The 55,061-nt window shown below is 66.4% G+C and carries 51 protein-coding genes and 1 pseudogene (1 of these 52 cut by a window edge); 24 read left to right on the forward strand and 28 right to left on the reverse strand.

All coding sequences use genetic code 11. The features are described 5' to 3' along the window. Window positions 1–1,063, forward strand: the 3' portion of a protein-coding gene (locus FAZ11_RS11900; protein ID WP_058787791.1) for an OprD family porin. The gene continues 206 nt to the left of window position 1, outside the view; 1,063 of the gene's 1,269 nt are visible here — the last part of the coding sequence; the start codon falls outside the window, past its left edge; its stop codon occupies window positions 1,061–1,063. A 68-nt stretch (window positions 1,064–1,131) separates the two neighbouring features. Here the strand turns inward: FAZ11_RS11900 and FAZ11_RS11905 are convergent, their stop codons facing one another. The 3 genes from FAZ11_RS11905 to FAZ11_RS11915 are packed head-to-tail and all read right to left on the reverse strand — an operon-like array spanning window position 1,132 to window position 3,006. Next, entirely contained in the window at window positions 1,132–1,560 is a 429-nt protein-coding gene (locus tag FAZ11_RS11905) for a hypothetical protein (protein WP_137279117.1), read from the reverse strand. Next, a complete protein-coding gene (locus FAZ11_RS11910) occupies window positions 1,557–2,480 on the reverse strand; it encodes a DUF6402 family protein (RefSeq protein WP_058779597.1) in 924 nt (307 codons plus the stop codon). The genes FAZ11_RS11905 and FAZ11_RS11910 overlap by 4 nt, the downstream gene beginning before the upstream one ends. A gap of 10 nt (window positions 2,481–2,490) precedes the next feature. Beyond that, on the reverse strand, window positions 2,491–3,006 hold the full coding sequence (locus FAZ11_RS11915) for a PAAR domain-containing protein (RefSeq protein WP_058779598.1): 516 nt from the start codon (window positions 3,004–3,006) through the stop codon (window positions 2,491–2,493). Between the two features lie 197 nt (window positions 3,007–3,203). Between FAZ11_RS11915 and FAZ11_RS11920 the strand changes: the two genes are divergently transcribed. Next, window positions 3,204–4,268: a PA0069 family radical SAM protein gene (locus FAZ11_RS11920; protein WP_137279118.1), complete on the forward strand. Its 1,065-nt coding sequence runs from the start codon at window positions 3,204–3,206 to the stop codon at window positions 4,266–4,268. A 171-nt stretch (window positions 4,269–4,439) separates the two neighbouring features. Here FAZ11_RS11920 and FAZ11_RS11925 read toward each other — a convergent pair whose 3' ends face one another. Further along, on the reverse strand, window positions 4,440–4,808 hold the full coding sequence (locus FAZ11_RS11925; RefSeq protein WP_058783073.1) for a hypothetical protein: 369 nt from the start codon (window positions 4,806–4,808) through the stop codon (window positions 4,440–4,442). Window positions 4,809–5,167: 359 nt separating this feature from the next. Here FAZ11_RS11925 and FAZ11_RS11930 point away from each other — a divergent pair, with 359 nt between their 5' ends. Continuing rightward, window positions 5,168–6,982 (forward strand): S9 family peptidase, encoded by a 1,815-nt coding sequence (locus FAZ11_RS11930; protein WP_137279119.1) that lies wholly within the window; start codon window positions 5,168–5,170, stop codon window positions 6,980–6,982. A gap of 105 nt (window positions 6,983–7,087) precedes the next feature. Next, window positions 7,088–7,828: a DUF502 domain-containing protein gene (locus FAZ11_RS11935; RefSeq protein ID WP_137279120.1), complete on the forward strand. Its 741-nt coding sequence runs from the start codon at window positions 7,088–7,090 to the stop codon at window positions 7,826–7,828. Here the strand turns inward: FAZ11_RS11935 and FAZ11_RS11940 are convergent. Next, on the reverse strand, window positions 7,825–8,622 hold the full coding sequence (locus FAZ11_RS11940) for an SDR family NAD(P)-dependent oxidoreductase (protein WP_137279121.1): 798 nt from the start codon (window positions 8,620–8,622) through the stop codon (window positions 7,825–7,827). The genes FAZ11_RS11935 and FAZ11_RS11940 overlap by 4 nt on opposite strands. A gap of 154 nt (window positions 8,623–8,776) precedes the next feature. Here FAZ11_RS11940 and FAZ11_RS11945 point away from each other — a divergent pair, with 154 nt between their 5' ends. The 3 genes from FAZ11_RS11945 (at window position 8,777) to FAZ11_RS11955 (ending at window position 11,376) form a co-directional block, all read left to right on the forward strand. Continuing rightward, on the forward strand, window positions 8,777–9,214 hold the full coding sequence (locus tag FAZ11_RS11945; RefSeq protein ID WP_137279122.1) for a thiol-disulfide oxidoreductase DCC family protein: 438 nt from the start codon (window positions 8,777–8,779) through the stop codon (window positions 9,212–9,214). A 135-nt stretch (window positions 9,215–9,349) separates the two neighbouring features. Further along, on the forward strand, window positions 9,350–10,612 hold the full coding sequence (locus FAZ11_RS11950) for an Hsp70 family protein (RefSeq protein ID WP_058773453.1): 1,263 nt from the start codon (window positions 9,350–9,352) through the stop codon (window positions 10,610–10,612). A 233-nt stretch (window positions 10,613–10,845) separates the two neighbouring features. Beyond that, window positions 10,846–11,376, forward strand: a complete 531-nt coding sequence (locus FAZ11_RS11955; RefSeq protein WP_137279123.1) for a nuclear transport factor 2 family protein — start codon at window positions 10,846–10,848, stop codon at window positions 11,374–11,376. Here the strand turns inward: FAZ11_RS11955 and FAZ11_RS11960 are convergent. The 3 genes from FAZ11_RS11960 to FAZ11_RS11970 form a co-directional block, all read right to left on the reverse strand. Then, the gene (locus FAZ11_RS11960; protein ID WP_058773455.1) at window positions 11,312–11,887 is read right to left on the reverse strand and encodes a hypothetical protein; all 576 of its coding nucleotides are present in this window, start codon (window positions 11,885–11,887) and stop codon (window positions 11,312–11,314) included. The genes FAZ11_RS11955 and FAZ11_RS11960 overlap by 65 nt on opposite strands. A 138-nt stretch (window positions 11,888–12,025) precedes the next feature. Next, window positions 12,026–12,871 carry an oxidoreductase gene (locus tag FAZ11_RS11965; protein WP_137279124.1) on the reverse strand — a complete coding sequence of 282 codons (846 nt, stop codon included), beginning with the start codon at window positions 12,869–12,871 and terminating at the stop codon, window positions 12,026–12,028. A 58-nt stretch (window positions 12,872–12,929) separates the two neighbouring features. Next, window positions 12,930–14,408, reverse strand: coding sequence for an MFS transporter (locus FAZ11_RS11970; RefSeq protein ID WP_081320037.1), 1,479 nt, complete (start codon window positions 14,406–14,408; stop codon window positions 12,930–12,932). 151 nt (window positions 14,409–14,559) lie between these two features. Between FAZ11_RS11970 and FAZ11_RS11975 the strand changes: the two genes are divergently transcribed. Continuing rightward, window positions 14,560–15,438, forward strand: coding sequence for a LysR family transcriptional regulator (locus tag FAZ11_RS11975; protein WP_058773457.1), 879 nt, complete (start codon window positions 14,560–14,562; stop codon window positions 15,436–15,438). Between the two features lie 27 nt (window positions 15,439–15,465). Here FAZ11_RS11975 and bdcA read toward each other — a convergent pair whose 3' ends face one another. Continuing rightward, window positions 15,466–16,179, reverse strand: coding sequence for an SDR family oxidoreductase (gene bdcA / locus FAZ11_RS11980; protein ID WP_058773458.1), 714 nt, complete (start codon window positions 16,177–16,179; stop codon window positions 15,466–15,468). 72 nt (window positions 16,180–16,251) lie between these two features. Between bdcA and FAZ11_RS11985 the strand changes: the two genes are divergently transcribed. Beyond that, on the forward strand, window positions 16,252–16,851 hold the full coding sequence (locus FAZ11_RS11985) for a TetR/AcrR family transcriptional regulator (protein ID WP_058773459.1): 600 nt from the start codon (window positions 16,252–16,254) through the stop codon (window positions 16,849–16,851). 15 nt (window positions 16,852–16,866) lie between these two features. Here the strand turns inward: FAZ11_RS11985 and fdhE are convergent, their stop codons facing one another. From fdhE to fdnG, 4 genes are read right to left on the reverse strand one after another with little or no spacing between them, the layout of a single operon-like run. Then, window positions 16,867–17,790, reverse strand: coding sequence for a formate dehydrogenase accessory protein FdhE (fdhE, locus tag FAZ11_RS11990; RefSeq protein WP_058773460.1), 924 nt, complete (start codon window positions 17,788–17,790; stop codon window positions 16,867–16,869). Continuing rightward, a complete protein-coding gene (locus tag FAZ11_RS11995; protein ID WP_137279125.1) occupies window positions 17,790–18,506 on the reverse strand; it encodes a formate dehydrogenase subunit gamma in 717 nt (238 codons plus the stop codon). The genes fdhE and FAZ11_RS11995 overlap by 1 nt, the downstream gene beginning before the upstream one ends. Next, a complete protein-coding gene (fdxH, locus tag FAZ11_RS12000; RefSeq protein ID WP_137279126.1) occupies window positions 18,503–19,423 on the reverse strand; it encodes a formate dehydrogenase subunit beta in 921 nt (306 codons plus the stop codon). The genes FAZ11_RS11995 and fdxH overlap by 4 nt, the downstream gene beginning before the upstream one ends. A 10-nt stretch (window positions 19,424–19,433) precedes the next feature. Continuing rightward, window positions 19,434–22,499 carry a formate dehydrogenase-N subunit alpha gene (gene fdnG, locus FAZ11_RS12005; RefSeq protein WP_137279148.1) on the reverse strand — a complete coding sequence of 1,022 codons (3,066 nt, stop codon included), beginning with the start codon at window positions 22,497–22,499 and terminating at the stop codon, window positions 19,434–19,436. Window positions 22,500–22,764: 265 nt separating this feature from the next. Between fdnG and FAZ11_RS12010 the strand changes: the two genes are divergently transcribed. Beyond that, window positions 22,765–23,214, forward strand: coding sequence for a GyrI-like domain-containing protein (locus FAZ11_RS12010; protein WP_058773464.1), 450 nt, complete (start codon window positions 22,765–22,767; stop codon window positions 23,212–23,214). Window positions 23,215–23,507: 293 nt separating this feature from the next. Next, a complete protein-coding gene (locus FAZ11_RS12015) occupies window positions 23,508–24,413 on the forward strand; it encodes an NAD-dependent protein deacetylase (RefSeq protein ID WP_058773465.1) in 906 nt (301 codons plus the stop codon). On the opposite strand, the gene FAZ11_RS12020 is transcribed toward FAZ11_RS12015, so the two are convergent. The 3 genes from FAZ11_RS12020 to FAZ11_RS12030 all read right to left on the reverse strand — a co-directional run bounded on the left by FAZ11_RS12020 (window position 24,340) and on the right by FAZ11_RS12030 (window position 30,668). Next, window positions 24,340–25,485 (reverse strand): acyltransferase family protein, encoded by a 1,146-nt coding sequence (locus FAZ11_RS12020; protein ID WP_058773466.1) that lies wholly within the window; start codon window positions 25,483–25,485, stop codon window positions 24,340–24,342. The genes FAZ11_RS12015 and FAZ11_RS12020 overlap by 74 nt on opposite strands. 419 nt (window positions 25,486–25,904) lie before the next feature. Then, window positions 25,905–28,337 (reverse strand): glucan 1,4-alpha-glucosidase, encoded by a 2,433-nt coding sequence (locus FAZ11_RS12025; protein WP_058773467.1) that lies wholly within the window; start codon window positions 28,335–28,337, stop codon window positions 25,905–25,907. A 99-nt stretch (window positions 28,338–28,436) separates the two neighbouring features. Continuing rightward, window positions 28,437–30,668 (reverse strand): FUSC family protein, encoded by a 2,232-nt coding sequence (locus FAZ11_RS12030; protein WP_137279127.1) that lies wholly within the window; start codon window positions 30,666–30,668, stop codon window positions 28,437–28,439. A 165-nt stretch (window positions 30,669–30,833) separates the two neighbouring features. On the opposite strand from FAZ11_RS12030, the gene FAZ11_RS12035 reads away from it, so the two are divergent. Then, on the forward strand, window positions 30,834–31,763 hold the full coding sequence (locus FAZ11_RS12035) for a LysR family transcriptional regulator (protein ID WP_058773468.1): 930 nt from the start codon (window positions 30,834–30,836) through the stop codon (window positions 31,761–31,763). Here the strand turns inward: FAZ11_RS12035 and FAZ11_RS12040 are convergent. The 5 genes from FAZ11_RS12040 to FAZ11_RS12060 all read right to left on the reverse strand — a co-directional run bounded on the left by FAZ11_RS12040 (window position 31,760) and on the right by FAZ11_RS12060 (window position 37,353). Continuing rightward, window positions 31,760–32,293, reverse strand: a complete 534-nt coding sequence (locus tag FAZ11_RS12040) for a cytochrome b (RefSeq protein WP_058773469.1) — start codon at window positions 32,291–32,293, stop codon at window positions 31,760–31,762. The genes FAZ11_RS12035 and FAZ11_RS12040 overlap by 4 nt on opposite strands. 99 nt (window positions 32,294–32,392) lie before the next feature. Further along, window positions 32,393–33,661 (reverse strand): arsenic transporter, encoded by a 1,269-nt coding sequence (locus tag FAZ11_RS12045; RefSeq protein ID WP_058773470.1) that lies wholly within the window; start codon window positions 33,659–33,661, stop codon window positions 32,393–32,395. A gap of 50 nt (window positions 33,662–33,711) precedes the next feature. Next, entirely contained in the window at window positions 33,712–34,815 is a 1,104-nt protein-coding gene (locus FAZ11_RS12050; protein WP_058773471.1) for a metallophosphoesterase family protein, read from the reverse strand. A gap of 1 nt (window position 34,816) precedes the next feature. Beyond that, window positions 34,817–36,118, reverse strand: a complete 1,302-nt coding sequence (locus tag FAZ11_RS12055; protein WP_058773472.1) for an MFS transporter — start codon at window positions 36,116–36,118, stop codon at window positions 34,817–34,819. A gap of 284 nt (window positions 36,119–36,402) precedes the next feature. Next, the gene (locus FAZ11_RS12060; RefSeq protein WP_058760519.1) at window positions 36,403–37,353 is read right to left on the reverse strand and encodes a bestrophin family protein; all 951 of its coding nucleotides are present in this window, start codon (window positions 37,351–37,353) and stop codon (window positions 36,403–36,405) included. Between the two features lie 438 nt (window positions 37,354–37,791). On the opposite strand from FAZ11_RS12060, the gene FAZ11_RS12065 reads away from it, so the two are divergent. The 3 genes from FAZ11_RS12065 to FAZ11_RS12075 are packed head-to-tail and all read left to right on the forward strand — an operon-like array spanning window position 37,792 to window position 41,247. Further along, the gene (locus FAZ11_RS12065; RefSeq protein WP_058773473.1) at window positions 37,792–40,647 is read left to right on the forward strand and encodes a DUF748 domain-containing protein; all 2,856 of its coding nucleotides are present in this window, start codon (window positions 37,792–37,794) and stop codon (window positions 40,645–40,647) included. 19 nt (window positions 40,648–40,666) lie between these two features. Next, window positions 40,667–40,951: a DUF2845 domain-containing protein gene (locus FAZ11_RS12070; protein ID WP_058760521.1), complete on the forward strand. Its 285-nt coding sequence runs from the start codon at window positions 40,667–40,669 to the stop codon at window positions 40,949–40,951. Continuing rightward, complete coding sequence (locus FAZ11_RS12075) at window positions 40,948–41,247, forward strand: DUF2845 domain-containing protein (protein ID WP_058773474.1); 300 nt, start codon at window positions 40,948–40,950, stop codon at window positions 41,245–41,247. Before FAZ11_RS12070 ends, FAZ11_RS12075 begins: the two co-directional genes overlap by 4 nt. A gap of 114 nt (window positions 41,248–41,361) precedes the next feature. Here FAZ11_RS12075 and FAZ11_RS12080 read toward each other — a convergent pair whose 3' ends face one another. Next, on the reverse strand, window positions 41,362–42,144 hold the full coding sequence (locus tag FAZ11_RS12080; RefSeq protein ID WP_058773981.1) for an NAD(P)H-dependent oxidoreductase: 783 nt from the start codon (window positions 42,142–42,144) through the stop codon (window positions 41,362–41,364). A gap of 86 nt (window positions 42,145–42,230) precedes the next feature. Here FAZ11_RS12080 and FAZ11_RS12085 point away from each other — a divergent pair, with 86 nt between their 5' ends. Continuing rightward, the gene (locus FAZ11_RS12085; RefSeq protein WP_058773982.1) at window positions 42,231–43,133 is read left to right on the forward strand and encodes a LysR family transcriptional regulator; all 903 of its coding nucleotides are present in this window, start codon (window positions 42,231–42,233) and stop codon (window positions 43,131–43,133) included. Here the strand turns inward: FAZ11_RS12085 and FAZ11_RS12090 are convergent. Next, the gene (locus tag FAZ11_RS12090) at window positions 43,130–43,645 is read right to left on the reverse strand and encodes a nucleoside 2-deoxyribosyltransferase (protein ID WP_137279128.1); all 516 of its coding nucleotides are present in this window, start codon (window positions 43,643–43,645) and stop codon (window positions 43,130–43,132) included. The two genes, FAZ11_RS12085 and FAZ11_RS12090, sit on opposite strands and share 4 nt — an antisense overlap. Before the next feature lie 299 nt (window positions 43,646–43,944). On the opposite strand from FAZ11_RS12090, the gene FAZ11_RS12095 reads away from it, so the two are divergent. After that, window positions 43,945–45,663, forward strand: coding sequence for a GGDEF domain-containing protein (locus FAZ11_RS12095; RefSeq protein WP_137279129.1), 1,719 nt, complete (start codon window positions 43,945–43,947; stop codon window positions 45,661–45,663). A 70-nt stretch (window positions 45,664–45,733) separates the two neighbouring features. On the opposite strand, the gene FAZ11_RS12100 is transcribed toward FAZ11_RS12095, so the two are convergent. Continuing rightward, window positions 45,734–46,324, reverse strand: coding sequence for a recombinase family protein (locus FAZ11_RS12100; RefSeq protein WP_058760527.1), 591 nt, complete (start codon window positions 46,322–46,324; stop codon window positions 45,734–45,736). 143 nt (window positions 46,325–46,467) lie between these two features. On the opposite strand from FAZ11_RS12100, the gene FAZ11_RS12105 reads away from it, so the two are divergent. Further along, window positions 46,468–47,898 carry an EAL domain-containing protein gene (locus FAZ11_RS12105; protein ID WP_081320067.1) on the forward strand — a complete coding sequence of 477 codons (1,431 nt, stop codon included), beginning with the start codon at window positions 46,468–46,470 and terminating at the stop codon, window positions 47,896–47,898. Here the strand turns inward: FAZ11_RS12105 and FAZ11_RS12110 are convergent. Further along, complete coding sequence (locus FAZ11_RS12110; protein WP_137279130.1) at window positions 47,895–49,340, reverse strand: aminotransferase-like domain-containing protein; 1,446 nt, start codon at window positions 49,338–49,340, stop codon at window positions 47,895–47,897. The genes FAZ11_RS12105 and FAZ11_RS12110 overlap by 4 nt on opposite strands. 168 nt (window positions 49,341–49,508) lie before the next feature. Between FAZ11_RS12110 and FAZ11_RS25490 the strand changes: the two are divergent. After that, window positions 49,509–49,607 (forward strand): annotated as a pseudogene (locus FAZ11_RS25490) (hypothetical protein); the annotation flags it as partial. Window positions 49,608–49,702: 95 nt separating this feature from the next. On the opposite strand, the gene FAZ11_RS12120 reads toward FAZ11_RS25490, so the two are convergent. Both FAZ11_RS12120 and FAZ11_RS12125 read right to left on the reverse strand, forming a co-directional pair. Then, complete coding sequence (locus FAZ11_RS12120) at window positions 49,703–50,749, reverse strand: metal-dependent hydrolase (protein ID WP_058777642.1); 1,047 nt, start codon at window positions 50,747–50,749, stop codon at window positions 49,703–49,705. Between the two features lie 3 nt (window positions 50,750–50,752). Then, window positions 50,753–51,502 (reverse strand): alpha/beta fold hydrolase, encoded by a 750-nt coding sequence (locus FAZ11_RS12125; RefSeq protein ID WP_137279131.1) that lies wholly within the window; start codon window positions 51,500–51,502, stop codon window positions 50,753–50,755. Between the two features lie 141 nt (window positions 51,503–51,643). Here FAZ11_RS12125 and FAZ11_RS12130 point away from each other — a divergent pair, with 141 nt between their 5' ends. From FAZ11_RS12130 to FAZ11_RS12140, 3 genes are all read left to right on the forward strand, one after another. Next, window positions 51,644–52,348, forward strand: coding sequence for a glutathione S-transferase N-terminal domain-containing protein (locus FAZ11_RS12130; protein ID WP_058779510.1), 705 nt, complete (start codon window positions 51,644–51,646; stop codon window positions 52,346–52,348). A gap of 52 nt (window positions 52,349–52,400) precedes the next feature. Then, window positions 52,401–53,099 carry a helix-turn-helix transcriptional regulator gene (locus tag FAZ11_RS12135; protein WP_137279132.1) on the forward strand — a complete coding sequence of 233 codons (699 nt, stop codon included), beginning with the start codon at window positions 52,401–52,403 and terminating at the stop codon, window positions 53,097–53,099. Between the two features lie 65 nt (window positions 53,100–53,164). Continuing rightward, entirely contained in the window at window positions 53,165–53,536 is a 372-nt protein-coding gene (locus tag FAZ11_RS12140) for a VOC family protein (protein WP_137279133.1), read from the forward strand. 154 nt (window positions 53,537–53,690) lie between these two features. On the opposite strand, the gene FAZ11_RS12145 is transcribed toward FAZ11_RS12140, so the two are convergent. Further along, on the reverse strand, window positions 53,691–53,957 hold the full coding sequence (locus FAZ11_RS12145; RefSeq protein ID WP_058760534.1) for a DksA/TraR family C4-type zinc finger protein: 267 nt from the start codon (window positions 53,955–53,957) through the stop codon (window positions 53,691–53,693). Between the two features lie 118 nt (window positions 53,958–54,075). Here FAZ11_RS12145 and FAZ11_RS12150 point away from each other — a divergent pair, with 118 nt between their 5' ends. Beyond that, window positions 54,076–54,792, forward strand: a complete 717-nt coding sequence (locus tag FAZ11_RS12150) for a CDP-diacylglycerol diphosphatase (protein WP_240043552.1) — start codon at window positions 54,076–54,078, stop codon at window positions 54,790–54,792. A 20-nt stretch (window positions 54,793–54,812) separates the two neighbouring features. Next, window positions 54,813–55,025 (forward strand): hypothetical protein, encoded by a 213-nt coding sequence (locus tag FAZ11_RS12155; RefSeq protein ID WP_058777647.1) that lies wholly within the window; start codon window positions 54,813–54,815, stop codon window positions 55,023–55,025. The last annotated feature ends 36 nt before the right edge of the window (window positions 55,026–55,061 follow it).

Genomic DNA, 55,061 nt, shown 5'->3' on the forward strand with positions numbered 1-55,061 from the left:
CTTCATCTTCGGCCTGACCTCCGGCTACACCCAGGGCCCGGTCGGCTTCGGTATCGATGCGCTCGGCCTGTATTCGGTCAAGCTCGATGGCGGCGCTGGCACCTACGGCACCCAGCTGCTGCCGACCCACGCCGGTAACGAGCCCGCCAAGGATTTCGGCCGACTCGCCCTGGCGGCCAAGGCCAAGGTCTCCAAAACCGATATCAAGGTCGGTGAGTGGTTTGCCGTGCTGCCTATCCTCAGATCCGACGACGGGCGCTCGCTGCCGCAGACCTTCCAGGGTGCCCAGATCCACTCCACCGAGATCCAGAACCTGGAACTCTGGGGTGGCCAGATGCGCCAGAACAGCCCGCGCAACGACGCCAGCATGCAGGACATGTTCATGCAGGGCCGCGCCAACGCCACCTCCGACCGCTTCAACTTCGTCGGTGGCGAATACAAGTTCAACGAGAAGCGCACCCAGATCGGCCTCTGGTACGCCCAACTCGAAGACATCTACCACCAGAAGTTCATCAACCTGATCCACTACCAGCCGGTCGGCAGCTGGACCCTTGGCGCCAACCTCGGCTACTTCATCGGCGAGGACGATGGCTCGGCGCGGGCCGGTGCCCTGGACAACCGCACCGCCTATGCGCTGCTCTCCGCCAAGCAGGGCGGCGGCACCTTCTATGTCGGTCTGCAGCGCGTCAGCGGCGACAGCCCCTGGATGAGAGTCAATGGCACCAGCGGCGGCACCCTGGCGAACGATAGCTACAACTCCAGCTACGACAACGCCCGGGAGCGCTCCTGGCAGGTCCGCTACGACTACAACTTCGCCGCCTTCGGCATGCCGGGCCTGACGCTGATGAACCGCTACCTGAGCGGCGACAACGTACACACCGGCACCATCACCGACGGCAAGGAATGGGGTCGCGAGTCCGAGGTGCAATACGAAGTCCAGAGCGGTCCGTTCAAGAAACTACTGGTCCGCTGGCGCAACTCGACCATGAGACGCGACTACAGCGCCAGCGGCTCCTTCGACGAGAACCGCATCATCTTCAACTACCCGATTTCGGTGTTGTAAGAAGGGGGCTCAGCGGCTGCTTGGGTGGCCGCTGAGCTGGTGCGAAATACAGAGCAAGGTTTCAGTAATCAATCTGATTTCGGAATCCCACACCCTCCATCCCCTGTTGAAGAATAGTCCACGTTGCTAACCAAATAATTCAGCCAAACAGGACACCAGCCGTTCATATGCAGCTCTATTCGATGGTCGATTTTTGAATAAGTCATGGAAGTCATACCGATAGACTCCTGACTCTCATAGACTCCCATCTCCAACGCATCCTGATTGAAGAATGGCGAACGATAAGCCGCTCCAGAATCCTTTTTAACAAATCGCATGTAGCCTAAATTAAAAGACGGAAGCAATGGAGTGAACACCCAAACACTTTCTACTTTGTAATCCCCCCAAGGACTATCTCTTGAGTAGTCCGCAGGAGCATTTATGATTCGCCAAGCCTCCAGGAAAAGCATAAAAAGAAATAGAGCAACAACGAAAAAAAATAGTCTTAGCGTCTTCACCGACTGACCTCAAGAACTACCGCCCCAGGCAAATTCTCGTATTTTATATCCGAAAAAATTCTAAAATCTCCACCACTCCCAGAGCTAGCTCTATATTCAGCGAAATCCGAGTTGGTAACTAGAAAAAATCTTTTAGACATAAAATCTGCATAACGTGCCTGTACCTTAGCGATAGAGTCTTCGCTGAAGCCTATATGCAGACTTCCATTTCGCGCCATCAACTCTGCAATACTGCTCGCCATACCTTCAAAACCCCAAAAACCTAACGGTTGGCTATACCACATATAGGGGTCGCGAAAGTCATAACTATCTTCTATATAAAAAGCCAAACGCCTCACTTCAAACCGCAAGCGATTTCCACTCACTAAAATATCACCTTCGCCTGCCACCCTCATATTGAAGTTCGCCAAGGCACCTCGCAACTCACTTAGCGAAGAGATATCCCAATTAGCAAATACAACTGGCTGAGTATTGAATCTCCCGAATTTTTCTGCCGCGCTTGCTTTGCCCTTAAAGGCAACCTGGTAAAGGCCGTCAGCCATCCCGAAAAAATTTCTTGCCAGATTAGCCTTCATAAAAGCCTGAGCACTTTCGCTAAACCACAATCTCCTCAAAGCATGCCAGGCGTCACGAGACTCAGAAAACTGGAGAACCCAGTCCATCTTGACGATTGTTTCCTCGATATATTCTTCTGCTGGCCAGGCATCATGTCTCTTCACCTCAGCACTCATTCCCCCATCCACCGTATCCGGCCATGGCTTGCCATTGAACCAGTGGCGCATCAAAGCCGCGGCCACGGGCCAGTTCATTTTGTCCATGGCATCGGGGATGTCGGTGATCTTGAAGGGGCGGGTCTGGACCTTGACGCCTTGGCGCTGAGTGGTGGGCGTGAGGGTCGCGGTCGAGGTGATGGGCTCCATGGCAATGTCCTCAGCCGATGACGATGGCGGTCTGGGGCTCGAAGTCGACGGATAGCGACTCGGCCTGGGCGGCGGTATGGGCGCGAGTGCGGCCCTGCTCATCGGTGCGGCCCTCGATGGTCTGGCCGCCGGCGGTGCGCAGTCGGTAGGGGCGGTCGGCCAGCGGGGTACCGGTCGTTTCGTCGTGCAGGACGAAGTGTTCGTCGTAGTAGCCGGGCATCGGCGAGGGCGGGGTGAAAGGTGCCTGGCTGACTTGGTCGCCCACCAGTACGTCACCCGAGCCGCTGATAATGATGCCACCGTGGGCGGTGGCGCTGCCGAGCAATGCCAGGGGCTGGCCGTTGACGAATACCGTGGCGCTGCCTTGGACGATGACGTCGCCGCAGGCGGTGCTGTCGCCAACCCGGGCGGCGGGCAGGCCGTTGATCAGCACATCGGACGAACCACTGGCGATAGGATTGGGACCGTGCCCCGTGAGCGGGCACGCATCGGTATCGGAAAGACGGGCGGCGGGTTTGCCGGACATGGTGACACTCCTTCGTCAGGGCCCGGCTCCTTGCCGGGGCTGTAGAGCGTATACCGCCATGCCGATTCGCCGGCAAGCGCTCTGGCATGGGACTTTCCGATTTGGCGACCAACCTCTCATCCTGCCAGCGCCGCCGGTACTTGCCCTACTCTGCAGGGCCTTATACTGTATAAAAATACAGATACCGAGGACGGGTCATGACCCAGCCCCAACGTCCACCACGCGGCCGTGGTACTGCCAGCAACCCCCACAATCGCTTCGCCGCGACCCGCAGCGAGGTCGAGCACGATGGCTGGTACGAAGAGGCGACGCCGCTGACCTTCACCACCAGCGTCCGCCAGGAAACGGCCAAGACCGTCATCAGCCGCAATCAGTCGCCGGACGTGGGGTTCGACCGCTCAGTGAACCCCTACCGGGGTTGCGAGCATGGTTGCATCTATTGCTTCGCTCGCCCGTCCCACGCCTATTGGGATCTGTCGCCGGGGATCGATTTCGAGACGCAGCTGATCGCCAAGACCAACCTGGCGGAGCGCCTGGAAGCTGAGTTGAGCAAACCGAGCTATCAGCCGCAGCCCATCGCCCTGGGCATCAATACCGATGGCTACCAGCCCATCGAGCGGCAGTATCAACTGACCCGCCAGGCGCTAGAGATTCTGCTGCGCTATCGCCATCCGGTGACCCTCATCACCAAGAGCGCCTTGATCCTGCGCGACCTGGATCTGTTCGTGCAGCTCGCCGAACGCAATCTGGTGCGGGTGGCCTTCAGCCTCACGACGCTGGATGACGACCTCAAGCGCATCCTCGAACCCCGTACCGCGACCCCCTCGGCCCGCTTGAAAGCCATGCGCACCCTGCACGAGCACGGGGTGCCGGTGAGCGTGCTGCTGGCGCCGATGATCCCCATGATCAACGACCACGAGCTGGAAGCCCTGCTGGAAGCGGCCCGCGACCATGGCGCCCGCTCGGCCGGCTACGCCCTGCTGCGCCTGCCCCTGGAGATCGCCGAGCTGTTCGAAGAATGGCTACAGACGCACTTCCCCGAACGGGCTGCCCATGTGATGAGCCTGATCCGCCAATCGCGCGGCGGCAAGAACTACGACAGCCGCTTCGGCATCCGCATGAAAGGCGAAGGCCAGTTCGCCGAGTTGCTGGCGCAGCGCTTTCGCCTGGCACGGCGGCGCTTCGGCCTGGAGCGGCGTGAGGGCGAAGGCCTGGATTGCAGTCAGTTCGCGCTGCCGGGGGAGCAATTGGGGTTGTTCTAGGACGGTTGCTTCTTACAGTCGCCCCCCAAGAGGTGGATGATTTTTCGCTCTTTGGCCGGCGACCGAAACGAGTCCTACTAGGTTAAGGCGCAACGCTGCCCAGGCGCTCCATCGATGCGGACAAAAGGCGCTGCCAAGCCTGGGTAACTCCTTGCGGAAGTCCCCACGGCCTCAAGGCAAAACGCGCCCACCCTGCCACTGGGTCAGGCCAAGGCCGATGCTGATGTGATCGGTGGCTTGCGTCTCCAGGCCCAGGTGAGTCGCCGACTCCACGCCATTCGGCAGGCCCTTGCCCATCATCACCCCGTAGCCCAGGGTGCCATGTACCTTCGGCAGTTTGCCGAGGATCGAGGGATCGCTGCCCAGGTCGGGAAGGCTGGACGTCTCGGACTGCGGCTGGGCTTGGGCCGTCGGCGCGGGCTTGTCCAGGGTGGCTGCAGACGGTTGGCTGGGCGGCAGGCTCAGGTCCAGCGCCAGGGCCGAGGAGCTGGCCAGGCACAGCAGCAGGACGGACGACCAAGACAGGACGGAACGGGGCATGACGACCTCCGGCAGAGGCACGGCTGACGGGCGTGACGGGGATGGGTGCATGGCAGGGTGCCATGACGGCTGAATAGGCAGACTACGCCGGTTTGGCAGCTTAGTCATGGGGCCTATCTAGCCCCCAGCCAGGGGCCGCGGTTGTAGGTTGGGCTGAGCGCAGCGAAGCCCAACGATCGGCTGCGCTCTCACCCCAACCCTCCCCTAGAGGGAGAGGGGCGATGGTCCTGCACCTTGCGGTGCCTAGGTCGTAGCGGTTTGGCCTGTCTCCGCACGCACGCACGCAGGCAGCGCACCGCCCGCCTTGCTCTTCGCCCCCAGCTGCTAGGCTAACGACTGCCAACGCCTTTGGAGTCGCCATGTCTATCTCCCTCACCCCAACCCAGGCCGTTGCCGCCGGTATCGATTTTGCCGAGCTCAAGGTCGCTGCCAGTGGCCTCTACTGGAGCCAGTACGACCCGGTCGACGGCGCCACCCGGCTCTGGCGGTGGCAGGCCGACCAGGCGCCGCGCTGCCTGACGCCGGAGGGTTTCAGCCTGCGCAGCCGGGTCTACGAATATGGCGGCGGTGCCCTGTGCCTGGCCGACGACGGCCCGCTGTTCGTCAACGAGGCCGACCAGGGCATCTATCGCCAACCTCTGGAGGGTGGCGCGCCACAGCACCTGGCCGGAGCGGCGCACCTACGCTACGGCGATCTGAGCTGGGACGGGCGGCACCGCCGGGTGCTGGCCGTGGAGGAGGATCGCCAAGAGCAACCACCGCGTCATCGCCTGGTCGCCCTGGATACCGCGGGAACCCGCCTGGTGCTGGCCGAGGGCGCGGACTTCTATGCCGCGCCCCGCGTCAGCACCGACGGTCGCCGGTTGGCCTGGATCGAATGGGACCGACCGCACCAGCCCTGGACCCGGACCCGCCTGCTGGCCACTGCCCTGGATGATCGGGGTCTACCGGGCGCGCCCAGGGTCATAGCTGCCGATCCCGAGGAGTCGCTACAGCAGCCCTGCTTCGATAGCGCCAATCGCCTCTGGGCGCTGAGCGATCGTCACGGCTGGTGGCAACCCTGGCGGGAGACGGCCACCGGCTTCGCGCCCGCCCCGGCTCCTGCGGCGGACCATGCCGCCGCGCCCTGGCAACTAGGCGGCGCCAGCTGGCTGCCCACGACCGACGACGGCTGGCTGGCGACCTGGCAAGAAGATGGCTTCGGTCTGCTCGGTGAGCATCAGGCCAATGGCCAGGTGCGGCGTCTGGCTGCGGACTTCAGCCGCTTTCGCGGCTTGGCCCTGGATGAGCAGCGCTGCTACTGCATCGCCGCCTCCCCGAGCCGCCCCGCGGCGATCCTCGCCATCGATAGACACAGCGGTGCCATACAGGTGCTGGCCGGGGGTGCGGCGCCGCTGCCGGAAACGGCCATTGTCGCGCCGCAGCGCCTGAGCTATCCCAGTGGCGACGCCCAGGCTCAGGGATTTCTCTATCTGCCCGAAGACCACGGGGACGGTCCGCCGCCGCTGCTGGTCAGCGTCCATGGCGGCCCCACCTCCTGCACCTATCCGGTGTTCGATGCGCGTATCCAGTTCTGGGTGCGCCAGGGCTTCGCCGTCGCCGATCTCAACTATCGCGGCAGCAGCGGCCATGGCCGCGCCTATCGTCAGGCGCTGCACCTGCGCTGGGGTGAGGTGGACGTGGAGGATGCCTGCGCGGTGGTCGAGTATCTGGGTCGCCAAGGCCATATCGATCCGCGGCGTGCCTTTATCCGTGGTGGCAGCGCGGGCGGCTATACGGTGCTCTGCGCCCTGGCTTTTCGCGATGTGTTCCGTGCCGGCGCCAGTCTCTATGGCGTGAGCGATCCCCTGGCGCTGGCCAAGGTCACCCACAAGTTCGAGGCCGACTACCTGGACTGGTTGATCGGCGATCCCGAGGCCGATCGCGAGCGCTACGAGGCGCGTACCCCGCTGCTGCATGCCGCGGGCATCCAGGCGCCGGTGATCTTCTTCCAGGGCCTCAAGGACGCCGTGGTGGTCCCCGCGCAGACCGATTCCATGGCCGCCGCCCTGGAGGCGCGCGACGTGCCGGTGGTGGTCCGGCGCTATCCCGACGAGGGCCATGGCTTTCGTCGCGCGGCCAACCAGGCGGACGTCTTGGAACAAGAGGAGGCCTTCTACCGCCGCTGGTTATGATGTCCTGTTCGGCGGTGGGGATGCAGAGACGTCATAAAGTCTGTCTTCATGGTACTGAGCCTAGGCCACCCGTATAGAATGGCGCTTTAGTCATAGAGTCCTGGCATGCCCTTCGTTCGTCGCGGTTTCGAAAGCATCGTGTCCACCTGGCTGGCCGGCTTGTTGCTGCTCCTGCCCCTGGTGCTGACCCTGGCCCTGATCGGCTGGATCGTCAGCTTCCTCAACGGGCTGATCGGGCCGAACACCACCCTGGGCCAGCTGTTCGTGGCGGTCGGGCATCCCTTCGTCGGCAATTCCCTGGCCGCCTACGGTATCGGCACCCTGGTGCTGCTGGTGCTGCTCTATCCGTTGGGCATCGCGGTGAAGTTGGGCTTGCGTCGCCCCCTGGGCTGGTTCGCCGATCTGACCTTCCGACGTATTCCGGTGGTAGGCAAGCTCTACGGCCTGGCCGAGCGCTTCGTCGAATTGCTCGATCGCAAGGAAGGCGGGGCAGATATCCGCGCCATGAGTCCGGTGTGGTGCTTCTTCGGTGGCCAGGGCGTGGCGGTGTTGGCGCTGCTGCCCAATCCGGCGGTGGTCGACATCGACGGTCGCCAGTACCACGCCGTGCTGGTGCCCTCGGCGCCGGTGCCGGTGGGTGGCGGTCTACTCTATGTGCCGGTGGACTGGGTGAAACCGGCCGACATGGGCATCGACATGTTCACCAGCATCTACGTCTCCATGGGTATCACCTTGCCGCCGGTGGTCAAGGATCGCCAGGTGGAGTTCATTCCCCTGGAAGAGGCGGTACGCCGCCAGCAGGCGCAGGAAGGCGGGACGACCGAGGAGTCGCCCCGCCAGCCTTAGTTCTGTACTGCTTGTACGGAACCACCATCCACGCGCAGATTGCTGCCGTTGATGAAGGAGGCCCGCTCGGACACCAGTAGGGCGATGGCCGCGGCCACCTCTTCTACCTTGCCGCGGCGCTTTTGCACGATGCCGGGCCGTTCTTCGTCGAGGAAGCTTTCGATGGCTTCCTCGAAGGACACGCCCAGTTCCTTGGCGCGCTTTTCCATCATGCCGTCGGTCATGCCAGTCTCGATGAAGGCCGGCGAGACGGTGTTGCACAGTACGCCATGAGCCGCTTCCTTGTAGGAGAGGTTCTTGATGAAGGCCGCCAGGGCCGCCTTGGCGACGTTGTAGACGGCCTCTTCCCAGTAGGGCTGAACGGCGTTTTCCGAGGTGATGCAGACGAAGCGGCCCCAGCCGCGATTACGCATGCGCGGGATGGCGGCGCGGGCGACGCGGACGGCGGAGAAGAAATCGGTGGCCCAGGCTTCTTCGTAGTCGGCATCTTCCAATTCCAGCGGATCGCCCTTGGCGCCGGTGACGCCAGCGGTATGCACCACGATGTCGATCTGGCCGAAGCGGGACTCGCCCTGCTCGACCAGCTGATTCACGGCCGCCTGGTCGGTCATGTCGGCGGCGATCAGCAACGGCTCGTCCGGCAGGCCCTTGGCCGCCTCTTCCAGCTTGCCTTGCTCCAGGTCGGACAGCACCAGCTTGACACCTTCCTCGGCCAGCAACTTGGCCGTGGCCAGCCCCATGCCACCGCTGGCGCCCGTAATGAGGGCCACGCGCCCTTTGATTCCCAGATCCATAGCGACCTCGTTCGTTGTTTAGCTGCAATGCCGTCATCCGGCGTCTCTAATTCCGACTCGCCAGGGCGCGCCGTTGCGCTTACCGTTCGGCGGAAAGCGCAACGGCAGCCCCAACGGCCGGTCCAGATAGGCAAAGACCCACAGGATGATCCCGATGCACGCGCCCCGCCTGCCCCTGACCCTCTACCACGACGGCGCCTGTCCGCTCTGCGCCCGCGAGATCGCCTGGCTGCGGCGGCATGCCGACCCGAGTCGCCTGCATCTGGTCGATCTGGCCGCGCCGGATTACCAGGCACCGGCCGATGCGCCGCCGCGTCAGGCCATGCTCGACCTGCTGCATGCCCGGGATGCCGAGGGCCACTGGTTCCGCGGCCTGGATGCCACCTACTGGAGCTGGCGCACCGCTGGCCTCGGCCACTGGGCGCGGCCACTCGCCTGGCGCCCGCTGCGGCCCCTGCTGGAACTGGGTTATCGCCTGTTCCTCAAGCTGCGCCCGGGGCTGACCTGGCTGCCGCATCCGGACGGCGGGCGCCGCTGTCGAGATGACGCCTGCAGCCTGGACGAACGCCGCGAGGAGCGACGCAAGGGTTAGCCCAGACCGGGATGGCGTGCTGCCGCAGGAGCCCAAGCGAGACGCCTTCGTCAGCCCCTGCTGGCATCCGGCCAGGGTTCGTTTGCGCGCCGGTCTGGGCTAAACTGCGCGGCTGTTCGCGTTACGGATCCTGACATGTCTGCTCTACCCGCCCGTGCCCTGGGCCTCGACTTCGGTACTTCCAACTCCACCGCCGGCTGGCTGCGGCCTTCGGGGGAGGTCTTGCTGCCGCTGGAAGAAGGCAAGGCCACCCTGCCCTCGGTGATCTTCTTCAACGCCGAGGAACGGCGCCCGGCCTATGGTCGCCAGGCGCTGCACGAATACCTGGAAGGCTACGAGGGCCGGCTGCTGAGATCGCTCAAGAGCCTGCTCGGCTCCAGCCTGCTCAAGGGCGAGACCAGCATCCTCGGCAGCGCCCTGCCCTTCACCGAGGTGCTCGGCCTGTTCCTCGGCACCCTCAAGCAGCGCGCCGAAGCCCAGGCGAATCGCGCCTTCGACGCCGTGGTGCTGGGTCGTCCGGTGCACTTCGTCGATGACGATCCGGTCGCCGACCAGGAGGCCGAGGACACCCTGGCCGCCGTCGCGCGCCAGGTAGGCTTCAAGGATATTTCCTTCCAGTTCGAACCCCTCGCCGCCGCCTTCGACTACGAGCGCAGCATCGAGCGCGAAGAGCTGGTGCTGATCGTCGACATCGGCGGTGGTACCTCGGACTTCTCCTTGGTGCGCCTGGCCCCGGAGCGCCGCGAGCTGGCCGACCGCGCCGGCGACATCCTCGCCACCGGCGGCGTGCACGTCGGCGGCACCGACTTCGACCGCCAGCTGAGCCTGGAAGGGGTGATGCCGCTGCTGGGCTACGGCAGCGCCATGAAGAGCGGCGCCACCATGCCCACCAGCCACTACATCAACCTGGCGACCTGGCACACCATCAACGCCGTCTACGCCAAGAAGAGCGTGCTGGGCCTGCGCGACATGAGATACGACGCCCAGGACACCCGCTGCATGGATCGCCTGTTCAAGCTCATCGAACAGCGCGCCGGCCATTGGCTGGCCATGCAGGTGGAAGACGCCAAGATCGCCCTGACCGACGACTGGCGCCGCACCCTGCGCCTGGATCGCATCGAAACCGGCCTGGCCGCCGATCTGGAACGCCCGCTGTTCGACGCCGCCATCGCCGTGCAACTGGAACGCCTGAGCCGCGGCGTAGACGACCTGCTGGCCCGCGCCGACCTCGACCCGGCGCGAGTCGACAGCCTGTTCTTCACCGGCGGCTCCAGCGGCATTCCGGCCCTGCGCCAAGCCTTGTCCAAGCGCTTCCCCGGCGCCCGCCTGGTGGACGGCGACCGCTTCGGCAACATCGGCAACGGCCTGGCCATCGAGGCGTTCAAGCGTTACGGCTGAGGGTATCGTCTTCGAACAGGGACCTGCGCCAGCCCGCTGCCGTGAAAAGGCTGTCGCTACTGCGACTGCGCAGCCTGAACGTCGACGATAACGGCCAACGGCTTCATCGGTAAGCGACGCTAACCAGGCTGTCCACACGTCACAGAGTTCTGTGGACAGGGCTAGCGGCCTATCGTGTTTTCCAGGCGCTCGCCTCTTGTCGAGGAGGAGTCCGAACACGGGAGTTAACCCTCATGAACCGAGCGGAACGTCTGGGCTGGGCCGCAACCCTGTCCTTGGTCGCCCTCTTCGATACCCCTGCCGGAGCCAGCGAGTCCGCTACCGAGCGCAATCGGCAGCTCATCGAACGGGCCTTCGCCGATTGGACGAGAGGCCACGGCCGCTTTTTCGACGATGTCCTCTCGCCCGAGGTGGTATGGACCATCCAGGGCAGCGGCCCCGCTGCGAGGGTTTATCACAGCCGCCAGGACTTCCTGCAACAGGCGGTGCAACCATTCGCGCAACGCCTGGCGGCGCCTCTCGTGCCCCGCGTACAGGCCATCTGGGCGCAGGGCGATACGGTAGTGGTGCGCTGGAACAGCACGGCCACCGCCCTCGATGGCGCGCCCTATCGCAACCAATACGTCTGGATCTTCGAGGTGCACGAGAACCGGGCGACCCGGGTCGAGGCCTTTCTCGACCTCAACGCCTATCAGGACGTCATCGACCGTATCCCGCTGGCCGCCGTGAATGCTTCACCGCCAGCCACACCGCGGAGACGATGAAATAGAAGGCGCCGAACGCTGCGTAAGGGGCTACCACCGACACATCCAGCGCCACGCCATCAGTCGCCTGTTTGACAAAGAACCCACCCGCCAGGGCCGATTGAGCGCCGCTCAACACCATCGCCCACTGCCCGCCGGACGTTTTCCAACGCTGCACCGCGGCTGCCAGCTGGAACAGCCCGGCAGCCATGGCCCAGAGTCCGAAAACCCCGATCGCAGCGCGGGTGCCAAAGGCCAGCGCCAGGCCTATCGCCAAGGCGACGCCCAGGCTGACGAAACCATTTGTCCGCTGGGCAGCGTTATTCTGCAAACCCCCACTTTTAATACCGTCCACGAAGTTCGCCAAAGCATCCCATGCAGGATATAGGACCAGTAACAGCGCCCCGACCAAGACATTCTCCCGGCCAAACGAGAGGGCCAGTAGAATCCAAACCAGCGAAACAATGGCCCTGACCAGATAATATTTCTGTAGCCATCTAGCCTGGCCCCCATCAAGAGTTGTATTGCCCATGGAGCACTCCTATTAGTTTTTATCCATTGAATGGAAAGCATTCTTGCTGATGAAAACTAAGCAACAGCAAAGGGAGCAGCGAAAGGCTTATCCAACTTCAAGAAGGTTTTATCCGCGGATTCAGCCAACGCTCTGCGCTTAGGTCGCGCTGAATGACTCGTAGTCGGTATCAAGGGCGCGGTCTCGCCAGGCGTCCATGTCGGCGCGAAGAGAGGCCAGCTTGTGCTCTGCGATGTCGTAGGCGACGGGGCCAAGCGGCAGATGCAACGGCGGATTCGCCGCTTCTACCGCCTGCACTATCAAGGCGGCAGCCTTCTGCGGATCTCCCGCCTGCTTGCCGTCATTGCTGTCTCGATAGGCGCGACGGCGGCCTGCGGTGTCGGCATAGACATCGATCACCTTGTTCGCCAGCGCGATGGAGCGCCCGAGAAAGTCGGTGCGAAAGGGCCCGGGCTCGACGATGATCACGCGCAGGCCAAGGGGTTCGACTTCCTTGGCCAGGGACTCGGAAAATCCCTCGACGGCGAACTTGCTCGCGCTGTAATAGCCTGAGCCGGGACCTCCCGAGAGTCCTGCCCCGGATGACAGATTGACGATGCGGCCAGCGCCGCTCTTGCGCAACGCCGGCAAGGCCAGGCGGGTCGTTTCGATCAGCCCGAATACGTTCACCTCGAAAACCGGCCGGTATTCCCGGGGTTCGGCCTCTTCGACGGCGCCGATAAAACCGATTCCAGCGTTATTCACCAATATATCGAGCCCGCCGAATGCCTGCTCCGCGAAAGCGATAGCGGCGGCTACGGAGTTGGCGTCGGTGACGTCCAAGTGGACAGCCCTTACGTTATGCGGGAAGCGCCGGGTTAGATCTTGCAACCTGAGCGGATCTCGCGCCGTGGCGACGATATTGTCGCCGCGCCTAGCAGCCGCTGCGGCAATATGCTGGCCGAGACCACTCGAACAACCGGTAATGAGCCACGTCTTTTTCATGGTGTTGCCCCTTCATAGTGGTTGCAAAGGCGGTATGCCCGTTTGATGGAGGTGCGCCTTAGTCATTGGCGTCTGAAGTTCTTTGCCAACTCAATCCCGCCGCCAGCGCCAAGGCACCGGCAATCGCCAGGGACGTCAGCGAAAAGGCGAAGCGAACCGTCGCGGCAGGGGCGCCATCGGGGGCGAGTAGGAAGAACAGGCCACCCAGGAGCGCGACCGACAGGGCAGCGCTGATCTGCAAGGTGGCATTCATCAAGCCGGCCGCGAGACCGGCCAAGCTCGGCGCCACCTGATCCGCGTTCAACCTGACCAGGGCGGGCAGCGCGATGCCCTGGCCCAGGCCGATCAAGAGCAGCGGAACGGGTAGCCAGGCGGGTGAGCCCGCCAGGGCGGCTACCAGCACCAACCCCGTGACCTCCAGGGCCATGCCCAGGGAGGCGGTGCGGGTGCCCAGGCACTGGGCGATGCGCGGACTGCACAGGGGACCGCACAGAAACCCGACTCCCAGGGGCAGAATCGCCCAACCCGCCGCCAAGGCGCCGTGGCCCAGCCCCGCCTGCTGGTAGACGGCGAAGATGAGGAAGAAAGGGGCAAGGGCGTAGAACAGGAAGGTCGCCAGCAGGCTGCGGCGCAGTCTGGCTGCAGCCAGCAGGGAGGGCAGCACCAAGGGCATTTCGCCCGCCGCTTCCTTGCGCTGCTCGTAGCGCCAGAACAGCCGCAGCAACACCCCGCTCAAGAGCAGCAGGGGGACGGACCACCAGGGCCACGCGAGTCGCGGCCCCTCGACGAGGGGGACGACCAGCGCCAATAGCCCTGCGGCGAGCAAGCAGGCGCCAATGACGTCCAGCCGCGCTCCCTGATTCGCCCGACTCTCGCGCAGCCAGGCCAAGGCGGCAGGCAAGGCGCAGAGGATGACGGGAAGGTTGATGAGAAAGATGCTGCGCCAGCCAAGTCCGAAGGGACTGGCTTCGATCAGCACGCCACCCAACACCTGGCCGCTGACCGAGGCGAGCCCGAAGGTGGCACCATAAAAGCCGAGCGCCCGATTCTTCTCCTCCGCCGGGAAGGTGGCATGGATCAAGGCCAGGGACTGGGGTGCCATGATGGCGGCGGCTATGCCCTGCAGCAGCCGCCCGACGATGAGGATCTCGGGCGAGGATGCCAGTCCGCACAGCGCCGAGGCCAGGCCGAAGCCGACCATGCCGCCCAGATAGACGCGTTTGCGACCGTAGAGATCGCCTAGCCGCCCACCCAGGATCAGGGTGACCGCATAGGCGGTCGCATAGACCGACACCACCAATTGGGCGAGATCCGAAGACGCCTGGAAGTCGCTACGGATCACCGGCAGCGCCACATTGACGATGAAGAAGTCGAGCGGCGGCAGCAGTGTGCCGAGCAACAACACCCCCAGGGCGAACCAGCGGCGGCTGTCGGGTTGTGCCCTGGCGCCGTCCGCCGCTCGGGAGTGGGCGACGCCCGCCTCCAGGCCCTTGCAGGCGCCCGTTACCCTAGCTGTACTCTCTTGCAGTCTGCTCATAGCTGATCACCCATGCGGAGCCAGTTCCAACCTCACTGGCAGGGGTCCGATGGACCGGGATTGACGTGAACCGTCATGGTCTCCACTACGTTATTGTTTGGGGACTGCCCTTCCTGCATATTGAATGTTCATTTTTGAACGAGCGGTCAGCATGGAATGGGGTGATGTGCGGATCTTCCTGGCGGTCGCCCGCGGCGGGTCCTATGGCTCGGCGGCGCGGGCGCTGGACATCAGCCACCCGACCGTGGGTCGAAGGATCAAGGTGCTCGAGGAGGAAGCCGGGCAAGCGCTGTTCCGCCGCACGAGCGACGGTCTGATCCTGACCAACTCAGGCGATGCGGTCTTTGCCCTGGCCGAGTCCATGGAGGCTTCGGCCCTGGCCATGGAGCGGCGCCTGGCCGGTAACCAGGAGCGCCTGGAGGGGCTGTTGCGGATTTCCTCGGCGGACTGGTTTGCCGGCTATGTGCTGGCGCCGGTCCTGGCCGAGCTGAGCCGTCGGCACCCCGCCGTGGTGCCCGAGGTCATCGCCAGCTATCGACTGCTGGATCTCTCCCGGCGCGATGCGGACGTGGCCTTTCGCCTGGTGCCCTTCAGCGAACCGGATATCGTGCAGCGGCGGTTCCTGACCCTGCCCTATGGGCTCTATGGCTCGGCCGCCACCGCGCGGGCCGTGCAGGAAGATCCGGCCTCGGTCGGCCTGATCCTGATGAACACCGCGCAAGCGCACTTTCCCGATGTCGCCTGGTTGATCGAGCGGCTGCCGGAGTCACGACGCGCGTTCACCAGTACCAGTCGGACGGTCCAGGCGCAGCTGTGCCGGCGCGGCCTGGGGGTCGCCGTCCTGCCCCGCCCGGTCGGCGATGCGACGGCAGGCCTGCAGCTGATCGAGACCTTCGGCCCGCCGCCGTCGCGGGAGATCTGGGTGGGCTACCACCAGGATCTGCGGCTCATGGATCGGCTGCGCGCGCTGCTGGATATCGCGGAGGAGTTGCTGGGTCCGGCAGGTGACGCCTGGGCTCCTGTCATCTAGACGACAGGAGCCCAGGCGGAGGAACAATCAGGCGCCGAAGGCGCCGTCGATGGTATGCATGGCGCCCGTGACGAAGCCGGCCTCGGGTCCGGCCAGCCAAGCCACCATGCCGGCCACTTCCTCGACGCGGCCGTGGCGCTTGATCGCCAGGAAGCTGTGCATCATGTCCTTCATCGGCCCCTCGGCGGGATTCATATCGGTATCGATGGGCCCCGGCTGCACCACGTTGACGGTGATGCCGCGCGGCCCGAAATCCCGCGCCAGGCCGCGGGCCAGCCCCTGCAGCGCGGATTTGCTCACGGCGTAGGCAGCCAGGCCGGGAACCGGCATGCGGTCGCCATTCACCGAGCCGATCACGATGATGCGGCCACCGGCGGGCATCTGCCGCGCGGCCTCCACCGCGGCGTGATAGGGCGCGTGCACATTGATGCGCAGCAGCCGGTCGACGGCGTCCGGGTCCTGCTCCAGCGCATCGCCGAAGAGGGCGACACCGGAATTCACCACCAGCACGTCCAGCGGACCGCTGTTGCGCACCCGGGCGATGACCGCGTCGCGGTCGGCGCTGTCGGTCGCCTGGGCGGTGCTACCGGTTTCGGCGGCCAGCGCCTGGGCGGCCTCCTGGGAACTGGAATAGGTGAAGGTCACCCGGGCCCCCTCGGCGGCGAAGCGCCGCACGATGGCCGCGCCTATCCCGCGGCTGCCACCCAGAACCAGTACCGACTTGCCTGCAAAATTCGCCATGACCCTACCTCCTGATTAATGTAGTGAGTGTTACAATAAATCTCACACGCCGCCTGTCAAAGTATTTTTGTAATGATCGCTACAAATAAATCCGCACCCCGTGGCCGTCCGCGCCGTTTCGATCCGGACCAGGCCGTCGCCCGCGCGCAGCGTCTGTTCCATGAACAGGGCTACGACGGGGTGAGCGTCGCCGACCTCACCCAGGCCCTCGGCATCAATCCACCCAGTTTCTATGCGGCCTTCGGCAGCAAGGCCGAGCTGTATCGGAAGGTGCTCGAACGCTACGCCCTGACCGACGCCCTGCCCTTGCGGCAGATCCTGGCCGCCGACCGGCCGCTGACCATGGCGCTGGTGCAGCTACTGGAAGAGGCGGCGCGCCGCTACGCGGCCGATCCGCTCGCGACGGGCTGTCTGGTGCTGGAGGGTATGCATTGCGACGATCCCCAGGCGCGCGCGGCGGCCAATGTCTATCACCTGACGGCCCAGGAGCTCATCCACAGCAGCATCGCCGCGCGCTATCCACAACAGGCGCAGCTGGTGGCCGATTTCGTCGCCACCACCATGGCCGGCCTCTCCGCCAGTGCGCGCTACGGCCAGAGTCTGGAGCGCCTGCTGGCCAGCGCCCGCCTGGCCGGTCTGGCGGTGACCCAGACGCTGCCCGAAGACGCCTGAGCCGTCGCCGCGCCCTTACTCGCCCGCGATGAACAGCGGATTGAAGCCGCTGCGGGCATAGCGCCCTGCTTCGGCCAGGGCGAAATCCAGCGGCAGGCTGGCGAGGTCGTCGGCGAGGGGATCGGCGCCGAGGTTGAAGCTCTTGCTGACCAGCTTGAGGTAGCTGTCGCAGCTGTCGCAGGTCTCGGCCTGGGCGGCCAGGGGCGTCTTGCCTGCGTCGTCTTCCAGGGCCAGATAGCGCACCTGGGCGCTGGTGTTGCAGCAGCTGCACTTGCTGCGTTCCAGGTGCCATTCGGTGGCGCAGAGACTGCAGTGCAGATAGCGCACGTTGTCGCGATCACGGTCGGCGTGGACGATGCTGGCCAGCGGCGGCGCCGCGCAGGTCGGGCACAGCACCCGGCTGGCATCGCCCAGGCGCTGGGGCGGTTGCGGCAGGCTCAGGGCCAGGCGTACCCAGGCGACCTGCAGGGCAGCGCCCACTAGGGGCAGCAGCGCCCGGACCTCTGGGGCGCCGGGCTCCTGAGCGAGCAACTGCTCGGCGAGCCGTTGACGCTCGGTCTCCGGCAAGGCGGCCAGTTGTTCGAGCACCGGCCGCTGACGCGCGGCGATGCGCAGTTCCAGGTTGGCCAGCAACGCCTCCAGATCGCCCTGCCAGTCCAGATCCCGCAGCAGCGCCTGCCCCTGCAGCGGCGGCATGCCGTGCTCCAGGGCCAGGCTGAAGGCATCCGGCGCCGGTTGCCAGCTGGGCTGGCGTTCCTGCAGGACGGCCTCCTGGGCCTGGACCAGCAGGGCCATGAAGCCGAGGAAATCGCCCAGCTCGGGGCTGCGCTCGGCCAGTTCGCGCAGGCGGCGGGCGCGACGGGCGAACAGTTGGCGATCGGGCAGCACCACCGGCGGCGGATTGAGGATGCCGGTGGGCGAGGTGCCGTACTGATGCATCAGGGAGTCCCCTTGTCGGGCATGCGGTGTTCATCCAGGGGCCGCTCGCCCCGCTCGTCCTGCTCGCCGCTTTCGCGGCGTTCCTGCTCGACGATTTCGTCATACCACAGCCGGTGGTGGTGCTTGGCCCAGGCGCGGCTGACGCGGCCCTGGGTCATGGCGCGGAAGGAGCCCTTCACCCAGATCGCCGAATAGACGTGGATGATCAGGGTGACGATGGCGACGAAGGCGACATAGGCGTGCACCAGGCTGGAAAAGCGCAGCCAGCCACGCGGCAGGATGTCGGCGAAGTACGGCCGCCAGATGAAGAAGCCGCTGAGCAGCAGCGCCGGCACCGACAGCAGCATCACCCAGTACACCAGCTTCTGCCCCGGGTTGTTGGCGCCGATGGGCGGCGCCCGTTCATCGCGGTTGGCGAGGACGTCGCCGATGCGCCGCACCCAGGCCACGTCGTGGCGCTTGAACAGATTGACCTTGAAGAAGCGCACCGCCATGACCACGAAACCCAGGCTCATGGCCACCCCGATGAAGGGGTGCAGGATGCGCGTCATGGTCGGCCCGCCGAACAGCGCCGTGAGGTCGAAGAAAAACGGGTGGAAGAAGGCCAGGCCGCTCAGGGTCAGGCAGACGAAGGTGAAGGCGATGAACCAGTGATTCAGCCGGCTGAAGGTGGTGTAGCGCAGGATGCCGCGCTTGTTGTCCGACGGCGTGGTCATGGCCGATCCTCCTCGCGCGCGGCGTGGCGCTCTGCCTCGTCCGGGGATTCCTCGGGTTCTTCCTTGGGTCCCTTGGTCAGGTAGTGGGCGATGCCGGCGATGGCGGTGACGCCCAGCAGCGCCGACATGATCGGCTTGGTCACGCCCTTCCACAGGCTGACCATGGGGCTGATCTGCGGATCGGCCGGCAGGTGGGTATAGAGCTCCGGCTTGTCGGCGTGCTGCAGCACGTACATCACATGGGTGCCGCCCACCCCCGCCGGATCGTAGATACCAGCGCCGGGAAAGCCCCGGTCGTTGAGCTGGCCGACGCGCATCTGGGCGTGCTCGGTCATGTCCTCCTTGGTGCCGAACATGATCGCCCCGGTCGGGCAGGACTTGACGCAGGCCGGCTCCAGGCCGTGGTAGACGCGGTCGGAACAGAGGGTGCACTTGTAGGCCTTCTGGTCCTTCTTGGAGATGCGCGGCACGTCGAAGGGGCAGCCCGAGACGCAATAGCCGCAGCCGATACAGTGCTCGGAATTGAAGTCGACGATGCCGTTGGCGTACTGCACGATGGCCCCCGGCGCCGGGCAGGCCTTGAGGCAGCCCGGCTCGGCGCAATGCATGCAGTTGTCCTTGCGGATCAGCCACTCCAGGTTGCCCTTCTCGTTGACGTATTCGTCGAATCTCATCACCTGGAAGGTTTCCGGGGTGAGGTCCGGCGGGTTGTTGTAGGTGCCGTTGCAATGGCCGACCTCGTCACGCAGGTCGTTCCATTCCGAGCAGGCCACCTGGCAGGCCTTGCAGCCGATGCAGCGCGACACGTCGATCAGCTTGGCCACCGCCTCCACCCCGCCGATGCGGGTGTGGGGCGACTCCTCGGAGGTGGCCGAGCGTGCGACGATGTTCTGGAAGTTGACTTGATCGCCTCTCATAGAACCTCCCTCAGACCTTTTCCACGTTCACCAGGAACGACTTGAATTCCGGTGTCTGGGTGTTGGCGTCGCCCACGAAGGGGGTCAGGGTGTTGGTGAGGAATCCCGGGCGGGCTACGCCCTTGAAGCCCCAGTGGATGGGAATGCCGACGTGGTGCACGGTGCGCCCCTCCACCTGCAGCCCGTGCATGCGCTTGGTCACCACCGCCACCGCCTTGATGTAGCCGCGCTTGGAGCTGACCTTGACCCAGTCGCCGGCCTGGATGCCGAGTTCGGTCGCCAGGTCCTCGCCGATCTCGACGAACTTCTCCGGCTGGGCGATGGCGTTGAGCCGCGCATGGGTGGTCCAGAAGTGGAAGTGCTCGGTCAGCCGGTAGGTGGTGGCCGCATAGGGGAATTCCTCGCGGGTGCCCAGCCGCGCCCGGTCGCCGGGGAAGATCCGCGCCGCCGGGTTGTTCTTGGCCCGTGGGTTGTCCGGGTGCAGCGGGTTGTGGTCCAGCGGCGACTCGAAGGGCTCGTAGTGCTCCGGGAAGGGCCCCTCGGCCAGCAGGCTGCCGCCGAAGAAATGCGCGACCCCCTCCTGGTTGAGGATGAAGGGCCCGGCCTTGGCCGAAGGCGGCGAGGTCCAGGGGAAGTCGGGGATGTCGGCGCCCGCCCAGCGCTCGCCGTTCCACCAGATCAGCCGCTTCTCCGGCGCCCAGGAGGTCCCATCGGGCCGGGCACCGGCGCGGTTGTAGAGGATGCGGCGGTTGAGCGGCCAGGACCAGGCCCAGCCCAGGGTCATGCCGATATTGTAGGGATCGGCGTTGTCGCGCCGGTCCATGTTGTTGCCCTGGCGGTTGTAGGAGCCCGAGTAGATCCAGCAGCCGCAGGTGGTGCTGCCGTCGTCGGCGAGGAAGCCGAAGTCGTCGAGCAATTCGCCACGCTTGTGCGAGATGGTGCCATTCGGTCCGGGCAGGTCGGCCAGGGCGCGACCGTTGTATTCCTGGGCGAGGTCCTCGGGATTGGGCTCCTCCGGATTGCTGTAGGGCCAGGTGAGGTTGAGGATGGGATCGGGGAAGGCGCCGCCCTCGTCGCGATACATCCCCTGCAGGCGATGGAACAGCCCGGCGAGGATGGCCACGTCCGGCCGCGATTCGCCCGGCGGCGGCGCGGCGCGCCAGTGCCACTGCAACCAGCGCGAGCTATTGACGATGGCGCCGTTCTCCTCGGCGAAGCAGGTGGTGGGCAGGCGGAACACCTCGGTCTGGATCTGGCTCGGGTCCACGTCGTTGAGTTCGCCGTGGTTCTGCCAGAACTCGGCGGTCTCGATGGCCAGCGGGTCCATCACCACCAGGTACTTGAGCTTGCCGAGCGCCTGGCTGACCTTGTTCTTGTCCGGGAAGGAGGCCAGCGGGTTGAAGCCCTGGCAGAAGTAGCCGGTGATCTCGCCGTGGTGCATGCGCTCGAAGGTGTGCAGGACGTCGTAGAGCGGCTCGCTGAGCTTGGGCAGCCAGTCGTAGCACCAGTCGTTGTCCTTGGTCGCCGCCTCGGAGAACCAGGCCTTCATCAGGCTGACGTGGAAGCGCTCGTAGTACTTCCAGTAGGAGACCTCGCCTTCGCGCAGGGGCTGCTTGGCGCGGCGCTTGATGTAGTCGCGGTATTCCTGCTCTTCGTGGGAGGCCAGGTAGAGATAGCCCGGCAACTGGTTGGAGAGCAGGCCCAGGTCGGTCAGCCCCTGGATGTTGGAGTGGCCGCGCAGGGCGTTGACCCCACCGCCGAGCATGCCGATGTTGCCCAGCAGCAGCTGCACCATGGAGGCGGTACGGATGATCTGGGCGCCGACGGAGTGCTGGGTCCAGCCCAGGGCGTAGAGGATGCTCATGGTGCGCTCGGGGCGCGCCGTCTCGGCGATCATGTCCCAGGTGGTCTGGATCTGCTCGCGCGGCATGCCGCAGACGCGCTCCACCAGCTCGATGGTGTAGCGGCTGTAGTGCGCCTTCATCAACTGGTAGACGCAGCGCGGATGCTGCAGCGTCGGGTCTTCCTGCACCATGCCGCGCTCGTCGAACTCGTAGCTCCAGCTGGATTTCTCGTAGGCGCGGCGCTTGTCCTCGCCGAAGCCGGAGAAGAGGCCGTCGTGGAAGCCGTAGTCCTCCTTCACGATGAGGGCGACGTCGGTGTAGGCCCTTACGTACTCATGCTGGATCTGGTCCGTGGTGAGCAGGAAGTTGATCAGCCCGCCCAGGTAGACGATATCGGTCCCGGTGCGGATATAGGCGTGGTAGTCCGCCACCGCCGAGGTCCGGGTGAAGCGCGGATCGATGGTGATCAGCTTGGCGTTGTTCTTTTCCTTGGCTTCCACCATCCAGCGAAAGCCCACCGGGTGCGCCTCGGCCGAGTTGCCGCCCATGGACAGGATGAGATTGGCGTTGCGGATGTCGACCCAGTGATTGGTCATGGCACCGCGGCCGAACGAAGGGGCAAGACCTGCCACCGTCGGTCCGTGTCACACGCGCGCCTGGTTGTCGATCGCCAGCATGCCGAGGCTGCGGATCACCTTCTGGGTGAGATACGCCGTCTCGTTGGAACAGGCGGAGGCCGCCAGGAAGCCGGTGGTGGTCCAGTGGTTGACCAGATGGCCATCGGCGTCATGGGTGACGAAATTCTTGTCCCTGTCCTCCTTCATGTAGCGGGCGATGCGATCCAGCGCCTCGTTCCAGCTGATGCGCTTCCACTCGTTGCTGCCCGGCTCGCGCACCTCGGGATGGGAGAGGCGTGATTCGCTCTTGATGAAGTCCAGCACCCCGGCGCCCTTGGGGCAGAGGGAGCCGCGACTGACCGGATGATCCGGATCGCCTTCGACGTGGTAGATGTCGCTGACGGTGTTGATACCGCCATCGCCCCGGCTGTAGAGCAGCATGCCGCAGCCCACCGAGCAGTAGGTGCAGGTGTTGCGCGTCACCTTGGCGGCAGCGAGCTTGTAGTAGCGGATGGACGCCAGCGCGGGTTCCGGGGCGAAGCCGAGCAAGGCCATGCTCGAGGTGGCGACCCCCGCCGTACTGAGTTTGAGGAAGTTGCGGCGCGATACCTTGATCGACATTTTTCTGGGTAACTCCAGGCACATCACGGTAGGACTTCGTCCTGGCCAGGGCCTGGCAGTTCGAGCGAAGCGTCGTCTTTCTTCTTCGAAAACCCATGCAAAATCAGTATTTTAACGAAGCGGCGGCAGGGCTTCGCCGGGTCTGGGGCAGGCCCTGACGGCAGCTGCGACCTTTCGTCAGACCGCTGCCCCGGCTGACCCCGGGGCGCCGCTGGAGTAAGGTGGCGGCCTTCATGCCATCTTCGAGAGAGTCTGTCCCATGTCGCTGGAAATCGTCGACCATCCCGCCCTGGAAGTGACCGGCCTGCTGTTCGAGCCCGGCCAGGGCGAAGACATCGCCGCCCTCTGGCGGCGCTTCGCCGACCGCGCCGGCGAGATCAGCGGCCGCGAAGGCGAGGCCGAATGGTACGGCCTGAGCTGGCGCCAGGCCGGTACCATGCACTACCTGGCTGCCGTGGCCACCGCGCCGGGCGCCCCGCTGCCCGCCGGCATGGTGCGCCAGGAACTGCCGGAAGGCCGCTACGCCCGCTACGTGCACCTGGGCACCGCGCCCAGCGTGGCCAAGAGCCTGGGCCGGCTGTTCGCCGAGCTGCTCCCCGCCCGTGGCCTGCAACCCCGCCCGGGCGCCTGCTTCGAGCACTACACCGAGGCCTTCACCGGGGTGGACGCCCAGGATTCGCAGATCTACATCTACGTGCCGGTCTACTAAGAAGCTGTCAACGATCTGCTGCGCGTCGGCCAAACTGCGTTGAAAATGCCCTGGAAGGCCAGCCCCGTCGGAATGCTCATTTACCACTCGTAAACTCGAGCGCGAGTCCGATCCGCTTCCTCAGGCGTTTTCGCGGGGCCGCCTAGGCCTTGTTTGTCTCTAGCTCGCGAGATCGTGAACAGCTTCTAAGAAAGCGGATGCCGCAGCGCGGACAGGACGTTCGTCAGCTGCGGCTTGCCTCGCGGCATAACCCTTTCCAAGCTGGGGATATCGCCCGCAATCCCAGGTGCACGATGTCCCTGCCCGAGCTCCAGTCCTTCATCGCCCGGCACGAGCGGATCTTCCTGCTCACCGGTGCCGGTTGCAGCACCGATTCCGGCATTCCCGACTACCGCGACCGCGACGGCGCCTGGAAGCGTCCGCAACCGGTCACCCTGCAGGCCTTCGTCGGCGACGACCTGCTTCGCCGCCGCTACTGGGCGCGCAGCCTGATCGGCTGGCCGCGCTTCTGCCAGGCGCGGCCCAACGCTACCCACCAGGCCTTGGCGGCGCTGGAGCGGCGTGGCCAGGTGGAGATGCTGCTGACCCAGAACGTCGACCGCCTGCACCAGGCCGCCGGCAGCGAGGCGGTGATCGACCTGCACGGTCGCCTCGACCAGATCCGCTGCCTGGGTTGCGAGCTGCGCCTGCCGCGCCAGGAATTCCAGCAGTGGCTGGGCGAACTCAACGGTGAGTGGCTGCAGCTGGACGCGGCTACCGCACCGGATGGCGATGCCGATCTGGAAGGCGTGGATTTCCTGAGTTTCCGCGTACCGGACTGCCCGCGTTGCGGCGCCCTGCTCAAGCCGGACGTGGTGTTCTTTGGCGAACACGTACCCGGCGCGCGGGTGGAGCGTGCCTTCGCCCACCTGGGCCGCGCCGATGCGCTACTGGTAGTGGGCTCGTCGCTGATGGTCTATTCCGGCTTTCGCTTCGCCCAGGCCGCCGCCCGCGCCGGCCTGCCCATCGCCGCCCTGGGCTATGGCCGGACCCGCGCGGACGACCTGCTGACGCTTAAGGTGGAAGCCTCCTGCGCCGAGGGGCTGGCCTTTCTGCTGGAACATCCCGGGGCGGTCGCGCCGGCTCTCAGGCGGGTACTTCCTGACGCCGCGGCGCCCGGCCCAGATGCATCAGCGGACGCTCGATCCAGCGGTAGCTGAGCATCGACAGCAGGCAGGCGAGCACCAGCACCGGCGGCAACAGCGCCATGAAGCCGACCGTACCCAGGACCTCGACCGAGCCCAGGTTGAGCAGGGTGAAGAGGCCATAGAGCAGCAGGCCGTGGGTCAGATAGAGGCTGTAGCTGATCTCGCCCAGTACCTTGAGCCCGCGACTGCGCAGGAGACCGAAGAGGTCGTTGCCGCTGGCCATGGCGGCGAAGGGCAACGCCAGCGCCAGCATCTGCTTGAGGCTGTAGTCCGGCTGGACCATGGCGTAGGCCACCAGCGCCAGCGACAGCGCCGCCACCAGGGGGGTACGCAGCCGTGCCAGCAGCGCTGGCCGATGGGCCTTGAGGAACACCGGCAGGAAACCCAGCAGGAACAGCAGGCCGAAGCGCGCGCCCAGCACGTGATAGTGATAGCCGGCGGCCACCAGGCCACCCACCAGCAGCGCCGAGATCAGCAGCGGCAGGCCGAAGCCACGGCGATTGAACAATACGGCGATGATCGGCAGCGCCAGATAGAACAGCGCCTCGTAGCGCAGCGTCCAGTGGGCGCCGGCGGTCATCCAGCCGCTCTCCTCCAGGCCGTTGAGACTGAAGCCGGAAAACAGCTCCCAGCTGAGCAGTTCAAGCATGAAGCGCTGGCCGTCGGCGATGACGAAGTGGGTGCGGATCAGGGTGAAGAGCACCACCACCGCCACTACGCAGAGATACAGCGGCATCACCCGCAGCACCCGCGACCTCAGCAGCTCGCCCCAGTCCGGCGTGCGGCGATAGACCTTTCCGAAGAACAGGTAGCCGGTGATCATGAAGAACAGCGAGACCGGCACCACGCCCAGGTTGTAGAGCAGGTCGCTGTCGGGTTCGCGCCATTGGCCCTCGGCCTTGAGGTGATAGGTCAGCACGAAATGCAGGCAGACCACGGCGGTGGCGAGGATGCCACGCAGGGCATCCAGCGGCGAGGAACGCGCCAGGGTCTCCTGGGTGAGCAAGGGGCTGCGCCGCAGGGCGAAGGCCAGCAGCACCAAGGTGCCCAGGTAGAGCGCTATGGGGAGAGCGACGTCAGTCATATCCGTGACCTTTTTGACAGGAGCAGGCCGGCATCCGCATCCTGGCGACAGGCGCGGAGACCACAGCGAGCGAGAGAAAACGACGACAGCCGGGCAGGCTACCGCGCGGTACAGGACCGTGGGCAGGAGGACCGGAGCGGAGAGGGAAAGTGGCTAGCGGAAGGATCCGCTTGCCTCAGGAAAGCCTGAGAACGCCCATCAGACAAGTCTTGTTACAGGCGTTCCCTTAGGTTCGACGTTTCGCTGGCCGCCATCCGCGGCTCTGGCACGCCGCTTCACGGCTGCATGCCGTTCGTCGGCGCCCGTGGTCGAGAGCAGGCAATCCGATCTCGACGTTAGCCAATGCTGCCTTTTTGGCTGCACTCGCTGCCGAAAAGGCAGCATTGGCCACCAGGGTAGCCCTTGCGTCCAGGCCTGTCTCAGGGCGCCAACACCCGCGCCACCACCGGGTAGTGATCCCACACCTGGCCGTCCGCCATCGAGCGCAGCAGCTTGACGTATTCGGCGTGGGACCAGGCCAGCGGCGTCGCCGAATCGGTGCCCTGCCCCTTGGTGTAGCCATGGCGCTGGTTGTCGCCCACGCCGTCCCAGACCTGCTCGGGCAGCATCAGGCCGGCGTTGGCGAACAGTTCCAGGCCGCGGACATAGGTGTCACGCAGCTTGGCCAACGCCGCCGGGTCCGGCTTGCCCTGCAGAATCAAGCGCGCCAGCTCGTAGTGGCCGCGTTCACCGGTGAAGATCGGCCAGACCCGGCCACGCAGGCCGGAGTTGGGCACTGGCTGCTCGGTGGCCGGGAAGTTGATGCCCGAGGTCTCGCTCTCGCCATAGCCGTCGTTGCCGTAGCGCCGCCAGCCGGGGAAGGTGCCGGTCACCCCGGGATACTGGAAGCTGTACTTGACCCGCAGATTCTCCGGCAGGCCTTCGTCGTCCAGCACCGCCAGGCTCTTCTGCACCAGCGGATCACCGGCCGGGCGCACGCCGTAGCGCACCAGTTCGAGGAAGCCGGCGTCCAGCACCTGGTCTTCCGGCAGGCCCGGACGGCTGTTGTTGTCCACCAGCTTGCCCTTGTCGTTCGGGTCGGGATTCTGGGTGATGCGCAGGTAGTAGTTGCCGGCGCCCAGACTGCCCTGGGTGGTGGCCATGGTCTTTTCCACCTGGCTGGAATAACGCCGTGCGGTGTCGCGATAGCGGCTGGCATTGGCCTCGTCGCCGGCGTGGCGCGCCAGTTCGCTGGCCGTGGCGAGCCCGGCGATCACCGCCGCGGTGGTGGACGGCGAATAGCCCCACTGCTCTTCCCAGCGCTCCTGCTGGGTCTGCGGCGGCTTGACCTGCCAGGTGTTCCAGCCCAGGTTGACCTGGCTGTCGCGGGCGAGGAAGTCCGCCGCGGGCCGGAGCATGTCGCGGTACCAGCGATCGATTTCGGCATCGCCCAAGAGGCCACCCTGCCAGAGGCGATAGCCGAGCATGATCGGCATGGCGGTCTGGTCGAGTTGCACCCCCACCCATTCGATGGTGCCGTCGACGTGGGTCTTCTGCAGGAACCAGCCGGTGGCGCCCGGCGCGCGGACCTCGTCGCCCTGCCGCTGCTGGTGGATGAAGGCGGAGCTGTCGGCTGGCTTGTGGGCGGTGTTGGCGTCCACCTGCACCTGCTTGAGGTAGCTGAAGGCGACCTTGGGCGTCTGCCGATCGCCCAGCGCCAGCAGCGCCATGGCGCACTGGTAGAAGTCCCGCGGCCAGACCGCCTTGTAGCCGGTGGTGCCCTTGGCGGCCGGCACCGTTTCGCCCCAGGGGTTGGACAGCGAGGCGATCAGGGCGCCGGCGTGGGTCTTGTCTTCCTGGGCCTTGAGCACCAGGGCGCTGGCGTTGAGCAGCTTGCCGCCGTCGCCGGCCTGGGCCTGCAGGCGCGGCAGCTGATCGAGGCTGGCCAGGTAATCCTGCCAGCCGATGGCGTCGCCCTCGCCGTTGTAGTGGGCCAGCACCTTTTGGTAGCCGCGGGCCAGGGTGGCATCGGCCGCCGCCTCGGCCTGGCGCGGATTGGCGCCAAAGCCCACCACCACGTCCAGGGTGGTCTCGGCGCCGGTGAGCGGCAGCTTGGCCAGCATGGCGACGTTGCCGGCCTGGTCGCCGGTGCTGCTGTAGAGCTGGGTCAGCTTGCCGTGGCGGCGCAGGTCGTCGAGGCCGTCGGAGGCGCCGACGAAGCCCACGGTGGGGGTCAGCAGCGGCTGGCTGGCCTTCACCACCAGGGCGTGCTCGCCTTCGCTGGCGTAGAGCACGGAGCCCTTCACCGCCGCGCGATCATGGCTGCCGCTGTTGGCCAGCGCCGGATCGACGTAGAGATAGGGCTGGATACGCGGGTCCTGGCTGCGAAAGATGACGCGCATGACCAGGGTGTCCTGGTCCGGGTCGGTGAAGACGTGCTTCTCGATCTCGTAGCGGCCCTGGCGGTCGCGATTGATGATCCGGTAGGCCAGCGAGGTGGGCCGGCCAGCACTATCGGTGGCCAGGTATTCGATGCGGCTGTCGGTGTCGTCGCGCTCCAGGTGGGTGAAGTCGGGGCCGCGGATCACCAGCTGCATCTCACGCAGCTGCGCCTCGTGGATGAGTCCCTGCATGGTCTCGGTGACCACGCCCTGGGCCAGGGAGAACCACACCCGCGAGACGCGGCCAGTACTGGCCTGGTCGCTATAGGCGCCATCGCGATAGGCCTCGTAGCTGGTGCCTATGCCGGTCTTGCCGGAATAGGACCAGAAGGGTGCGGCGCCGGGTGCGCCGGGGGCGTTCAGGGCGAACGCCAAGGGAGTGAGCAGAACACTGGCGGAACACAGCAACGGACGGACGAAGCGGAGGGGCATGGGCAGGCGGGCCTTGTTCTGGTTATGCCGAAAGTCGCATGGCAGAAGGCTCTTGAGCCCTCTATCAGTAAGACTAGTCGGATTTTTCCAAGGTGCCGTTCAGCCCTCGTCCCGTTGCGCTTGGGCGACCGGCGGGAGGTGGTGCGCCAGAGGCGAATCCGGCGCCAACAGCGAGGTGCGGATGAAGTGCAGGTAGCTGGCGATGCGCCGCAGCGGCGAGCGATCGAAGTCGCCCGGAGTGGGCTCCAGATGGCGCTGGGCCTGGTGCGCGAGGAAGATGGCCTGGTCCACCGCGCTCAGGGCGCGGGCCAGGTTGGCGGCGTTGGGCTGGCGGAACAGCCGTACCAGCGCCCGGCCCAGGGCGCGGATGGCCAGGCGCCAGGCGCGCTGCTCGCGATACCAGGGCAAGGGTGGCAAGGCGGCCTGCTCCAGACGCAGCTCGATGATGGCGTGGCCCAGCTCCAGGCTGAGGAAGGTCCAGCGCAGCAACTGCCGCTGCACCGCCGGCTGGCCCACGGTCAGCACCTGCACCTGGTTGAGCAGGTCGCGCAGACCGCCATCGAAGCGGCTGCTCAGCCCCGGTAGAGGTGCGCCTATGGCATGCACCAGTCGTTCGCGCAGGGCGTCTTCCAGGCGGCGCCAGACCCAGGGCTGGCTGGGCGGCAGCAGCACGCTGACGGCCAGCACCGCCACGCCACAGGCTACGAGATAGGCCAGATAGGTATTGCAGAAGACATCGGCATCGTAGCGCGGCAGATTGCCCGGCAGCGCCGCCGAGCAGAACCACACCATCAAGCCCGTGCCATAGCCCGCCAGTCGCGGCCGGGTGATCAGCCAGGCGCCGGCGGCGAATACCGGTGCCAGGGTCAGCAGCAACAGGGCGAAGCCGTCCACCCAGGGCAGCACCTGGAATTGCAGCAGGCCCCCGGCCAGGGCGCCGACCAGGGTGCCTCCCGCCAACTGCAGGCAATAGCGGCGCGGATCGGCCGAGGTGGAAGCCAGCGCCGAGATCAGCCCCGCCGCCAGGGTGCAGGCCGCCCCGCTCGGCCAGGCGGTCTCGATCCAGAACAGGCCGACGCCGAGCACCACCAGGGCACTGCGCAACCCGGCCATCCAGGCCACCGCGCGACTGGCCAGGGGCGTGAAGGTCTCGCGCGTCTTGGGCGCGGGGCCGGTCAGTACGTCCAGCTCCAGCTGGGTGTTCAGCAGCAGGTGCAGATCCTCGGCGAAGCGATAGAGCAATTCGGCGGCGGTGTCGTAGTCGAGCCGGTCGGCCTCGGCCGCGGGCGCCGTCCGCGCCAGTTGCTGGCGACCGGCGCGGATCGTCGCCATCAGGGTTTCGCGCTCCGCGGCCAGGCGCTCGTTGAGCCGGCGTAGATCGCGCTCTTCCGGTAGCCGGCCCAGGCCTGGCGCCAGGGCGGCGGCGATCAGTTCCAGGGCGGGCGCCAGGGCCTGGCGCACCGCCGGCGGCCGCGCGGCCAGACGCTCCAGCAACTGGTGGAGGGCATGAAAGCGGGTGTTGAGCAGCATGAGCCGATTGCCCAGGGCGGCCAGGCGCCCGCTGCGGCGGCGCAGGTAGGGCTCTTCGAAGACGCTGGCGCTGCGCAGGCTCTCGAACCCCACGGAGTCGGCGGCGAACCGGGCGCTGAGCGCGGCGAAGCGTTCGGCGTCGAGGTGGCCGAGCAGGCCGTCATGGGCCATGGCGAGGAAGTCGCGCAAGCGCTGCGCCAGGGTGCGGCGCAGGACACCGCGGGTGGTCTGCGGCAGGATGGCCACGCTCACCACCCCGGCGCAGCAGATGCCCAGGGCGATCTCCAGCAGGCGCCACACCGCTTGCAAGAAGGCGCCCTGGGGCGCGGCCACCGCCGGCAGCCCCACCAGGCAGGCGGTATAGCCAGCCAGCAAGAAGGCATAGCTGCGAAAGTCCCGGTAGCGCGCCGCGCCGCGGGTGCAATAGCCGATCCACAGCACCAGGGCGCCGAGCAGCAGGACCCGCTCCTGGGCGAACAGGGCGATGGCGGCGACGGTGAAGCTCAAGCCCGCGAGACTGCCCAGGACCCGATAGAAACTCTTGGCCAGCACCTGGCCGCTCTGCGGCTGCAGGACGATGAAGACGGTGACCAGCACGGTGCTCGGTTGCGGCAACTCCAGGCGATAGGCCAGCCACAGCGCCAGGGCGGCGGCGAGCAAGGCCTTGGCGATGAAGGCCCAGGTCTGGCCGTCGGTGCGGGCCCATTCGCGACCGGCGCGGCGCCAGGCATTCAGGCTGGGCCAGCGTTGGCGCGGAACGGAGCGGGAGGGCCGCAGGGGCAACGGCGAAGCGAGGGGCATGCTGGGCAACGACGGGATCGACGGGAGGGGGTGAGGCGCAGCGCCTCGGCGGCCATTCTAGGAAGCCGGACCCACCCCGATTAAGCCGGGTGCGACGGCAAAGAGCGTTAACCAACGGGCGGGTAATGGCCCACAATGGCGCTTTACCCGGCCCCGCCCTCGCCCATGGATCACCTCTTCAATCTGCGCGCCTTCGCCTGCGTGGCCCGCACCGGCAGCTTCACCGGTGCCGCCCGCCAGTTGGAACTCACCACCGCCTATGTCTCGCGGGCGGTGAGCCAGCTGGAGCAGCACCTGCAGACCCGGCTGCTGCATCGCACCACCCGCCAGTTGCGGCTGACCGAAGCAGGCGAGCGCTACCTGGTGCGCTGCGAGCGCATCCTCGCCGACCTCGACGAAGCCGACGCCGAGGCCCGCCATGCCCTGGCGGTGCCACGCGGGCGGTTGCGCATCCACACCATGACCGGCCTCGGCCAGCACTACCTGATCCAGAGCCTGGCCGGCTATCGCGAGCGCTATCCCGAGGTCGACCTGGATCTGCAACTGACCAACACCTTCACCGACATCCTCAAGGAAGGCTACGACCTGTCGCTGATCCTGGCCGCGGGTCTTGCCGATTCGGCCTTCTGCTCGGCGCGCCTGGGCAGCACCCATAGCGTGCTCTGCGCGGCGCCCAACTATCTGGAGCGCGAGGGTCGCCCAGCCGCGCCCGCGGACCTCGCCGAGCATCGCTGCCTGCGCCTGGTCAATCGCGCCATGGCGCCGGATCGCTGGCTGCTGGAAGGCCCGGAAGGCAGTGCCGAGGTGGTGGTGGACCGGCCGCCGTTCCAGGTCAACACCGCCGACGCTCTGGCTGAAGCCGTGGCCAGCGGCCTAGGCATCGGCGCCCTGCCGCTCTACGCCGCCGTCGCCGGACTCGCCAGCGGCCGGTTGCAGCGGGTGCTGCCCGGACACCGCCTGTATGCCCTGGACATCCACGCCCTCTATCCGTCGCGGCCCTTTCTCGATGCCAAGATTCGCACCCTGGTGGATCATCTGCGCGAGACACTGCCCGCCCTGCTGGAGCGTGATCGGCAATTGGTGGAAGGCACCTAAAGCCGCTGCTCCGGCAGCATCCGCTCCAGCGTCCCATCACGGCGGATCGCCACGTGCCAGACCACCGCCGCCACGTGCAGGATCACCAGGCCATAGACGGCGAACTGGCAGGCCACATGGATGCGGTCGGCGAGGATGCCGAGGGCTTCATGGCGGGGAAATCCCGGCAGGGAAAACAATCCGAATACCGGTACCGACTGCCCCTGGCCGGCCATCAGGTAGCCAGTCACCGGCATCACCAGCAACACGGCGTAGAGCAGGCCGTGATTGAGGCCGGCGAGCAGCCGTAGCAGGCGCCCGTCACGGGGGTTGGCCGGCGGCGCCGGATGGCGCCAGCGCCAGGTCAGGCGGATCAGCACCAGCAGGAATACCGTGATACCGGTGGATTCGTGCAGCAGATACCAGAGCGTGCGCACCGGACCGGGCGGAAAGTTTTCCGCCACCCAGACGAAGGGCAACAGCAGGCACAGCAAGGCAACGGTCAGCCAGTGCAGGGTCTGGGCGACACCGGTGTAGCGCGCGATGGCCATGGGCAGCTCTCCGCAGCGGTGGAGTCCCGATAGTGCCCCAGGCGGCAGCGAAGTGTTGCTGCGCCTGGGAGAAAGCCGCTACCGCCCGTCAGAGCCTGCTCAAAGGTGGATGAGCGCGGCCAGGGCCAACAGCAACGCCGGGATCATCACCAGGGTGCCCAGCTTGAGGAATTGCCAGAAGCTCACCGACAGCCCCTCGCGGCGCAGCGCGGCCAGCCACAGCAGGGTCGCCAGCGAACCGGTGATGGACAGGTTGGGGCCCAGGTCGATGCCGATCAGCACCGCCCCGGCGATCTTCTCGGAGACGTGGGCGGCCTGTACGGCGGCGCCGGCCAGCAGACCCGCCGGCAGGTTGTTGACCAGGTTACTGCCGAAAGCCACCAGCAGGCCGGCGCCCCAGGCCGCGCGCTCCGGCGTCGCCTGAGCCGCGGCCTGGAGCTGGTTGGCCAGCAGCTTCAGCACGCCCGTCGTCTCCAGCGCCTCCACCAGCACGAACAGCCCGGCCACCAGTGGTAGCACGCTCCAGGAGATGTGCTTGAGCAACTCCAGGCCACCGCCACGCTTGCAGGCCACCACCACCAGGAAGGTGGCGAAGCCGGCGAGAAAGGTCGGCAGGCCCAGCTCCAGATCCAGCGCCGAGGCGCCGAGCAGGACCAGGATGGTCAGGATCAGGCCGCAGCCGGCGATGCGTCCGGTGGTGGGCAGGGCCTCCACCGCACCACCGGTGGCCAGGCGCTCGGCGCGCAGCACCTTGGCCTGGGTCGCCCAGAGCACCAGGAAGGTCGCGCCAATGGCCAGGATCGACGGCAGGGTGAACAGCGCCAGCCAGCGCCCCAGCTCCGGCATGTGGTCGGCGAAGACCACCAGGTTGGCCGGATTGGAGATCGGCAGCACGAAACTCGCCGCGTTGGCGATGAAGGCGCAGGAGAACAGATAGGGCAGCGGATTCTTCACCTGGGCGGCGCGGGTGGCGTAATAGACCGCCGGGGTCAGCACCACCGCGCAGGCGTCGTTGGAGAGAAACACCGTGACCAGGATGCCCACGCCATAGACCAGGGCGAACAGCCGCAGCGCCGAACCCTTGGCCGCCTGCACCGCGTGGCCGGCCACCCAGTCGAACAGCCCTTCCTTCCGGGCGATCTCGGCCAGCAGCATCATGCCGATGAGGAACAGGTAGACGTCGGTGCCCTTGGCGATGCCATGCCATACCCCTTCCAGGGGCAGCAGGCCGAACACCGCCAGCAGCGCCGCACCGGCCAAGGCGAACAGCGCCTCGGGGAGGCCGAAAGGCCGGGTGACCACCCCGAGGGTGGCCAGGCCGGCGATGATCCAGGTCAGCAGGTGAGGAGAAACCGCGAAAAACCCCATCTAGGACTCGTTCCTTCTAGTCGATCCGCGAGACCGGCGGGCTGCCGATCTCACCATTTGCGGCCATTGCGATTGGGGCCCAATTGGGTACCCAACAGGCCCTTGGTCGGCCATTCGCCCAGCTGGGTATGATCCGAACCCCAGTGTTCGGGGCTGGCGAGTGCCGGGCGCTGTCCCTCCAGCGCCACCTCGTCGCGGTCTTCCGCGCCGCTCGTGTCGCGCACCCGGACCTGCAGGCGGCCGGCTCCCGCAGGCACCGGCCGATCGCTGCGATAGCGCCCGTTACCGATGGATTGCAGCGGCCACCAGGGCCCCTCGTCGCACCGCCATTCGCAGACGTCCAGCGCCGCAGTCGTGAGCACCAGGGCGCGACACTCGTCGGCTTCGACCGCACCGGCCGCGTTCAGGCGGACATCGCCGGGCGCGGTAATCTGCACCCAGGGCCCGTCTTCGTGCAACTCGCGAAAGCGCCAGCTCACCGCCTGGCCATCGATGGTGACCAGGGCGAAGCCGGCCTCGCCCTCCTCGATCTGGCCGGTGGAGCGGCAGGCGGCGTAGAGCACGCCACCGTCATGGGCCAGTTCGTTGTAATGGGTGTGACCGATCTCCACCAGCCGCACCGGACCTTCGTGCAGCAGGCGCGCCACCCGCTCCGCCTCGCCAGGCCCGCGCAGGTCCGCCGGATAGCTGTGCATGAAGACCACGCACTGGCGCTCCTCGCGGGTGGCCTCCAGCAGTTCCCGTTCCAGCCACTGCAGCTGCTCGGCGCCCAGGCGGAAGTCCGGGCCGCCCGTACCGGGGCCACACATATCCAGGAACAGACAGCGCACGCCGCCCAGGTCCTTGGCGTAGGGCAGATTCGGCACCTGCAACTCCGCATAGAAGGGGCCGAGATCGCCGCCCTCCATGTCGTGATCGCCGGTGATCACCTCGACCGGCAAGGGAAAGCCGGCCAGTGCCTGGCGCAACAGGCGGTACTGCTCTGCCGTACCGTTGTCGGCGTTGTCGCCGGGCAGGTAGACGAAATCCAGCTCCTCGCGGCTGCGCAGCCGCTGCAGGATGGCCTGTAGATCGCGGCTGTTGTCCGCGTCGGCGTTGGTCAGGTGCAGGTCGCCGATGTGGGCGAAGGCGAGAAAATCATCCAGTCGTGCCATCTCAGCCTCCCACCACCGAACCGGTGGGACGCGCCGCGCCCTGGGTGACCTGCTCGTCCCGGGTTTCCGGCATCAGCAGCAGATAGAGCACGAAGCCTAACCCGGCGATGGCCGCCAGGGTGGTGAAGGCCGCGCCGTAGCCGAAGCGCACGATGATGATTCCCGCGATGGTGGCGCTGATCGCCGCGCCCAGGCCCTGGGCGGTGGCGATGGCCCCCTGGCTGACGTTGAAGCGACCCGATCCACGGGTGAGGTCGGCGACGATCACCGGCATCAGGGCGCCATAGATGCCGGCACCGACGCCATCGAGCAACTGCACCGCCACCAGGTAGTAAGGGCTGTCGGAAAAGGTGTAGAGCACGCCGCGGATCGCCAGCACGGCAAAGGCGAAGAGGAAGATCGGCTTGCGCCCGAAGACGTCGGCCTTGCGCCCCACCAGGATGGCCACCGGCACCATCACGCACTGGGCGGCGACGATGCAGACGGCCACCAGCGAGGTGGCGCTGTCCTTGCCGACGATATGGGTCAGTTGCTGGCCGACCGAGGTCAGCATGGCGGCATTGGCCAGGTGGAAGATGGCGGCGAGCAGCGCCAGCAATTGCAGCTTGCGATTGGCCAGCAGCGCCTGCCAGGCCGACACCGGCTTGGCATCGCGGGCACCCTCGTCGCCCAGGCCCTGGGCGAGGTCGTCGTCGATCTCGTCCTGGGGTACGCGGATGATGGCGACGATGGAGGCCGCGGCCAGCGCGGCCATCAGCCAGAACACCACGGTGGGCCCGAAGAAATAGGCCAGACCGCCGGCCAGTGCCGCGGAGACGGCGTTGCCGGCATGATTGAAGCCCTCGTTGCGACCGATATGCCGGGTGAAGGCCTTGGGTCCGACGATGCCCAGGGTGATGGCCGCCAGGGCCGGTGCGAAGATCGCCGCCGCAGCGTGGGCCAGCGACTGGGTGGCGGCCACCACGTAGAAGTTGGAGACGAAGGGCAGCATCACGCTGCAGATCGTCACCACCAGGGCGGCGATACCGACCATGAGGCGCTTGTGGCGAGTGCGATCGATCAGGGCACCGGCCGGGGTCTGGGCGATCAGTCCGGCGATGCCGGCCAGGGTCATGATGAAGCCGGCGGTGGCCTCGTTCCAGCCCTCCCCCGGACCGCGCACGGCGATCAGGTAGATGGCGAGATAGGGCCCGAGGCCGTCGCGCACATCGGCCAGGGTGAAGTTGAGGGCATCCAGGGCATGGCGCGCGCGGCGCGAGGGTTCGGCGCCGGTCCCGGCGGCCGGGGAACGGTTCTCTGACATGAGCGGGCATCCGTAGCGAAGGTTAAGGGTCGCCCGGGTGATGTCCGCTGGACCTGCACCCCGTGGCACACCTCTCCCCGGCGGGTTGGCGACGCCCGGAACGCTCCGCGACGCCACGCCAAACCACCGCTGCCAGGGGAGGTTGCAAAATGTGACCGGAGCGAAGCGACGCTAGTGCCGTGCCAGCATGAAAGAATCTGTCTACTGCGCCCCTTTGCGCAACCTGGCTGCCGTTTCTTGCCCAGCGCCCACTGGCGCCGCGCGTCTCGCGGCCATCCGTCGCCTCAGGCCACCTGGCGTGCCGGAACCGGGCTGCTCTCCTGCGCCAGCTCCACGGTCGCGCCCTCTTCGCTGCGCGGCCGCAGCATCGACAGCAGGTTGGCCTCGATGGTGGCGCACAGCTTGTCCATGGTGATCTGGTGCTGGCTATCGGCGAAGGGCGCCTGCAAATCGCTGCCGATGCGCTCCAGGGCCAACAGCATGAAGCCGACCACGGTGGACACCAGCGGGGTGAACCAGCCCAGGGTCGAGACCAGTCCCAGCGGCATGGCGATGCAGAACAGGAAGCTGAACAGCTGCGGAAAGCACACATAGGGATAGGGCAAGGGCGTGTTGGCGATGCGCTCCATGCCGCCCTGCCAGTTGGACATGTCCACCAGGGTCTCTTCCAGCCGCGCCAGGCGGATGCTGTCCAGCCGGCCCTGGCGGTACTCGCTGGCGATCAGCTCGGCGGTGCCGGCGAGGATGTCGTTGGCGAAGTTCAGGCTGCCCTCGGCCAGCGCCAGTTCGTGGCGGGCGAGATAGGGCGCCGCGGCCTGGGCCGGGTCCTGGCGCTTGAGCTGGGCGCGCAGGGCGTGCAGATAGCCCATGTGCCGGCGCAAGAGCACCGGCTTGACTCTATTCTGGCCAGCGCCCGCGTCATCGATCAGGGTCAGCACCTGGCGGCCGAAGCTGCGCGAACTGTTGACCATGGCGCCCCACAGGGTCCGCGCCTCCCACCAACGACCATAGGCGCTGCTGTTGCGAAAGCTGATCAGCACCACCAGCGCCGAGCACAGCAGGGTCAGGGGCGTGAGCGGCAGGTCGAAGCGATCGTCGACGAACAGCATGGCGTCCACGGTCACGGCCACGTCCCACAGCAGCAGGCCGAACAGCGACCAGCCGACATAGCTGAAGCTGGTACGCAGGAACTCGATCTTCTTGCGGATCGAATGGAGCTGGATCGGATTGGACATGGGGCACTCCCGGCGGCGGCGCGGATTCTCGATTCATGGTTGCCCGTGCCTCCTGACCTCTCACCACGGGCCCTCGACCCGTCGCCGCGCCTCCTCCTGAGCCTGCAACCTGTTCACGAGACTAGTCGGCGGCCCTTAAGTCAAACTTAATCCGAGACCGACCGATGGATCATGGCAAAGTGCCGTGCCAGAGCGCTTCGCTGCCTCTGCAATGGCTCTAGCGGAAGCCTTTGTGCCAGCTCGACCACTGATCGGTCTGGCCTCACGCCCGGCCTGCCGCAAACGAGCAACGTGATGGCTTCGCCAGTTGGCGAGGATCAGCGGACGCCAGGTGAACGCTCTCACCTGCGACCCGCGCCGCTTTTGGGACAGCCACCGCCCTCCCCATTGGGAGCGACGTGCCATAATCCGGTCACCTTTGCCGTCCTAGATGCCTGCATGCCCAGAATTGTGAAAGCGAGCCTCGTCCTGCTCGCGCTCTTGGCCCTCTACAGTCTGCTCGGCTTCGTCGTCGGACCGCGCCTCGCCCTGCACTACCTCAACCAGACGCTGGCCGAGCGCCTCACCCAGCCGGCACACCTGCAGGCCCTGAGCTTCAACCCCTTCACCCTGGAGCTGCGCGCCCAGGGCTTGCTGATCGGCCCGGCCGAGCAGCCCACGGTGGCCGCCGAAGGTCTCTACGCCAATCTGCAACTGGACAGCCTCTGGCGGCGCACCCTGCACCTCACCGACGTGCGCCTCGACCAGCCGCGGGTCGACCTGCGCATCGCCAAGGGTGGCGCGGTCAACCTGGCGGGGCTCTGGCGCAGCGAGCCGGCCGCCGCCACCGCCGCGCCTGCGCCCACCCCGGAGCAGCCGAGCCAGCCCTTCCCGGTACACATCGAACGCATCGCCCTGGTGGGCGGACAGCTGCATTACCTCGATGCCCAGGGCGCCCAGCCGGTGGAGGTCACCTTCACCCCGCTGGATGCCACGTTGCAGGATTTCCGCACCCGCAGCAGCGAGACCCCGGGCCAGCTGGCGCTGACCGCCACCACCGCCCAGGGCGGGCAACTGACCTGGAAAGGCAGCCTGGACCTTGCACCCCTGCGCAGCGAGGGCGACCTGACGCTGAAGGCCGTAAGCCTCGCGCCCTGGTGGCCCTATGTGCGCAACCAGCTACCCCTGGCCCTCGCCGAGGGCCGGCTGGAAGCCAGCACCCACTACCGACTGGACCTGACCAAGACGCTGCAACTGCAACTCAGCCAGGGCCGCCTGGCACTCGACGACGTCGCCGTACAGGCGGTGGGCGCCGAACCCAAGGCCAGCTTCAAGCACTTCGCCGCCGAGGGCCTCGCCCTGGATCTGCAGAAGCGCGAGGTCAGCATCGCCCGGCTGCGGGGCGACGGCCTGGATGCCTGGGGCAATCGCGAAAAGGACGGCAGCCTGGACTGGCAGAAACTCTTCCCCAGCAGCGACGCCCCCAGTAGCGGACCGGCCTGGCGGGTGCAGCTCAAGGACGTCCAGCTCAGCGACAACCAGCTGCACCTGGTGGACCGGGTGCCGCCGGACCCGGCCAGTCTCTATTTCAGCGGCCTGGACCTGGCGCTGAAGGACTTCGACACCCAGGGGGATAAGCCCTTCGGCCTCGACCTCAAGACCACCCTGGGCGATCGCGGCCGCATCACCGTCGACGGCCAGCTGGCGCTCAACCCCTTGCAGGGCGACTTCACCGTCGGCATCGACGAACTCAACCTGCGCCAGGCCCAGCCCTACCTCAGCCCCTATCTGCGCCTGGAAATCCGCAGCGGCCAGTTGGCCGGCCGCCTCAAGGTGGCCCTGGCCGCCGGCGACCCGCTGGGCCTCAGAGTCAGCGGCAACGCCCAGATCACTCAGGTGCATCTGCTGGACACCCTGCACCAGCAGGACTTCATGCGCTGGCAACTGCTCGACCTGCAGGGCATCGCCTTCGACCTGGGCAAACGCCTGGTCATCGACCAGATCGATCTGGAAAAGCCCTATGGCACCCTGGTGATCAACCAGGACCTGAGCAACAACTTCAGTGCCCTGCTGGTCCCCCAACCCAAGGCCGAAGCCAAGTCCGACTCGCCGCCGCTGCAGATCCGCATCGGCGGGGTGAACATCAAGGACGGCAGCGCCGATTTCGCCGACAACAGCCTCAAGCCCGGCTTCGCCACCAATATCCAGTCCCTGGAGGGCGGCATCGGCACCCTGGACACCGCCGCCTCGAAACCGGCCGACATCCACCTCTCCGGCAAGGTCGACCGCTTCGCCCCGGTGGAGATCAAGGGGCGGCTCGACCCCCTCGACCCCTGGCAGCAACTGGACGTGACCGCCTACTTCCGCCAGGTCGAACTCACCACCCTGTCGCCCTACACCGGCAAGTTCGCCGGCTACGCGGTACGCAAAGGGCGCCTGGACCTGGACCTGCAATACCGCATCGACAACGGCAAGCTGCAGGCGCAGAACCACGTGGTGCTCGACCAGCTGGAACTGGGTGACCGGGTGGACAGCAAGGATGCCGTGGATCTACCGCTGCGCCTGGCGGTGGCCCTGCTCAAGGACAGCCACGGCCGCATCGACCTGCGCCTGCCGGTGGCGGGCAACCTCAGCGACCCCAACTTCAGCGTCATGCCGGTGGTCTGGCAGACCCTGAGAAATCTGCTGACCCGCACCGTCCAGGCACCCTTCCGCATGCTGGCGGGTCTCGTCGGCGGACACGAGGCCAACCTCGACGCCATCGATTTCGCCCCGGGCAGCAGCAGCCTCTCCGCCCAGGCGCGTAGTGACCTGGACAAGCTGGCCACGGCCCTGCGCCAACGCCCACAACTGGCGGTAGAAGTCGAGGGCCACGCCAGCGCCGCCAGCGACGGACGCGCCCTGGCCGCCAGCCAGTTGGAAAAGGACTTCCAGACCCAATATTTCAACCTGCTGCAACGCCGGGGCGACAAGGTGCCGGCCGATCCGAGCCAGTTGCAGGTGCCCGCCGACATGCGCGCGCCGCTGCTGGAAGGCCTGTACCGCCTGCGGCTACAGGCGCAACCGCCGCAGGAATGGGATAGTCTTGACGATGCCACCCGCACGGCGCGCCTGCGGCAGGCGGTCCTCGAAGCCTGGAGCGGCAACGACGGCCTCCTGCGCAGCCTGGCCCAGCAACGCGCGAGCGCCATCAAGACCTATCTGGTGGACACGGCGAAACTGGATGCCCAGCGGGTCTATCTGCTGGACGTCAGCACTCAACCCAAATCCGGCGAGTCGCCCACGGCCGCACAGTTGCAGCTCGGCGCGCTCTGACCGGTCAGGAGACCCTGTCATGCGTGCCCTGCTCGCCGCCCTCACCCTGCTGGTCGCCACCGGCGCCGCCGCCGATACCCTGCGTTGCGGCAATGCCCTGGTCAGTCGCGGTGATCGCACCTTCGAAGTCCGGCAGAAATGCGGCGAGCCCGTTCACCGCGACCTGGTGGGCTACGAGCTGGGCCCCAACGAACGCCGCGAGGCGGTGATCGAAGAATGGGTCTACGGGCCCAAGAACGGTGCCACCTACATCCTCACCTTCGAGGCCAACCGCCTCACCCGCATCGAGTCCAAGCGCGAATGAAAGGCTGCACCCTGCTCCTCCTGGTCCTGCTCGCCAGCGGCACCGCCCAGGCCGCCTCCCTCCGCTGCGGCAGTGCCCTGGTCTCCGACGGCTCCACCACCCACGAGGTACGCGACCGCTGCGGCGCTCCACTGAGCGTCACCCCCCTGGGCGAACGCCAGGTGACGGATGCCTACGGCTATCGCCAGGTGGAATTCGTCGAGGAATGGGCCTATGGCCCCTGGAACGGCATGCTGTATTTCCTCACCTTCCGCGGCGGCCGCCTGGCCGAGGTGGACAGCAAGAGAGCCAACTGAGTCCGCTTGCGGGCGGTGGACGAGACGGCGCCGTCGTCCGCCCCACCTCAGGCTGGCAGCAGACCGCCCCCCTCTCCCCCTGGGAGAGGGCTGGGGTGAGGGTAGCTCCGCCCCTCACTCCTCCCGCACATGAACGCCCAACCCCGTCCGCCCCGGTGCCAATTCGGGCCTCAAGGTCAGGGCCGGGATCTCGTAGTCGCCCCCATTCTGCCGCCGGAATGGCAGGGGAGCGTCCGTCGCCAACCCATCCAGCCGGGCGCCGTAGGCCTGGCAGAGTCGCGCGAAACCGGCAGCATCGACCTTGCTGGTGCGATAGACCGGAAACGGCGGCAGCACGCTGAAGCCGGGATAGAAGAGGATGCCGTGCTGGATGGGAAAGAGGATGTCGTCCAGACCGCCATTGATGCCGCGCCCGCTGTAGTGCGATTCCCAGCCGCCGCAGGTCACCACCAGCAGGGCGCGCTTGCCGGCCAGGGTGCCTTCACCGTAGCGGTCGCCCCAGTGATGGTCGCTGTGCTCCCCCACGCCGTAGGCGAAACCGCAGGCGTAGACCCGCTCCACCCAGCCCTTGAGGATGGCCGGCAGCGAAAACCACCACAGCGGAAATTGCAGGATCAGCACATCGGCCCAGAGTAACTTGGCCTGCTCGGCGGCGATGTCCGCCGGCTGCGTGCCCTGGGCATAGGCACGCTGGGAGTCGACGACCGCATCGAAGCGTTCTCCCGGCGCCAGGTGCGGCGCATCCGCCGCGTCCAGGGTGGCCTTCCAGCTCATGGCGTAGAGATCGGAGACCTGCACCTCATGACCGGCGGCCTGCAGGTGGGCGACGGCGAAATCGCGCAGGGCGCCGTTGAGCGAGCGGGGTTCGGGATGGGCATAGACCAGCAGGACCTTCATGGCGAGCACCTCGTGTGGAAGAGCTGCCCAGGCTAGAAGCGCCCGCGCTATGCTGAAAATGAATTACCGAAACAGCAGCCATTGCCATGCACAATAGCTTGCGCCGCCTCGACCTCAATCTGCTGGTCACCCTCGACGCCCTGCTCGCCGAACTCAATGTGACCCGCGCGGCACGGCGGCTCAACCTGGCGCAACCCACTGTCAGCCTGCAACTCGGCCGGCTGCGCCAACTGTTGGACGATCCCCTGCTGTTGCCAGGGCCGCGCGGCATGAGACCCACGGCGCGCGCCGAGGCGCTGCGCGAGCCGCTGCGCCAGGCCCTGGCCGCGCTGGAAGACGCCCTGGCCCCGGCCGCGCCCTTCGACCCGGCGCGCGCCGAACGCACCTGGCGCATCGCCGCCAGCGATCACAGCGCCACCACCCTGCTGACGCCCCTGCTCGCCGACCTGCGCCAGCAGGCACCCGGCATTCGCCTGGCGTTGCTCGACAAGAAGCCGGACCTGCTCGCCGAGCAGTTGGAGGGCGATCGTCTGGACCTGGCGTTGGACGTCGCCGATGCCGCCGCCCCCGGTTTGCGCCAGCGTCTGCTGTTCACCGAGCGCTATCTGCTGACGGGACGCCACGGTCACCCCGCCTTGGCTGCGCCAATCTCCCTGGAGAGGTTCTGCGAACTGGACCAGGCGCTGGTCTCGCCCAACGGCGGCGGCTTCGCCAGCCTGACCGACCGCCTGCTGGCGGAGCGCGGCCTGGCGCGGCGGGTGGTGCTGTCGGTGCCGCACTTTTCCACCCTGGCCAGCGCCCTGCTCACCAGCGATCTGGTCGCCCTGCTGCCGGCGCGCCTCGCCTTGGCGCATCCCGGCCTGCAGACCCAGCCGCCGCCGCTGGCCATCCCCGGCTTCGACATGCTGCTGCTCTGGCCCGAACGCCTGCACCGCGATCCGGCCCATGCCTGGCTACGCGAGCGAATCGTCACGCGTCTCGTCGGTTAGCCCAACCGCTCGCGCAACAGCGCCAGGGCCACGGCCGGTCCGCCGACGACGATGGGCGCCGCCACCGCCACCGCCAGCATCAGATTCAGCGGCAGACCGAATTCCTCCAGCGTCCACCCGTCACGATCCAGCAACCCGGATCCCACCCATTCGGGATGCCGCGCGCGGATGCGCTCGGCGAGGCTGCCGTGCTCCGGCACATAGCCCACCACCGGCTTGCCGCGCGCCACGGCATAGCCCACCTCGAAGCAGGTGCCGCTGTCGGGTTCGGCACCGCGGAAGAAATCCAGATTGGCCAGCACACCATCGGCCTGCTCGATCAGGGCCACATTGGCCCGGTAGATCCAGGCCGCCTGCTCACGCGGATCGGTCAGCTGTGCAGGGATGGCATTGTCCAACGGGAACAGGCCTTCGCAGCCTTGTTCGACGCACAGCGCCTTGAGCGCCTGGCCGTAGGCAACGGCATCGGGGCGAAAGACATCGGGGCCAGCCAGGTAGACACGCGGTGACATGGAGAACTCCTCGGCCAAAGCGGTCAGTCTAGGCGCCACGCTACGCCGTCGCATCCCGGCCTGATCGAGGATCCAGCCAGCGCACTAAAATAGTCTGACTAGAGCGGCTGCAACGGCTGCCGTCACCTTATGCCACTCAGGCGGCCACGATGACCGTTGGCGCAATAACTAAACCTCTTGGCGATTCTCCATCTGGGTACGTGAGACGGGCCGCTTTAAAATCGCCAGCGTCTGAGCATCGATCCGGTTAGGCAGGGGTTAGGCTCGCTTCCAGGGCATATTTCGTTCGGTATCGCTCGATGTCTGGCCACTTTCAACTGACCGCCAACCTCAACCGATTGATCAACTTCCTGCTGATGCTAGTGTGCCTCGCTACCGCTAGCGGCATGCTGCTGATCGTCCGCCAGGCCTACGAGACCTCCGCGAGCCTGCAATTGACGCTGGCCCAGTTGCCGGTCTACGAACGATCCCTCCGGCTGGTGGAAGCCGTTTCCGCCGAGCGAGGACCGACCAACGCCATGCTCGGCGAGCGCGATGCCGATCCGCAACAACTGGCGCAGGCACGAGCGCTGAGCGATGAGCGCCTCGCCCAATTGCAAGAAACACTACGGCAATGCCCGTCTTGCAGCGTGACTGCGGGCCAGGTCGAAACGGCCTATCAGGGCATGCTGCAGGCCCGGGAGCTTTTGGATCTGCGCCTGCAGACGCCACCCGGCAGCCCTGATCGCGTCAGCGTCGCGGAGGTAGTACAAGCCATGATTCGCGCGGCCGATGAGAATTTCATCGCCGCCAATCGCACCCTTCAGGATCTGGCCTACCGCACTCCGGACATCTCCAATTGCCTGGCCAATGCCAGGCTGGCCGCCCGCCTACGGGATACCGCCGGCCGCCTGGGGTCCCTACTGACACCCGCGTTGCAAGCGGGCCGCCCGCCCACCCCCGAGGAGCAGGTGCGCCTGCAGCAGACCCTGGGACGGGTCCAGCAACTGGTTGATCTCTTGCGCAGCAATCTCGACCTGGCACCGGCACCCGCCGAACGCGCAAGCTTCCTGAAAGTACAGGAAAGCTATCTGGGGCATGGTCTGGACTGGTATCAACGAACCCAGGCGGCGCTCGCCAGAGGCGAGACGCCCAGTGCCGCTGCCTTCGCCCGCGGCTACGTGCCCACCATGACCAGCATCCTGGAGCTGCGCGACACCGCTCTGGGGCTGGCCCAGGGCGAAGCCGAGCGCCTGGCGCACCAGGCCTATCTGCGCCTCTGCCTGAGAATCGCTGCCGCACTCGGTATCTTGCTGGCGCTGGGCGTAGGCCTGCTATTACTGAAGATGCGTCTGTTCTCGCCGCTATTGGCCAACACCCAGCGACTGCTCGCCCTCACCCGGCGCAACATGCCGGAAAGCGCGAGAAACGAAGATGATCCGCGAACCTTGTTCGCCGCCTTCGAGCAGTTGGAGCGGCAGTTGCAGCAGGCCGATCTGCTGCGCCAGGAGCGCGATGAGCTGATCGCCGAACTCAAGGTCCGCGCCGACACCGACTACCTCACCGGCTTGGCCAATCGCCGGGCCTTCGAACATCTGCTGATGCAGGGCGTGCTCACCACACCGCGCTATCTGGCGGCCATCACCTTCGATATCGATCACTTCAAGCGCATCAACGACACCTACGGTCATGCGGCAGGCGATCTCCTGCTACAGCAGCTGGCGCAACGCTGCAACAACTTGCTGCGCCAGGGCGACCGACTCGCCCGGATCGGTGGTGAGGAATTTGCGGTGCTGGCGCACGTCAAGTATTCCGAAGAGGCCGTGGCCCTGGCCGAACGGCTGCGCAAAGGCATTGCCGATACTCCGTTCAATGTCGGCCCGACCGAGGCCCTGCCGGTGACCGCCAGTTTCGGCGTGTCGGTGACGGCGCGCCTGGAGCCCGGCGCCCAGGTGCGGCTGCTGGCCGAAGCCGATGCCGCCCTCTATCGGGCCAAACACCGCGGTCGCAATTGCAGCGAGGTCGCCACGCTGGGCTAGAGCCGCGCCGGTGATGGCTAGGCCTCGTCCAGCCGTCTACGCCTGGTCTCGCCGATCCGCCGTACGCCGCTCAACCATGCCCGGCTCCCTCCTCCTCACAGAGCTTGGCGTAGTTCGCCAGGCGTCGCTTGACGGTGCGGGGATGCACCCCGAAATGACTGGCGACCGCCAACAGGCTCCAACGCTCCTGCTTGAGCAATTGGTGAGCCTGCCGGCACTGATCGCTGGACAACGCCGGGCGCCGTCCGAGGACCTTGCCCTCCATGCGGGCAGCCGCCAGGCCCGCCCGGGTCCGCTCGCTGATCAGGGCCCGCTCGAACTCGGCGAGCGCCGCCATGATGTGGAACACCAACCGACCGCCCGACGAATTGGTGTCTATGCCCTCGCTCAACGAATGAAACAGCACCTGACGCCTGCCCAGGCGATCAAGCACCTGGATGAGGTGCGGCAGGGAACGCCCCAAACGATCCAGCCGCCATACCACGAGCTTGTCACCGGCGCGCAGGCGCCCCAGCGCCCGGTCGAGACCCGGCCGCGACGTGATCCCCCCGGACACTCCTTGATCGGTATAGATGCGGTCACAACCGACACGCTCCAGTGCCTGGATTTGCAACGCCAGAGATTGATCGTCGGTGGACACCCGGGCATATCCGATAAGCATTCTCTCTTTTCCTGATTTCAGGGGGCATTTCTTGAGTGCGGCTCATTCGAGCGGGCACGAGCAAGCTCACAGTGGCCCAAAGTTGACTAAAAGGTTCCTCTTTGCCCTGTCATGATCAATGCGTATTAAGTTATTGATTCAAAATGGATTTTGAAAAACAGATCAGTCTTTTATTTATGATCGCACAAAGGAACATTTGTGAACCAAAGCACACAATTTTTTCAATAAAAATCAATTTTTGGAATATTTATTACTGCAAAAACAAACACCAAGATCGAGAGGTCGAGATGAACCAGGCCATAGCGGTAAAAGGTGAAAGCCCAGCAGCATCCGGATTGCTGATAACCCTGTACAACCGTGAACACCTGCTGAGGGCCTTTGGCGAGGATTTCGCCCAGGCAGCGATAGCTACCTTGCAGCGCCAGGTTCATCTATGGGGCGCATCGGTATTGGCGCTGAACACCGATAGTTTCCTGGCCGAACCGGCACCCACCGAACGTCACGACCTCGCCGCTCTCGCCGAACGTTGGCAAGTCGCCCTGACCTGCACGGCGCTGGAATGGCACTCGCAACGCGCCCTGCCGGTCATCGGCGTCCGTCCGGTACGTAGCCTGATGGGCGATGACCGGCTCGACCGCTTGCATCCGCTGCACCCCCTTTCCGCTCAGGACGCCTGGCCATCCCTCCGTCCGCCCCCTATCAGCTACGGTTGGGACTGGCAACTCACCTATGAGCGAGACATGGCCATCGCCGAGGATTTCTTTGCCTTGGCCGAGCAGGGCCAAGCCGCTCTGGCTCTACAACCCATAGCCCGGCAGCCCAGGGACGCCCAGCGGCCGCAGCGTAACCCGGTCCTCTACCACGAAGCGCTGCTACGGTGGCATCCCGACAACCGTCGCCTGAAAGACCTCGGTCCAGGCCAGGTTGTGAACGCTCTGGAGCGTTTAGGGTTGGTACGGATGCTCGACCATGCAGTCCTGAGCACCGTGATCGATGCCCTGGAACGCCGTCCGGAGCTGCATCTGGGCTGCAATCTATCCGCCAGCAGCCTAGTGCTGGACTCTTGGTGGAGCAGTCCACTGCAACGCCTCGCCCAAGCGCCCGCGGTCGCCAGCCGTCTGACCGTGGAAATTACCGAAAGTACGGCTGTTGGCGACATGGAAGCGGCCTTGGCTTTCACCCGACACTTGAAATCCCTGGGCTGCCAATTGGCACTGGACGATTTCGGCTCCGGCTACGGCGCGCTCGGCTTCGCCATGGCCGTTCCGCTCAATGTGATCAAGCTGGACCGCCGTCTGCTGCACAGCGCCCGTGGCAATCGCTCGGCCATGGAGCAGTTGCAGAACTTGTCCCGGCTCTGCCGCACCCTGGCTCCCAAGGTAGTGGCGGAAGGGGTCGAAACCCCGCAGGATATGCACAATCTACGCCTGATCGAGCTGGACTGGGCACAAGGCTTCTGGATCGGAAGACCACTACTAGGCGAGCAGCCCCTGCATCTACGCTGGCCTGAGCGGATAGCGAGCTATCCTTCGATGCAGCTCATCCCTACTGACACCGTACCGCTCAGTACCTAGGAAACCACCGCCGCCTGCGCTAGCGTCGCCAGGGCCAGCAACCGCTTGGCCTCGTCCCCTACCTTGCGCACGCCCTCCTCCACGCCAGGGCGATGCGCCTGGGCATAATTCAGCCGCACGCAATTGCGGTACTTGCCCGAGGCGGAAAAGATGCTGCCGCAGGCGATCTGCACGCTTTGCGCCAGCAACGCACGATTGAGCGGATGGCTGTCGAAGCCGTCGGGCAACTCCACCCAGAGCAGAAAACTGCCCTGGGGCTGGCTGATCCGGATGCCAGTAGGGAAATAGCGTTGTACCCAGGCACTCATCAGGTCGAGATTGCGCTGGTACTGGGCGCGCATGCGCCGCACATGGGCCGTGTAGTGCCCAGCGGCGATGAACTCGGCGATGGCCAGCTGCGGCTGGGGCGCCGTGCAGCCGGTGCCGATGTACTTGAGATGCAGGATGCGCTCGGCATAGCGCCCGGGCGCCACCCAGCCGACTCGCAGTCCCGGCGCCAGGGTCTTGGAGAAGGAACTGCAGAGGATCACCCGGTCGTCTTCGTCGAAGGCCTTGAGCGACCGGCCACGGGGATAGCTGTAGAGCAGGTCGCCATAGACATCGTCTTCGATCACCGCCAGGTCGTGCTTGCGCGCCAGGGCCACCAGTTGCCGCTTGTTCGCCTCGGGCATGCAGTAGCCCAGCGGGTTGTTGCAGCTGGGGGTGAGCTGGATGGCGCGCACCGGCCACTGTTCCAGGGCCAGCTCCAGCGCCGGCAAGCTGATGCCGGTGCGCGGATCGGTGGGGATCTCCAGCGCCTTGAGGCCCTGGCCTTTTAGCGTTTGCATCACCCCGTGGAAGGTCGGCGAATCCACCGCGACGATATCGCCTTCCTGGCAGGTGGCGCGCAGCGCGATGGCCAGCGCCTCGTGGGCGCCGCTGGTGATGACGATGTCGTCGGCGGTGAGCACGCAGCCGGCATCCAGTTGCAGCCGCGCCACCTGCTCGCGCAGGGCGGCCACGCCCTGGATGCTGTCGTAGGACAGCCCGGCATTGCCCGGCCGCCGCGCTAGGCGCGCCATGCCGGCGAGCAACGGCGCCAGGGTCGGCGCATCGGTATCCGGCAGGCCCCGGCCGAGCTGCACCCGCACCGAATCGGGCGTACTGGTCATCAGCTCGCGTATCGGCTCCCAGCCGGACACCTCCACCGGCCAGCGCGCCGGGCGGGTGACCTGGGGCAACTCGATCACCCGGCGTTCGAGGCGGACGAAATAGCCGGACTTGGGTCGCGGCTCCACCAGCCCGCGATCCTCCAGCAGGCGATAGGCCTGTTGCACCGTGGCCAGGCTCACGCCGTGCTCCTGCGCCAGGGCACGCACCGACGGCAGGCGTTCGCCCGGTCGATAGAGGCCTTGTTCGATACGGCGGCCGAGCGCGTCGGCCAACAGCTGATAGCGAGTCATGTACGGACTATAGCGGCGTAGACCGGTGTATCGCGCCATACAGATGGCCATGTGGGACACCATACAGCCGCCTTCTGTACAGCAGCTGTATGGCGAACAACCCGTCGGCCTGGGTCTGCCCCTCTGGCGGCCGGCGGCGGAGCATGGAGATAGACCAGGAGAGACGCCATGCCCAGACCCGCTAGCCTTCATGAGCAAACCCGTACCGCTGGTTGCTGGCTGTTGTTCCGGCGCCAATTGACTACCCGCCGCACCCTGCTGGAACTCACGGACAAGGAACTGGCCGACATCGGCCTGGATCGGACGGCGGCCCTGCACGAGGCCCAGCGTCCCTGGTGGCGAGTATTGCTTGAAGCCTGGCGTCAGTCCGGCAGGCGCGACAGCCTTGCTGCCCAGTCCGCCACCGGGGCCGGCAGCTCCGGATGCCAGAGCCTGCGCCAGACCACCGCCAGTTGCTCCCGGCCACCGCGTTCGCGCGGCCATAACGAAGGTTCGGCAACCAGTCGCCAACCCGTGGCGTCGCGCTGAGCCAGGACGAAACGGAAACTGTGATAGCCGGTGGCGCCCAGGCGCAGGTCGGTGACCACCAGGTCATTGCCCAGGCGGTCGTAGCGCAGCCAGTCATCGGTGAACCAGCGCAGGCGCTGCTCAGCCGGTGATGCGGCGAGGATCGGCGCCAGCTCGCCGCCGCGGGGCAAGGTCACCAGCTCCGGCGGGCGGTCGTCGAACAGCCCGACCCAGGTTTCCCGGTAGCGCTGCGGGCCGTCGTCCACCATGACCCGCCACAGCAGGCTGGTGAACGGCAGGGGCGCACTGAACAGCCGCGCGTCCTGCTGCCCCTGGGCCGCCAGTGCCGTGCGTACCTGGCGTTCGGCGGAATACTTGGCCACCAGCGTCCAGCCCAGGTAGGTCGTGGAGATCAGCAGCGCCGCCACGGCCAGGCGTGGCGAGCGTCCGCGCGGACCGAGCAGCAGTCCGGCCAGTACCGCCAGCAGCAACGGCAGGGTATAGAGCGGATCGATGATGAAGACGCTGGACCAGGCCACTGGGGTGGTCGGTAGCGGCCAGAATAGCTGGGTGCCATAGGTAGTGAAGGCATCCAGCAAGGGATGGGTGATGAGCACCAACCAGAGGGTGAGGAACAGTCGTCGTCGGCTATAGCCGGGATCGCGCCAGCGCCCGCAGAGCCAGGTGAGCAGCAGAGCCACCCCGGTCAGCACGAACAGCGAGTGGCTGAAGCCGCGGTGGTAGGTCATCTCGTTGACCGCGTGGCCGTAGTCGATGAACACATCGAGGTCCGGCAGCGTGCCCAGGGCGGCGCCGTAGAGGATGGCGCGCCGCCCCTGCCAGCGACCGAGCAAGGCGGTCTGGAGCGTGGCGCCGAGCACGGCCTGGGTCAGCGAATCCACCGTTCAGAGGCCTCTGGCGAAGTCGAGCATCAAAGGCGCCAGGGCCTGGGGCGTCTGCAGCGGCATCAGATGGCCGGCCCCCGGAATCACCTCCAGGCGACTGTTGGGGAAAGCCGCCAGGGTGGTCCGGCGTTGCTCGTCCGGCCCCGGCACCTGCTGGTCATCGGCGCCGCAGACCAGCAGCACCGGATAGTCCAGCGTCGGGATGCGTTCGCTCCAGTCTTCGCGACTGCCCTGATCGACCCAGGCACGCCAGGCGGCCAGATTCAGGCGCTGGGCATCGGCGATAGCCACCTCGCGGATGGCATCGGGCAGGCGATGGGCGCTGGATTCGTCGACGAAGGCCTCGGCTTCCGCCCGGCTCTTGCCATAGGCGCGCTGGGCGTCACGATCCGCCTCGCTCATGGGCTGCGGACCGGGCGGCGAAGGCGCGACCAGGATCAACCCGGTGAGATATTCCGGTCGCCGCGCCGCCAGTACCACGGCCACCTTGCCGGTCATCGAGTGGCCGACCAGGATGCAGCGTTCCAGCCCTAGGGCGCGGATGCTAGCATCCACCTGATCGGCCATCTCCGTCACGCTGTAGCCGTCCACCTCGGCCGCATCGCCGAAGCCCGGCGTATTCAGCGCCACGCAGCGGTGCACGCCATCCAGATAGGGCACGGTAGGAAACCAGGTACGGTGAGAGCCGCCGAGAAAGTGCAGGAGCACGAAGGTGGGCGAACCGCTGCCCTGTTGGCTGTGGGGAAGCATTGGTAAACCTCGGTGCTAAAAGGCTGACGTTAGAGAGATGGAGAGTTCGGCATTGCGCTAAGTTCCGCTTCGCTTAGCCAGCGCAACCCGCCTCGCGCCCAGGGGTCCCATCCTGAACCGCCCTTCCTCGAGGAACCTGCCATGGCCGATCTATCACGCTTTCCCATCACCCAGCGCTGGCCCGCCCAGCACCCCGAGCGCCTGCAACTCTATTCGCTGCCCACGCCCAATGGCGTCAAGGTGGCCATCCTGCTGGAAGAACTCGGCCTGCCCTACGAGGTGCACCGCATCGACTTCGGCCAGGACGACCAGCACACCGCGGAATTCCTCTCGCTCAGCCCCAACAACAAGATTCCCGCCATTCTCGACCCCGAGGGTCCTGACGGTGAGCCGCTGGGATTGTTCGAATCCGGCGCCATCCTGCTCTATCTCGCGGAAAAGACCGGTCGCTTCCTGCCGCAAGACCCGGCCGTGCGCTACCAGGCCATCCAGTGGCTGATGTTCCAGATGGGCGGGATCGGTCCCATGTTCGGCCAGCTTGGCTTCTTCACCAAGTTCGCCGGCAAGGACATCGAGGACAAAAGACCCCGCGACCGCTACGTGGCCGAAGCCCGGCGCCTACTCGGGGTGCTGGACGGTCAGCTCAAGGGACGAACCTGGATCCTCGGCGATGACTATGGCATCGCCGACATCGCCACCTTCCCCTGGGTCCGCGCCCTGGTGGAGGTCTACCAGGCGGACGACCTGGTCGGCTTCCAGGACTTCGCAGAGGTGCGCCGCGTCCTGGACGCCTTCCTCGCCCGCCCGGCGGTACAGCGTGGCCTACGGATACCGGCGGCACCCTGATGCTTGCCGATCATCGCTAGAGCATCATCTCTTGCCCGCTTAAACTGCGCGGATGTCACGCTCAGAACGGCTGTTCGATCTGCTCCAGGCCTTGCGCCGGCACCGCCGCGCCGTGAGTGGCCGCGCCTTGGCGGCGGAAACCGGGGTCAGCCTGAGGACTCTGTACCGCGACATCGCCAGCCTGCAGGCCTTGGGGGCGGCCATCGAGGGTGAACCCGGGGTCGGCTATGTCCTCAAGCCGGGCTTCCTGCTGCCACCGCTGATGTTCACCCCGGAAGAGCTGGAAGCCCTGGTGCTCGGCTCGCGCTGGGTGGCCGAACGCACCGACGGCAGCCTGGCCGCGGCCGCCGGCAATGCCCTGGCGCGGATCTCCGCGGTCCTGCCGAGCGAGCTGCAAAACGAGTTGGCCATGACCACCCTGCTCATCGGGCCGAGCCGGGAAACACCGCAAAACCAGATCGATCCGGCGCTCCTGCGCCAGGCGATACGCCAGGAAACCAAGCTCACCCTGGTCTACCGCGACGCCGCCGACAGCCAGTCCCGGCGCACCATCTGGCCCTTCGCGCTGGCCTATTTCGACGCCGCCCGGGTGCTGCTGGGCTGGTGTGAGCTGCGTGAAGATTTCCGCAGCTTTCGCGCCGACCGCATCCTTTCGGTAGAGCCCAGTGAGCAGCGTTATCCGCAGCGCCGCCAGACCTTGCTCAGGGACTGGCGCAAGCAGATGGAGCGCCAGCGCAACATCCCTGTGTGACTGCTGACAGAAACTGGCAGTGGGGGTCCCTAGACTGGGCGGCATCACCCCAGAGGAGAGATGCCATGCACTACCGCACCAGTCTGATGTTCTATGTCGCCGATGTCCGTACCAGCCGGGGTTTCTACGCCAGGTTGCTCGACCTCAGCCCGGTCGAGGACGGCCCCGGTTTCGCCCTGTTCCTGCTCCCGTCCGGTCTCGCCCTGGGCCTGTGGGCGCGGGATGCCGTGGTCCCGCCGGTGAGCGCGGGCAGCGCGACCGGTGAACTGGGCTTCAAGGTAGAGAGCCTGGCGGCGGTGGATGAACTGCATGAGCTCTGGCTGGCCCGGGGCGCCGAGGTGGCCTGGCCGCCGACCGATCTGCCATTCGGCCGCAGCTTCGTCGCCCTCGATCCGGACGGCAACCGGCTAAGGGGTTACGCGGTGCATCCTGACTGAGCCCTGCCGGCCGCTACGGGCAGGGTTGCTCAGCAGTTGGCACGAGTCGCGCCAGCTGCTGGACGAGGGGTCGGCATGGTACAAATCCTACCCCTTGGCCTGTGAGCCGTTGACCTCTAAGGGTCGCCGCATCTTGACCTCGCCCACGTCCGCCCTAACGCAACTGACTGTCCTTGCTCCCGCGCCGGTTGTAGCCGCCGGCGCGCTGGTCTTCGGCATCCTGCTCGGACTGGCAACGGATGCACAGACGCACGCCCGGCACCGCCTGGCGGCGCGCCTCGGGAATGGATTCGCCGCATTCCTCGCAGTGGCTAAGACTTGCACCCCTGTGCAGGCGGCTGCGGGCGCGTTGCACCGCATCGTCCACCGTGCTGTCGATCTGCTCCTGAACCGCGCCGTCTCCGGCCCACCCGTTGGCCATGGCTGACTCCCCAATGTGCTGTCCTGATATCCGTTGGAAAGGAAGCTCGCGCAGTTGTTCGCTGTCGTCCAGCGCCCGCTGGTCGTGGTGGCGGCAACTGTCGTTGCTGGTGCTGGCCATGACGCTGGCGGGCTGTTCCAGCCGCGAGTGGCTGCGCCAGGTCACGGTGGGGCTGTGCGTGCCCGACGCGCGACTCACCGGCTCGGCATTGCCCTGTCGCCAGGTGGTCGCCAATCCCGGCTTCGCCGTGCTGCGCGCACCCGGCGAGCGCCAGCATTTCATCCTGGTGCCCTTGCGGCCCTTGCGTGGTCTGGAGAGTCCGGCGCTCTGGCAGCCCGGCCAACCCAACTGGTTCGGCCTCGCCTGGCGCCAGCGCTGGTACCTGAGCGCCTGGGGGCCGGCGCCGGTGGCCGACGACCTTGTCGGCCTTGCGCTCAATGCCCCCAGTGGGCGTAGCCAGGATCAGTTGCACGTCCACCTCGCCTGCGTGCGCCCCACGATCCGTCGGCAACTGTGGCGGCTGGCACCCGAACTGGATGAACACTGGCGCACGCTGCCGGTTAGCCTGGCCGGTGGTCGCTACCAGGCGCGACGCCTGAGCGAAGCCCAGTTGTTGGCAGCGGATTTCTTCGCAGCGCTGGCCGCTCAGCCGCCCTATCCGCTGCCCGACCCCCGGCTATCGCTGGCGCTGGTCGCCTTGCCCAGCACCGATGCCAGCCGCACGTTCCTGCTGCTGGCCGGCCGCGCGGGTAGCCAGCCCGGCGACCAGGGTTCGGCGGAACGGCTACTGGCGCCAAGCTGCCAGGGAACGTCCAAGCCCTCGGCGACTCAATAGCGCCAGCGCCAGGAGGCTGTATGCCACAGGAATTCCAGGAACTCTTCGACTTCATCGACCAGCTGCTCGCCTGGTCGGACTTCTATCTCAAGTGCGCCCTGCTGCTCGGCGGCGTCGGCATGGTCGCCGGCGCGGTGGCCTGGAGACGTTGGTGGGGCAAGGCGCTGGCCTTCGGCAGTGCGGGGCTGGGGGTGTTGGCCGCGCTCGGGCTGGATCTGCTGGGCCGGCTCTGAGGCTTTCGCCCGCCGTCTCATGGCAGTCAGATGACA

Source organism: Pseudomonas rhizoryzae (genome assembly GCF_005250615.1).
GTDB lineage: Bacteria > Pseudomonadota > Gammaproteobacteria > Pseudomonadales > Pseudomonadaceae > Chryseomonas > Chryseomonas rhizoryzae.

Bases quoted from the DNA above. Each gene is read 5' to 3' on its own strand.
- FAZ11_RS11915 (WP_058779598.1), bottom strand. From the start codon at position 3,006: ATGTCCGGCAAACCCGCCGCCCGTCTTTCCGATACCGATGCGTGCCCG.
- FAZ11_RS12015 (WP_058773465.1), top strand. From the start codon at position 23,508: ATGTCCCTGCCCGAGCTCCAGTCCTTCATCGCCCGGCACGAGCGGATC.
- FAZ11_RS12095 (WP_137279129.1), top strand. From the start codon at position 43,945: ATGTCTGGCCACTTTCAACTGACCGCCAACCTCAACCGATTGATCAAC.
- FAZ11_RS12085 (WP_058773982.1), top strand. From the start codon at position 42,231: ATGCACAATAGCTTGCGCCGCCTCGACCTCAATCTGCTGGTCACCCTC.
- FAZ11_RS11975 (WP_058773457.1), top strand. From the start codon at position 14,560: ATGGAATGGGGTGATGTGCGGATCTTCCTGGCGGTCGCCCGCGGCGGG.
- FAZ11_RS12045 (WP_058773470.1), bottom strand. From the start codon at position 33,661: ATGGGGTTTTTCGCGGTTTCTCCTCACCTGCTGACCTGGATCATCGCC.
- FAZ11_RS11985 (WP_058773459.1), top strand. From the start codon at position 16,252: ATGATCGCTACAAATAAATCCGCACCCCGTGGCCGTCCGCGCCGTTTC.
- FAZ11_RS11920 (WP_137279118.1), top strand. From the start codon at position 3,204: ATGACCCAGCCCCAACGTCCACCACGCGGCCGTGGTACTGCCAGCAAC.
- FAZ11_RS11925 (WP_058783073.1), bottom strand. From the start codon at position 4,808: ATGCCCCGTTCCGTCCTGTCTTGGTCGTCCGTCCTGCTGCTGTGCCTG.
- FAZ11_RS12010 (WP_058773464.1), top strand. From the start codon at position 22,765: ATGTCGCTGGAAATCGTCGACCATCCCGCCCTGGAAGTGACCGGCCTG.
- FAZ11_RS12075 (WP_058773474.1), top strand. From the start codon at position 40,948: ATGAAAGGCTGCACCCTGCTCCTCCTGGTCCTGCTCGCCAGCGGCACC.
- fdhE (WP_058773460.1), bottom strand. From the start codon at position 17,790: ATGCATCAGTACGGCACCTCGCCCACCGGCATCCTCAATCCGCCGCCG.
- bdcA (WP_058773458.1), bottom strand. From the start codon at position 16,179: ATGGCGAATTTTGCAGGCAAGTCGGTACTGGTTCTGGGTGGCAGCCGC.
- fdxH (WP_137279126.1), bottom strand. From the start codon at position 19,423: ATGAGAGGCGATCAAGTCAACTTCCAGAACATCGTCGCACGCTCGGCC.
- FAZ11_RS12055 (WP_058773472.1), bottom strand. From the start codon at position 36,118: ATGTCAGAGAACCGTTCCCCGGCCGCCGGGACCGGCGCCGAACCCTCG.
- FAZ11_RS12100 (WP_058760527.1), bottom strand. From the start codon at position 46,324: ATGCTTATCGGATATGCCCGGGTGTCCACCGACGATCAATCTCTGGCG.
- FAZ11_RS11950 (WP_058773453.1), top strand. From the start codon at position 9,350: ATGTCTGCTCTACCCGCCCGTGCCCTGGGCCTCGACTTCGGTACTTCC.
- FAZ11_RS12080 (WP_058773981.1), bottom strand. From the start codon at position 42,144: ATGAAGGTCCTGCTGGTCTATGCCCATCCCGAACCCCGCTCGCTCAAC.
- FAZ11_RS12150 (WP_240043552.1), top strand. From the start codon at position 54,076: ATGACGCTGGCGGGCTGTTCCAGCCGCGAGTGGCTGCGCCAGGTCACG.
- FAZ11_RS11965 (WP_137279124.1), bottom strand. From the start codon at position 12,871: ATGAAAAAGACGTGGCTCATTACCGGTTGTTCGAGTGGTCTCGGCCAG.
- FAZ11_RS12110 (WP_137279130.1), bottom strand. From the start codon at position 49,340: ATGACTCGCTATCAGCTGTTGGCCGACGCGCTCGGCCGCCGTATCGAA.
- FAZ11_RS12065 (WP_058773473.1), top strand. From the start codon at position 37,792: ATGCCCAGAATTGTGAAAGCGAGCCTCGTCCTGCTCGCGCTCTTGGCC.
- FAZ11_RS12140 (WP_137279133.1), top strand. From the start codon at position 53,165: ATGCACTACCGCACCAGTCTGATGTTCTATGTCGCCGATGTCCGTACC.
- FAZ11_RS12105 (WP_081320067.1), top strand. From the start codon at position 46,468: ATGGATTTTGAAAAACAGATCAGTCTTTTATTTATGATCGCACAAAGG.
- FAZ11_RS12125 (WP_137279131.1), bottom strand. From the start codon at position 51,502: ATGCTTCCCCACAGCCAACAGGGCAGCGGTTCGCCCACCTTCGTGCTC.
- FAZ11_RS11995 (WP_137279125.1), bottom strand. From the start codon at position 18,506: ATGACCACGCCGTCGGACAACAAGCGCGGCATCCTGCGCTACACCACC.
- FAZ11_RS12050 (WP_058773471.1), bottom strand. From the start codon at position 34,815: ATGGCACGACTGGATGATTTTCTCGCCTTCGCCCACATCGGCGACCTG.
- FAZ11_RS11970 (WP_081320037.1), bottom strand. From the start codon at position 14,408: ATGAGCAGACTGCAAGAGAGTACAGCTAGGGTAACGGGCGCCTGCAAG.
- FAZ11_RS12060 (WP_058760519.1), bottom strand. From the start codon at position 37,353: ATGTCCAATCCGATCCAGCTCCATTCGATCCGCAAGAAGATCGAGTTC.
- FAZ11_RS12145 (WP_058760534.1), bottom strand. From the start codon at position 53,957: ATGGCCAACGGGTGGGCCGGAGACGGCGCGGTTCAGGAGCAGATCGAC.
- FAZ11_RS11955 (WP_137279123.1), top strand. From the start codon at position 10,846: ATGAACCGAGCGGAACGTCTGGGCTGGGCCGCAACCCTGTCCTTGGTC.
- FAZ11_RS12130 (WP_058779510.1), top strand. From the start codon at position 51,644: ATGGCCGATCTATCACGCTTTCCCATCACCCAGCGCTGGCCCGCCCAG.
- FAZ11_RS12070 (WP_058760521.1), top strand. From the start codon at position 40,667: ATGCGTGCCCTGCTCGCCGCCCTCACCCTGCTGGTCGCCACCGGCGCC.
- FAZ11_RS12025 (WP_058773467.1), bottom strand. From the start codon at position 28,337: ATGCCCCTCCGCTTCGTCCGTCCGTTGCTGTGTTCCGCCAGTGTTCTG.
- FAZ11_RS12035 (WP_058773468.1), top strand. From the start codon at position 30,834: ATGGATCACCTCTTCAATCTGCGCGCCTTCGCCTGCGTGGCCCGCACC.
- FAZ11_RS12020 (WP_058773466.1), bottom strand. From the start codon at position 25,485: ATGACTGACGTCGCTCTCCCCATAGCGCTCTACCTGGGCACCTTGGTG.
- FAZ11_RS12030 (WP_137279127.1), bottom strand. From the start codon at position 30,668: ATGCCCCTCGCTTCGCCGTTGCCCCTGCGGCCCTCCCGCTCCGTTCCG.
- FAZ11_RS12090 (WP_137279128.1), bottom strand. From the start codon at position 43,645: ATGTCACCGCGTGTCTACCTGGCTGGCCCCGATGTCTTTCGCCCCGAT.
- FAZ11_RS12155 (WP_058777647.1), top strand. From the start codon at position 54,813: ATGCCACAGGAATTCCAGGAACTCTTCGACTTCATCGACCAGCTGCTC.
- FAZ11_RS11935 (WP_137279120.1), top strand. From the start codon at position 7,088: ATGCCCTTCGTTCGTCGCGGTTTCGAAAGCATCGTGTCCACCTGGCTG.
- FAZ11_RS11910 (WP_058779597.1), bottom strand. From the start codon at position 2,480: ATGGAGCCCATCACCTCGACCGCGACCCTCACGCCCACCACTCAGCGC.
- FAZ11_RS12040 (WP_058773469.1), bottom strand. From the start codon at position 32,293: ATGGCCATCGCGCGCTACACCGGTGTCGCCCAGACCCTGCACTGGCTG.
- FAZ11_RS11945 (WP_137279122.1), top strand. From the start codon at position 8,777: ATGCACGCGCCCCGCCTGCCCCTGACCCTCTACCACGACGGCGCCTGT.
- FAZ11_RS11960 (WP_058773455.1), bottom strand. From the start codon at position 11,887: ATGGGCAATACAACTCTTGATGGGGGCCAGGCTAGATGGCTACAGAAA.
- FAZ11_RS12135 (WP_137279132.1), top strand. From the start codon at position 52,401: ATGTCACGCTCAGAACGGCTGTTCGATCTGCTCCAGGCCTTGCGCCGG.
- FAZ11_RS11930 (WP_137279119.1), top strand. From the start codon at position 5,168: ATGTCTATCTCCCTCACCCCAACCCAGGCCGTTGCCGCCGGTATCGAT.
- FAZ11_RS11940 (WP_137279121.1), bottom strand. From the start codon at position 8,622: ATGGATCTGGGAATCAAAGGGCGCGTGGCCCTCATTACGGGCGCCAGC.